This window comes from Acinetobacter sp. NRRL B-65365 (assembly GCF_001605865.1).
Taxonomy (GTDB): domain Bacteria; phylum Pseudomonadota; class Gammaproteobacteria; order Pseudomonadales; family Moraxellaceae; genus Acinetobacter; species Acinetobacter vivianii.
In genome coordinates this window covers 1-57671 of record NZ_LRPD01000034.1, presented here as the reverse complement: position 1 = coordinate 57671, position 57671 = coordinate 1, and the positions used below count along the sequence as shown (strand labels likewise).

The 57671-nt window shown below is 42.6% G+C and carries 57 protein-coding genes, 7 tRNA genes, 1 other RNA gene and 1 riboswitch (1 of these 66 running past the window's edge); of the genes, 39 read left to right on the top strand and 26 right to left on the bottom strand.

Features of this window, described 5'->3' with window-relative positions:
• On the top strand, positions 1–90 hold the 3' portion of the coding sequence (locus AWW72_RS19470; RefSeq protein ID WP_171254722.1) for a hypothetical protein. Its footprint begins 366 nt before the window's first position; only the last 90 of its 456 coding nucleotides appear in the window; its start codon lies off the left edge, out of view; the stop codon is at positions 88–90.
• Positions 91–119: 29 nt separating this feature from the next.
• Here AWW72_RS19470 and AWW72_RS13050 read toward each other — a convergent pair whose 3' ends face one another.
• Both AWW72_RS13050 and AWW72_RS13045 read right to left on the bottom strand, forming a co-directional pair.
• Positions 120–737, bottom strand: a complete 618-nt coding sequence (locus tag AWW72_RS13050) for an L-threonylcarbamoyladenylate synthase (RefSeq protein ID WP_004770885.1) — start codon at positions 735–737, stop codon at positions 120–122.
• 87 nt (positions 738–824) lie between these two features.
• Positions 825–1487 (bottom strand): elongation factor P hydroxylase, encoded by a 663-nt coding sequence (locus tag AWW72_RS13045; RefSeq protein WP_062847612.1) that lies wholly within the window; start codon positions 1485–1487, stop codon positions 825–827.
• 96 nt (positions 1488–1583) lie between these two features.
• Between AWW72_RS13045 and AWW72_RS13040 the strand changes: the two genes are divergently transcribed.
• The 6 genes from AWW72_RS13040 (at position 1584) to lysM (ending at position 5324) form a co-directional block, all read left to right on the top strand.
• Positions 1584–2144 (top strand): YceD family protein, encoded by a 561-nt coding sequence (locus AWW72_RS13040; protein ID WP_004770887.1) that lies wholly within the window; start codon positions 1584–1586, stop codon positions 2142–2144.
• A gap of 75 nt (positions 2145–2219) precedes the next feature.
• Positions 2220–2405, top strand: a complete 186-nt coding sequence (gene rpmF / locus AWW72_RS13035) for a 50S ribosomal protein L32 (protein ID WP_004638135.1) — start codon at positions 2220–2222, stop codon at positions 2403–2405.
• Between the two features lie 197 nt (positions 2406–2602).
• On the top strand, positions 2603–3589 hold the full coding sequence (gene fabD / locus AWW72_RS13030) for an ACP S-malonyltransferase (protein ID WP_062847611.1): 987 nt from the start codon (positions 2603–2605) through the stop codon (positions 3587–3589).
• On the top strand, positions 3586–4320 hold the full coding sequence (gene fabG / locus AWW72_RS13025) for a 3-oxoacyl-ACP reductase FabG (RefSeq protein WP_062847610.1): 735 nt from the start codon (positions 3586–3588) through the stop codon (positions 4318–4320). Before fabD ends, fabG begins: the two co-directional genes overlap by 4 nt.
• 86 nt (positions 4321–4406) lie before the next feature.
• Positions 4407–4643 (top strand): acyl carrier protein, encoded by a 237-nt coding sequence (gene acpP / locus AWW72_RS13020; RefSeq protein WP_004655272.1) that lies wholly within the window; start codon positions 4407–4409, stop codon positions 4641–4643.
• A 207-nt stretch (positions 4644–4850) separates the two neighbouring features.
• A complete protein-coding gene (gene lysM / locus AWW72_RS13015) occupies positions 4851–5324 on the top strand; it encodes a peptidoglycan-binding protein LysM (RefSeq protein ID WP_004770891.1) in 474 nt (157 codons plus the stop codon).
• Between the two features lie 78 nt (positions 5325–5402).
• Here lysM and AWW72_RS13010 read toward each other — a convergent pair whose 3' ends face one another.
• Positions 5403–6170, bottom strand: a complete 768-nt coding sequence (locus AWW72_RS13010; protein ID WP_062847609.1) for a hydroxymethylpyrimidine/phosphomethylpyrimidine kinase — start codon at positions 6168–6170, stop codon at positions 5403–5405.
• 93 nt (positions 6171–6263) lie between these two features.
• On the opposite strand from AWW72_RS13010, the gene AWW72_RS13005 reads away from it, so the two are divergent.
• Positions 6264–6938 (top strand): HAD-IA family hydrolase, encoded by a 675-nt coding sequence (locus AWW72_RS13005; protein WP_062847608.1) that lies wholly within the window; start codon positions 6264–6266, stop codon positions 6936–6938.
• Between the two features lie 53 nt (positions 6939–6991).
• Here AWW72_RS13005 and ribB read toward each other — a convergent pair whose 3' ends face one another.
• Positions 6992–7651, bottom strand: coding sequence for a 3,4-dihydroxy-2-butanone-4-phosphate synthase (gene ribB / locus AWW72_RS13000; protein ID WP_062847607.1), 660 nt, complete (start codon positions 7649–7651; stop codon positions 6992–6994).
• A 96-nt stretch (positions 7652–7747) separates the two neighbouring features.
• Positions 7748–7905, bottom strand: a riboswitch (FMN riboswitch).
• A gap of 186 nt (positions 7906–8091) precedes the next feature.
• Between ribB and AWW72_RS12995 the strand changes: the two genes are divergently transcribed.
• Positions 8092–8307, top strand: coding sequence for a hypothetical protein (locus tag AWW72_RS12995; RefSeq protein WP_062847606.1), 216 nt, complete (start codon positions 8092–8094; stop codon positions 8305–8307).
• A 12-nt stretch (positions 8308–8319) separates the two neighbouring features.
• Positions 8320–9504, top strand: coding sequence for a hypothetical protein (locus AWW72_RS12990; protein ID WP_062847605.1), 1185 nt, complete (start codon positions 8320–8322; stop codon positions 9502–9504).
• An 8-nt stretch (positions 9505–9512) separates the two neighbouring features.
• Here the strand turns inward: AWW72_RS12990 and AWW72_RS12985 are convergent, their stop codons facing one another.
• The 12 genes from AWW72_RS12985 to AWW72_RS12930 form a co-directional block, all read right to left on the bottom strand.
• Complete coding sequence (locus AWW72_RS12985; protein ID WP_062847604.1) at positions 9513–11303, bottom strand: patatin-like phospholipase family protein; 1791 nt, start codon at positions 11301–11303, stop codon at positions 9513–9515.
• 178 nt (positions 11304–11481) lie between these two features.
• Entirely contained in the window at positions 11482–11862 is a 381-nt protein-coding gene (panD, locus tag AWW72_RS12980; RefSeq protein ID WP_004655255.1) for an aspartate 1-decarboxylase, read from the bottom strand.
• Between the two features lie 139 nt (positions 11863–12001).
• Positions 12002–12583, bottom strand: a complete 582-nt coding sequence (gene pth / locus AWW72_RS12975; RefSeq protein WP_062847603.1) for an aminoacyl-tRNA hydrolase — start codon at positions 12581–12583, stop codon at positions 12002–12004.
• 19 nt (positions 12584–12602) lie between these two features.
• Positions 12603–12899 carry a 50S ribosomal protein L25 gene (gene rplY, locus AWW72_RS12970; protein WP_004770904.1) on the bottom strand — a complete coding sequence of 99 codons (297 nt, stop codon included), beginning with the start codon at positions 12897–12899 and terminating at the stop codon, positions 12603–12605.
• Between the two features lie 97 nt (positions 12900–12996).
• Positions 12997–13950 carry a ribose-phosphate pyrophosphokinase gene (locus AWW72_RS12965; protein ID WP_004770906.1) on the bottom strand — a complete coding sequence of 318 codons (954 nt, stop codon included), beginning with the start codon at positions 13948–13950 and terminating at the stop codon, positions 12997–12999.
• Positions 13951–14050: 100 nt separating this feature from the next.
• Positions 14051–14125 (bottom strand) — tRNA-Gln (locus tag AWW72_RS12960).
• 85 nt (positions 14126–14210) lie between these two features.
• Positions 14211–14285, bottom strand: a tRNA-Gln gene (locus tag AWW72_RS12955).
• Positions 14286–14303: 18 nt separating this feature from the next.
• Positions 14304–14378 (bottom strand) — tRNA-Gln (locus tag AWW72_RS12950).
• Positions 14379–14405: 27 nt separating this feature from the next.
• Positions 14406–14480: transfer RNA gene (locus AWW72_RS12945), tRNA-Gln, on the bottom strand.
• Positions 14479–15312, bottom strand: a complete 834-nt coding sequence (gene ispE, locus AWW72_RS12940; protein ID WP_062847602.1) for a 4-(cytidine 5'-diphospho)-2-C-methyl-D-erythritol kinase — start codon at positions 15310–15312, stop codon at positions 14479–14481. Before ispE ends, AWW72_RS12945 begins: the two co-directional genes overlap by 2 nt.
• An 18-nt stretch (positions 15313–15330) precedes the next feature.
• Positions 15331–15912, bottom strand: coding sequence for a lipoprotein insertase outer membrane protein LolB (lolB, locus tag AWW72_RS12935; protein ID WP_062847601.1), 582 nt, complete (start codon positions 15910–15912; stop codon positions 15331–15333).
• A 4-nt stretch (positions 15913–15916) separates the two neighbouring features.
• Entirely contained in the window at positions 15917–17635 is a 1719-nt protein-coding gene (locus AWW72_RS12930) for a tetratricopeptide repeat protein (protein WP_004770910.1), read from the bottom strand.
• 79 nt (positions 17636–17714) lie between these two features.
• On the opposite strand from AWW72_RS12930, the gene hemA reads away from it, so the two are divergent.
• A complete protein-coding gene (gene hemA / locus AWW72_RS12925) occupies positions 17715–18998 on the top strand; it encodes a glutamyl-tRNA reductase (protein WP_004770911.1) in 1284 nt (427 codons plus the stop codon).
• Between the two features lie 10 nt (positions 18999–19008).
• On the opposite strand, the gene AWW72_RS12920 is transcribed toward hemA, so the two are convergent.
• Both AWW72_RS12920 and AWW72_RS12915 read right to left on the bottom strand, forming a co-directional pair.
• Entirely contained in the window at positions 19009–20892 is a 1884-nt protein-coding gene (locus tag AWW72_RS12920) for a DNA primase (protein ID WP_062847600.1), read from the bottom strand.
• Positions 20893–21020: 128 nt separating this feature from the next.
• A complete protein-coding gene (locus tag AWW72_RS12915) occupies positions 21021–22118 on the bottom strand; it encodes an outer membrane protein assembly factor BamD (RefSeq protein ID WP_062847599.1) in 1098 nt (365 codons plus the stop codon).
• Between the two features lie 71 nt (positions 22119–22189).
• Here AWW72_RS12915 and rluD point away from each other — a divergent pair, with 71 nt between their 5' ends.
• From rluD to AWW72_RS12900, 3 genes are all read left to right on the top strand, one after another.
• Positions 22190–23239 carry a 23S rRNA pseudouridine(1911/1915/1917) synthase RluD gene (gene rluD / locus AWW72_RS12910; RefSeq protein WP_032810643.1) on the top strand — a complete coding sequence of 350 codons (1050 nt, stop codon included), beginning with the start codon at positions 22190–22192 and terminating at the stop codon, positions 23237–23239.
• 135 nt (positions 23240–23374) lie between these two features.
• Positions 23375–24115, top strand: a complete 741-nt coding sequence (gene pgeF, locus AWW72_RS12905; RefSeq protein WP_062847598.1) for a peptidoglycan editing factor PgeF — start codon at positions 23375–23377, stop codon at positions 24113–24115.
• Between the two features lie 83 nt (positions 24116–24198).
• Positions 24199–24765, top strand: coding sequence for a flavodoxin family protein (locus tag AWW72_RS12900; RefSeq protein WP_047431121.1), 567 nt, complete (start codon positions 24199–24201; stop codon positions 24763–24765).
• 41 nt (positions 24766–24806) lie between these two features.
• Here the strand turns inward: AWW72_RS12900 and smpB are convergent, their stop codons facing one another.
• Positions 24807–25283: an SsrA-binding protein SmpB gene (gene smpB / locus AWW72_RS12895; protein WP_004770917.1), complete on the bottom strand. Its 477-nt coding sequence runs from the start codon at positions 25281–25283 to the stop codon at positions 24807–24809.
• A 129-nt stretch (positions 25284–25412) separates the two neighbouring features.
• Between smpB and coaD the strand changes: the two genes are divergently transcribed.
• The 4 genes from coaD to AWW72_RS12875 all read left to right on the top strand — a co-directional run bounded on the left by coaD (position 25413) and on the right by AWW72_RS12875 (position 26726).
• On the top strand, positions 25413–25904 hold the full coding sequence (coaD, locus tag AWW72_RS12890) for a pantetheine-phosphate adenylyltransferase (protein WP_004770918.1): 492 nt from the start codon (positions 25413–25415) through the stop codon (positions 25902–25904).
• Position 25905: 1 nt separating this feature from the next.
• Positions 25906–26169, top strand: a complete 264-nt coding sequence (locus AWW72_RS12885) for a YfhL family 4Fe-4S dicluster ferredoxin (RefSeq protein WP_004770919.1) — start codon at positions 25906–25908, stop codon at positions 26167–26169.
• 26 nt (positions 26170–26195) lie between these two features.
• An RNA gene (rnpB, locus tag AWW72_RS12880) (RNase P RNA component class A) lies at positions 26196–26587 on the top strand.
• 62 nt (positions 26588–26649) lie between these two features.
• Positions 26650–26726: transfer RNA gene (locus AWW72_RS12875), tRNA-Met, on the top strand.
• Positions 26727–26771: 45 nt separating this feature from the next.
• Here the strand turns inward: AWW72_RS12875 and AWW72_RS12870 are convergent.
• Positions 26772–27239, bottom strand: a complete 468-nt coding sequence (locus AWW72_RS12870; protein ID WP_032810463.1) for an Lrp/AsnC family transcriptional regulator — start codon at positions 27237–27239, stop codon at positions 26772–26774.
• Between the two features lie 120 nt (positions 27240–27359).
• Here AWW72_RS12870 and AWW72_RS12865 point away from each other — a divergent pair, with 120 nt between their 5' ends.
• Both AWW72_RS12865 and AWW72_RS12860 read left to right on the top strand, forming a co-directional pair.
• Positions 27360–28214, top strand: coding sequence for an EamA family transporter (locus AWW72_RS12865; protein WP_062847597.1), 855 nt, complete (start codon positions 27360–27362; stop codon positions 28212–28214).
• Positions 28215–28403: 189 nt separating this feature from the next.
• A tRNA-Met gene (locus AWW72_RS12860) sits at positions 28404–28480 on the top strand.
• 109 nt (positions 28481–28589) lie between these two features.
• On the opposite strand, the gene AWW72_RS12855 is transcribed toward AWW72_RS12860, so the two are convergent.
• A complete protein-coding gene (locus AWW72_RS12855; protein WP_062847596.1) occupies positions 28590–29621 on the bottom strand; it encodes a hypothetical protein in 1032 nt (343 codons plus the stop codon).
• Positions 29614–31239, bottom strand: coding sequence for an NAD+ synthase (locus AWW72_RS12850; RefSeq protein ID WP_062847595.1), 1626 nt, complete (start codon positions 31237–31239; stop codon positions 29614–29616). Before AWW72_RS12850 ends, AWW72_RS12855 begins: the two co-directional genes overlap by 8 nt.
• A 717-nt stretch (positions 31240–31956) precedes the next feature.
• On the opposite strand from AWW72_RS12850, the gene AWW72_RS19465 reads away from it, so the two are divergent.
• Positions 31957–32118 (top strand): hypothetical protein, encoded by a 162-nt coding sequence (locus AWW72_RS19465; RefSeq protein WP_004770926.1) that lies wholly within the window; start codon positions 31957–31959, stop codon positions 32116–32118.
• A gap of 56 nt (positions 32119–32174) precedes the next feature.
• Here the strand turns inward: AWW72_RS19465 and AWW72_RS12845 are convergent, their stop codons facing one another.
• The 3 genes from AWW72_RS12845 to AWW72_RS12835 are packed head-to-tail and all read right to left on the bottom strand — an operon-like array spanning position 32175 to position 34459.
• A complete protein-coding gene (locus AWW72_RS12845) occupies positions 32175–32699 on the bottom strand; it encodes a hypothetical protein (RefSeq protein WP_062847594.1) in 525 nt (174 codons plus the stop codon).
• A 56-nt stretch (positions 32700–32755) separates the two neighbouring features.
• Positions 32756–33208 (bottom strand): CopD family protein, encoded by a 453-nt coding sequence (locus tag AWW72_RS12840; protein ID WP_004770928.1) that lies wholly within the window; start codon positions 33206–33208, stop codon positions 32756–32758.
• A 21-nt stretch (positions 33209–33229) separates the two neighbouring features.
• A complete protein-coding gene (locus tag AWW72_RS12835; protein WP_004805136.1) occupies positions 33230–34459 on the bottom strand; it encodes a beta-ketoacyl-ACP synthase II in 1230 nt (409 codons plus the stop codon).
• Between the two features lie 290 nt (positions 34460–34749).
• On the opposite strand from AWW72_RS12835, the gene AWW72_RS12830 reads away from it, so the two are divergent.
• The 16 genes from AWW72_RS12830 (at position 34750) to AWW72_RS12755 (ending at position 54467) form a co-directional block, all read left to right on the top strand.
• The gene (locus tag AWW72_RS12830; RefSeq protein ID WP_062847593.1) at positions 34750–36099 is read left to right on the top strand and encodes an EcsC family protein; all 1350 of its coding nucleotides are present in this window, start codon (positions 34750–34752) and stop codon (positions 36097–36099) included.
• A gap of 158 nt (positions 36100–36257) precedes the next feature.
• Positions 36258–36632 carry a 30S ribosomal protein S12 gene (gene rpsL, locus AWW72_RS12825; RefSeq protein ID WP_004638184.1) on the top strand — a complete coding sequence of 125 codons (375 nt, stop codon included), beginning with the start codon at positions 36258–36260 and terminating at the stop codon, positions 36630–36632.
• Between the two features lie 160 nt (positions 36633–36792).
• On the top strand, positions 36793–37263 hold the full coding sequence (rpsG, locus tag AWW72_RS12820) for a 30S ribosomal protein S7 (protein WP_004655203.1): 471 nt from the start codon (positions 36793–36795) through the stop codon (positions 37261–37263).
• 177 nt (positions 37264–37440) lie between these two features.
• The gene (gene fusA / locus AWW72_RS12815; protein WP_004770932.1) at positions 37441–39579 is read left to right on the top strand and encodes an elongation factor G; all 2139 of its coding nucleotides are present in this window, start codon (positions 37441–37443) and stop codon (positions 39577–39579) included.
• A gap of 92 nt (positions 39580–39671) precedes the next feature.
• Entirely contained in the window at positions 39672–40862 is a 1191-nt protein-coding gene (tuf, locus tag AWW72_RS12810; RefSeq protein ID WP_004774012.1) for an elongation factor Tu, read from the top strand.
• Between the two features lie 54 nt (positions 40863–40916).
• Positions 40917–40992: transfer RNA gene (locus AWW72_RS12805), tRNA-Trp, on the top strand.
• A gap of 76 nt (positions 40993–41068) precedes the next feature.
• Positions 41069–41509, top strand: a complete 441-nt coding sequence (secE, locus tag AWW72_RS12800; protein WP_004774015.1) for a preprotein translocase subunit SecE — start codon at positions 41069–41071, stop codon at positions 41507–41509.
• Positions 41510–41516: 7 nt separating this feature from the next.
• On the top strand, positions 41517–42050 hold the full coding sequence (nusG, locus tag AWW72_RS12795) for a transcription termination/antitermination protein NusG (protein WP_004774016.1): 534 nt from the start codon (positions 41517–41519) through the stop codon (positions 42048–42050).
• Between the two features lie 112 nt (positions 42051–42162).
• Positions 42163–42591 (top strand): 50S ribosomal protein L11, encoded by a 429-nt coding sequence (rplK, locus tag AWW72_RS12790; protein ID WP_004637639.1) that lies wholly within the window; start codon positions 42163–42165, stop codon positions 42589–42591.
• 3 nt (positions 42592–42594) lie between these two features.
• Positions 42595–43290, top strand: a complete 696-nt coding sequence (gene rplA, locus AWW72_RS12785) for a 50S ribosomal protein L1 (protein WP_004656290.1) — start codon at positions 42595–42597, stop codon at positions 43288–43290.
• Between the two features lie 250 nt (positions 43291–43540).
• Complete coding sequence (rplJ, locus tag AWW72_RS12780; protein ID WP_004774017.1) at positions 43541–44047, top strand: 50S ribosomal protein L10; 507 nt, start codon at positions 43541–43543, stop codon at positions 44045–44047.
• Between the two features lie 42 nt (positions 44048–44089).
• Positions 44090–44461 carry a 50S ribosomal protein L7/L12 gene (gene rplL, locus AWW72_RS12775; RefSeq protein ID WP_004774018.1) on the top strand — a complete coding sequence of 124 codons (372 nt, stop codon included), beginning with the start codon at positions 44090–44092 and terminating at the stop codon, positions 44459–44461.
• A 309-nt stretch (positions 44462–44770) separates the two neighbouring features.
• Positions 44771–48859: a DNA-directed RNA polymerase subunit beta gene (gene rpoB, locus AWW72_RS12770; protein WP_004774019.1), complete on the top strand. Its 4089-nt coding sequence runs from the start codon at positions 44771–44773 to the stop codon at positions 48857–48859.
• 141 nt (positions 48860–49000) lie between these two features.
• On the top strand, positions 49001–53194 hold the full coding sequence (gene rpoC, locus AWW72_RS12765; protein WP_004774020.1) for a DNA-directed RNA polymerase subunit beta': 4194 nt from the start codon (positions 49001–49003) through the stop codon (positions 53192–53194).
• 163 nt (positions 53195–53357) lie between these two features.
• Positions 53358–53723 carry a hypothetical protein gene (locus AWW72_RS12760; RefSeq protein ID WP_004774021.1) on the top strand — a complete coding sequence of 122 codons (366 nt, stop codon included), beginning with the start codon at positions 53358–53360 and terminating at the stop codon, positions 53721–53723.
• Positions 53724–54107: 384 nt separating this feature from the next.
• Complete coding sequence (locus AWW72_RS12755; RefSeq protein ID WP_004774022.1) at positions 54108–54467, top strand: YMGG-like glycine zipper-containing protein; 360 nt, start codon at positions 54108–54110, stop codon at positions 54465–54467.
• A 61-nt stretch (positions 54468–54528) separates the two neighbouring features.
• Here AWW72_RS12755 and AWW72_RS12750 read toward each other — a convergent pair whose 3' ends face one another.
• Entirely contained in the window at positions 54529–55014 is a 486-nt protein-coding gene (locus AWW72_RS12750; protein WP_062847592.1) for a DUF4442 domain-containing protein, read from the bottom strand.
• Between the two features lie 114 nt (positions 55015–55128).
• Between AWW72_RS12750 and AWW72_RS12745 the strand changes: the two genes are divergently transcribed.
• Both AWW72_RS12745 and AWW72_RS12740 read left to right on the top strand, forming a co-directional pair.
• Positions 55129–56004, top strand: a complete 876-nt coding sequence (locus AWW72_RS12745) for an alpha/beta fold hydrolase (protein ID WP_062847591.1) — start codon at positions 55129–55131, stop codon at positions 56002–56004.
• 121 nt (positions 56005–56125) lie between these two features.
• Positions 56126–57547 carry a Na+/H+ antiporter family protein gene (locus AWW72_RS12740; RefSeq protein WP_004774030.1) on the top strand — a complete coding sequence of 474 codons (1422 nt, stop codon included), beginning with the start codon at positions 56126–56128 and terminating at the stop codon, positions 57545–57547.
• The last annotated feature ends 124 nt before the right edge of the window (positions 57548–57671 follow it).

Here is a 57671-nt window from a genome sequence, read left to right as displayed (position 1 = left end):
TTTCAAATCGAAGTTTTTAACGAATCAGGCCAGAAAATACAAAGCGCAAGTCAAATTCTGGCTGAATGTCCAAACTTTCCTTATGCCTAAGCGTACAAGAGTGAAATAGATGTCAGTACTTATTCAAAAGCACTGACATCACCAACACCGCGACGCACGATTTCAGGATTTTCTCCTGATAAATCTACAATACTGGTGGTTGATAAAGTCCCAAAACCACTATCAATAAACACGTCAATCCGTTTACCGAGCTGATTTTCAATATCGTATGGATCATCTAGGGGATCTTTTTGATCGGGCAAAATTAAAGTACTGGTTAGCAACGGTTCACCGAGTTCTTTTAATAAAGCTTGCGCAACAGGATTACTTGGAATACGCAGGCCAATGGTTTTTTTCTTCGGATGCATTAAACGTTTTGGTACTTCGCTGGTCGCGGGCAAAATAAACGTCGTGACCGCAGGGGTATTATTTTTTAATAAACGATACATGGCATTATCGACTTTGGCATAAGTGGCAATGTCAGAGAGGTCACAGCACATAATTGCATATTGATGCTTTGGCCCCAGACCACGAATTTGCGCAATACGTTCCATCGCATTTTTATTTCCGATCTGACAACCAATTGCATAGGCTGCATCTGTCGGATAAATCACCACATCCCCGGCACGAATACGTTCCACTGCTTGTGTGATTAAGCGTGCCTGTGGATTTTCGGGATGAATATGTAAATGCAACATCTTTGAACTCCCTGATCTATATGGCTAAATTTAGTATGAAACGTGTTGCGGTCAAGTTGCAAGCATTAGATGTGACAATTTTGTCCTTTAATCAAGGTCTTCACGTTTAAATTCATCGAGTTGTAACGGTCGGCCATGACGGGTACACAGACAGATGTAGTGAATGAAATGCGCAGCGTCGCGTGGTAACTTGGCTTCACCTGAAAAATAATTTTGTAGCTGAGCAAAAACATGATCTTTGAATCGTTGGCCATTACCGCCATCGCCCGTCAAGTTATCTAAAGAGACACGGAATTTCCGACCAAAAGCTTTTGCAAACAGCCATTCAATTGCTTGCGGCTTGATTTCAACCTGTTCAAAAAGTGCCTGCTGCTCAGCCGTTCGACCATCTGGTGCGTACCAATATCCCAGATCTGGAAGTAGGCGACGCTGTGCACCCGAAATGCTCCAGTGACTAATTTCATGTAGCGCACTATTAAAGAAACCATGGGCAAATTGGATTCTTGCAGGCTGTCCATTTTCCGCCGGGAAATATTCTGGTTCAAAATCACCTTTAACTAGTGTGACATTATGGTGGGAAAACCAGTGATTAAAGTGTAAAATAAGCCAATCGACCTGTTCTGGTTCTGATGTTAACTTTTGCCAAGATGAGCGTTGCACTTGATCTGGCGTTAATGCAGGAGCAGAGGTTGAATGGGTGCTTACAAGTAATGAAGTTGTTACTTCAAGTTGCGGCTGCAACAGGTGCATTGCTTAATTTACCCCGAGTTCTGTCTAAAGAAGTGCAAAATTGTATCTTAATCTTTGACAGAGTACCGATGAATTTGTAGAATTGCCGCCTTAATTATGTCAGCAAATACCTTTCCGGCACAGATTGAGCCGTTTAAATGGGCTGAACAGGGCTTTACATGGTCAGGCACACTGCCATTGTCTCGCTTTGCTCGTATCGCTCGTGAAGCTGTTGGATCAATTAATGATCGATTGATCAACATAGACTGTAAGCTATCAATGGATGCATATCATCGCATTGTATGGCTAGATGGACGTATTGAAACGAAAGTTCCAATGGAATGCCAGCGTTGTCTGGATACTGTTGAAACTGAACTTGTTTCAGATTTTCATTTAGCTTTGATCGATGATGAGTCACTGATAGAGCGCTTGGATGAGGATGCTGATTTCATCGTTTTAGGTGAAAGCGAGTCTTCGAAAAAAGGTGATTTTGATACACCTGCTTCGATTGATTTGCTCGCACTACTAGAAGATGAACTGTTATTGTTGATGCCTTTATCTCCCAAGCATGATGTTTGTGAGCATAAACATCGACCTGCCATTCAGGACGTTGTCGAAGAGAAACGGGATAACCCGTTTGATGTTTTGGCAAGTTTGAAGGGTAAACTTAACTCATAATTTGTGATATAATGTTGAGTTAAGACAACTGAATTTGTTTCTGATCCATTTTTTCGATCTTTGTAAGGAGCCATCATGGCCGTTCAGCAAAACCGTAAAAGTCGCTCTCGCCGTGACATGCGCCGTTCACATGACGCTTTAACCGAGAATGCATTATCTGTAGACCAAACTACTGGTGAAACTCATCGTCGTCACCACGTGACTAAAGACGGTATTTACCGTGGTCGTCAATTATTCGCTAAAGCAGCTGATGCTGAATAATTGAACCATATGCATTAAGCGTTAGCTTAAAGTATAGAAAAAATGGGAGCGAAAGCTCCCTTTTTTGTTGTTTTTCGCAATTAAAAAACGATTTAATCAATGGTAAATTGCCGCATCGGAAAAGAGTCTGTTGTCATTCTCATGTAGAATCATGAGTGTTGATGAAATTGGCGATAGACCATTTTAAGGATTTTTATATGTCGACTAAGCGACTTGAGCAGGCTGCTCAAGCAACAAAAACAGCATTTGTTTTTCCTGGTCAGGGTTCACAAAAAGCAGGTATGTTGGCTGAACTTGCAGAGCAATTTAGTGTCGTTCAAGATACATTTGCAGAAGCATCAGCAGCACTAGGCTTTGACCTTTGGCATATTGCCCAGAGTGGTGAAGGTTTAGACCAGACTGAAAATACCCAACCTGTGTTATTAACTGCAAGCATTGCCTTATGGCGTGTGTGGTTAGAACTGGGTGGAATTGTGCCAAAGTACCTTGCTGGGCACTCTTTAGGGGAATACAGTGCGCTTGTTGCGGCAGAGGCCATGACTTTAGCTGATGCGGTTAAACTGGTTCATTTACGCGGTAAATTAATGCAGAGCGCTGTTCCTCAAGGTGAAGGCGCAATGGCGGCAATTCTTGGTTTGGCAGATGACAAAGTGGTTGAACTTTGTGAAAAAGTATCTGCTGCGGGCCAAGGTTCTGTTGAAGCTGCAAATTACAATGCACAAGGTCAAGTTGTTATCGCTGGTAGCGCTGCATTGGTTCAGCAGGTGATGGCTGAAGCAAAAGAACAGTCTGGTAAAGCGATTGCATTGCCAGTTTCAGTGCCTTCACATTGCACATTGATGAAGCCAGCAGCAGAAAAGTTTGCTGAAGCTTTGGAACAAACTGCCATTGAGCTACCATGCCTTCCTGTAATACAAAATGTCAACGCGGAAATCGCGACAGATGTTGCTCAGTTACGTCAGGCATTAACAGCTCAATTGTACCAGTCGGTTCAATGGACACGTACTATGCAATATCTGCAAGATCAGGGTATCCAGTACATGGTTGAATGTGGACCAGGTACGGTATTGAGTAATCTTGCAAAGCGATTACCGAACATAGAAAAAGCATTTGCCATTGATAGCAAAGCACGTATGGAAGATGCCCTAAACGCAGTGTTAGTGGCAGAAGGAAAAATTGCATGACACAACAACGAAAAGTTGCGTTAGTGACAGGAGCAAGCCGTGGTATTGGCGCTGCAATTGCACAGCAACTCATTCAAGACGGTTTTTTTGTGGTTGGTACCGCAACTTCTGAATCAGGCGCGCAAAAGCTGACCGAAAGCTTTGCTGAACAAGGCGCAGGTGCTGTACTTGACGTGCGTGATGGCGCTGCGATTGATGCACTGGTTTCAGATATCGAACAAAAATATGGTTCGGTGCTGGTATTGGTTAACAATGCAGGCATTACCAAAGATAACTTGCTGCTTCGTATGTCTGAAGATGACTGGGATGACATTCTCAATATTCATCTGAAAGCCGTATACCGCTTATCTAAGCGTGTATTGAAAGGCATGACCAAAGCACGTTTTGGCCGCATTATTAATATTAGTTCAGTGGTTGCACATTTTGCGAACCCTGGACAAGCGAACTACTCGGCAGCAAAAGCAGGGATTGAAGCATTCAGTCGTAGCTTGGCTAAAGAAATGGGTAGCCGTCAGATTACAGTGAACAGTGTTGCACCTGGTTTCATTGCCACTGAAATGACTGATCAGTTAAGCGAAGAGATTCGTAAAAAAATGACTGATCAAGTAGCTTTAAATCGTCTAGGTGAACCTCAAGATATTGCTGATGCAGTGAGTTTCCTTGCCAGCGATAAGGCTAGTTACATTACTGGTACAGTTTTACACGTAAATGGTGGTCTATACATGGCCTAACTGGCGATGTATAAACTTTTAAAAATTTTTATATTCAATTAAACTAGTGGCAAATTAAAACGCCACAAGCAATGAGGAGAATTCCTGTGAGCGATATCGAACAACGCATCAAACAAGCTGTAGCTGAACAATTAGGTATGCGTGCTGAAGAGATTAAAAACGAAGCATCTTTCATGGATGACTTAGGTGCTGACTCTTTAGATTTGGTTGAACTTGTAATGTCTTTCGAAAACGATTTTGACATCACGATTCCAGATGAAGATTCAAATGAAATCACAACTGTTCAATCTGCAATCGATTACGTAACTAAGAAACTTGGTTAATCATCTTGCATGATAAAAAAGCCACCGTCAGGTGGCTTTTTTTATATGTCCTGAAATGAAAAGAGAATAAATATCTCTTGGTTTTAGTGGATATACATATATTTACAAGACCGCCTTAAATTGAAACTTGAGTCACTTTTTTTTTCGGTATAACTAAAGTAAGTCTATTTTGACGATTTGAGATTAATAATTACAGAGGTAATAACAATGGGTCTTTTTGATTTTGTTAAAGGTATCGGTAAGAAAAATACAGCACCAGCAGAGCCACAAGCTGCGCCAGCAACACCAGCTGAACCATCAGCTCAAGAGATTGCAAATAAATTATTAGGTTTGATTAAAAGTTTAGGTCTTGGGGTTGAAGGCTTATCTGTAACGTATAACGGCACGACGGATACTGCAACGATTAAAGGGCAGGTAAAAAGTCAGGCAGATAAAGAAAAGATCGTATTGGCAGTTGGTAATATTGATCATGTAGCGCAAGTGGATGATCAGATGACTGTAGAAGCGCCTGAGCCAGAAAGTAAATTCTATACAGTGAAATCAGGTGACAACCTGTCTAAAATTTCAAAAGAATATTATGGCGATCCAAACCAGTACAACAAGATCTTTGAGGCGAATCGTCCATTACTTAAAAATGCAGATGATATTTTCCCGGGACAAGTTTTACGTATTCCACAATAATCTGTGAATATAAAAAAGGCGCTTGATGCGCCTTTTTTATTGAAAATGTTTTGAAAAATTGAAAGATTTCTGGAGCGCTTAAAAGCGTTTTGGAATCTTTTGCCCATTGGGTACAGGTGTTTCTGCCTGCTTAAGCACGCCAAATAACCATGTTTCTGCATGCTGAACGGCAATTTTTAATGAATCACCGAGTGCTAGCCGACCTGCAATGAAGCTTGCCAAAGAGCAACCTGAACCATGATATTGACCTTCCAGACGTGGACAACGGCTTTCGGCAATCATTTTACCTTCAGCATAGAGGACATTACGAATGTGATCTGGCGTGTCTTCATGACCGCCTTTGACTAAAATGGCTTTGGCACCCATTTCGAACAGCTTTTCTGTTGCTTGTTCAATATCCTCAATACCTGTTAAAGCTCTCAACTCAACCGTATTAGGCGTGATCACAGTCGCTAAAGGGATTAACTCGACAAAGGCTTTTACCAGTGTGGCCTGATCGCCAAGTGAGCCACCACTATTGGCCACTAGCACAGGATCAAGCACATATAAATAATCGGGATGAGCGCGTAAGAATTCAGCCAGTGCGGCAATATTATCGGTTGTGCCCAACATACCAGACTTTACACATTTAATTGGTAAATCACCGACCACGGCGTTGGCTTGTGCGAGCAACAATTCTTTTGAGGTTGCTTCAAAGCCAAATACTTGCTGCGAGTTTTGAATGGTTAAAGCAGTACATGCAATGGCTGCATGCGCACCACTTTGTCCAATTGCTTCAATATCTGCCTGTAAGCCAGCACCGCCAGATGGATCTAAACCTGAAAAACAAAGCACGGTCGGACGCACTGCAATTTCCTTTTAGTCTTCAATATACGGTAGTATAGGGAAGTTTCGAGAAACTCTCGACTATGTTGTGTAAGGCTGCAAGAGATTGAACGAATGACGATCAAAAATATTCTAATCGATTTAGATGGGACGTTAACTGACCCTAAAACAGGAATTCATGGTTCAATTCGTTTTGCTTTGCAAAAGTTAGGTCAACCTTTGACTGATGACGTGGATCTGGACTGGACGATTGGCCCGCCCTTAAAAGCTTCTTTGGCAAAATTACTGAATACCCAAGATGATGAGCTGGCTGAGCAAGCATTACTGGCTTACCGTGAACGTTTTTCAGTGACAGGTCTATTCGAAAATGAAATTTATCCGACAGTCGCAGAAACATTGCAGCAATTACAGGCGGAAGGCTATAGACTATTTCTTGCAACGGCTAAGCCTGTAGTCTTTGCCAAACAAATTTTGACTCATTTCAAGCTAGATCAGTATTTTACAGCAATCTATGGCAGCGAGCTGACAGGTGAGCGTACTAATAAAGCAGATTTGATTGCTTATATTCTTGAGCAAGAACATTTAGATGCCCAGCAATGTATCATGGTCGGTGATCGCCAATATGACATTGTTGGTGCGCGTGCTAATGGAATTGAAACCATTGCCGTTAATTATGGTTATGGTCGGGCAGATGAGTTAGCTCAGGCACAGCCGTTAACGCAAATTTCTCAATTTAGCCAGTTAATTGCAACGGTGGCTGAACTGAATGCAGAACGAAAAGTTTCTTAAAAATCATGCAATAAAAAAGCCTCGATCATTCGAGGCTTTTTTATCATATCTCATCAGACATTATGTTTTAAACGGTATTGAGCCAGTTCTTCAATGCTAATCACGGTTAATCCATGTGTTTGAGCATAGGCTAGCACTTGAATACCTGATGCCATAGAACCATCAGGATTGGTCAACTCGCACAAGACACCAGAAGGTTTTAAACCTGCCAGACGAGCCAGATCAATCGTACCTTCGGTATGACCACGACGGGTCAGAACACCACCTTCACGTGCGCGTAGCGGGAAAACATGGCCTGGGCGGCTCAGGTCGCTGGCAACAGCACCATCTTTAGTTGCAGCTAAAACAGTCGTCACACGATCTTTTGCAGATACACCTGTCGTTACGCCTTGAGCAGCTTCAATGGTCACGGTAAACGCAGTTTTAAATTGGCTTGAGTTATCGACCACCATAGGTGGAAGTTCTAAATGATCTGCTAGTGCTTCAGTCAAACATAGGCAGACAATGCCTGAACCATCACGAATCATTTGTGCCATGGTTTCGACTGTTAAGGTCTCAGCAGCAATAATCAGGTCAGCTTCATTTTCACGATCAAAATCATCCATGACCAAAACAGGCTTGCCTTGGCGGATATCTTCTAAAGCTTGTTGAATACGTTGTTCAGCAGGAGAAAGGGCTGAAAAGAAAAGTTCGGGTTGGATTAAACTGGACATAATGAAACGCTCTCGTAAATAGGATACGGTTGAACATTTCAGGACTGATGTAAAAATAAGCGTGCACAAAAACAACCCAAAAGAGTGTTTCGGTGGTTTCGTCTTCTTTCATCCGGACTATACCGTCGGCTTTGGTATCTCACCAAATCTGCGAGTATATAAAAATATATACAGGCTCGTGGGCTGGTCAGGTCATTTTATGGTCATGCCTGACTTACCACCGGTGGGGAATTTCACCCCGCCCTGAAGCGATGTCCTTCGATTATAGCCAGATTTTTAAGTGAAAAGGGAACTTTTTATAGAATGTATCGTTCTATAAAAATGAAGAAAATTGCTGAGACGTAGTGCAAATTTTTTTCCTGATCTGTGAAACTGGCAATCCATTTGAATTGGGCATACACTGAAAAGATAAAACAACAATAATGCGGAGTAAGCGCTATATGGAAAAGGCGGAGAAAACCGAATTAGAACAACTGGCACAACAATTACATCGACCTGTTATGAGCCTAAAAGCATTTTCACAATTGTCTCAACAGGATTTGGCTTGGCTCAATCAGCAATTACGCCAAACTATAGAAAATGAAGATCAGAAAATGAATCAACGGCTGTATCAAATCCCGTTTTTTCTACGCTGGTTATTTAAGCCCAAATCATGATGGAGCAATGTTATGACGCGTCTCGCTGTGCAGGCCGAAATCATTAAACTTGCTCGAATCCTGAATGTACCAGAGCAACAATTGGCCTTTATGCAGGTTCTGGCCCCTGAAAACCTCAGGCAATTTCGTTTTGCGATATTAGAGTTATTGCAAAGCCAGCAAAAAAGTCGTTTTCGTCATTTAGCAACATGGGTGAACTGGTTGCCACGCTGGATCAGTATTTTCTGGGTGAAGCATTTTTTAGAGCCTTTTATTGTGGCGCAAATTGCAGTGTATCTCTCCACTGAAAGCTCATACCGTATTGCCAAGCATTTACCTGCAAAAACGATTGCAGCAATTGCGGTGTATCTGGATCCACGCTTGGCGAGAGAGCTACTGAGTTACCTGACGACTCATCAGATTACCGATATTACCCAAGTTCTGCTCGAACAACGGGATTTTGTCACCATAGGGCGTTTTGTCAGTATGTTATCTGACGCGGTGTTACAGGATGTGGCGCAGATTGTAGAGAATGAAAGTGATTTATTGGAAATCGCTTTTTATATTGAATCAAGGGAACAGATTGATCATTTGGTGCATGTCTTACCCCGAGAGAGAATTGAAAAGGCTTTATTGATTATTGGTGATCCCGCACAGCGTTTGTTGTGGCCCAAAGTATTGGCCTTGATGAGTTACATCAGTTATGGGCTCAAGCAGGAGCTAGGTGATTTAGCTGTTCAGCAAGGTGAGCCTGTGATCAATGCCATTATTCAGGCCACTCAGGAAGACCAATTGTGGGAAGATATGTTGCCTGTGGTGGCATGTTTATCTGCACATGCACAAGATTTTGTTGCCAATTTGCCAGCCTTAAGACGTGTTGAAATTATCCAAAGCATTGTGGAAGCGGCTGACCGCTGTGATTTATGGGCAGATATGCTGGTGATCGTCAATTATATGCAAGATGAGGCAAGGGAAGCGGTCGCATTGGCAATTGCACAAATTGATGAGCAGGTGCTGCATCATATTGCTTATGCGTCATTATTGCGTTCACAGTGGGAAGTGACTTTCGATATTATGCGTCGTATGCCGATCGATAAACAGCGACAATGTCATCGTATTCTGGATGGCTATATGCAGCAATTAGATCCAGAAACTTATCACTATTTAGATACTTTACTGGGTCGTTACCAGATTCAGTCATCTGTTGCTGGATCGTAAAGCCTCAATCAAGAATAGGGAAGTGTTTCTCGAATTGGGACTAACATTTCTAGCGCATGGTCATAACCACGTTCAACCAGTTCATCCAGTTTATGCCAGTCAAACATGCCAATGCCAGCAATGGGCATACGCACATGCAAATTTGCCCGCTCAATCGCTGCGGTTTGAATCATGGTATCGCTGGCTAAAGTTGCCGTGCGCATCAGGATTTCTGCCAGTTTGGGTGCATGTAATAGCTTATCTTTAATAATTTTATTCCAGTTGAGTAGCGCACTTTGATCCGGTTCTTCCAGACCAATACCCGGCACTCGAATATCATCATGCAAACTGACATTACTGGCAATGATGGTACCTCTTTCCAGATTTTGCATCACATCGGTGGGAAGGTTATTGATCACACCTCCGTCACAGAGCAGGTTTTCATGCCAAGCCACAGGTGGCGCAACGCCGGGTACACTCATACTGGTTCCGACCCAAGTCGCAAGTTCACCTTGATCATGAATCACTGCTTGACCTGTGGTGAGGTTGGTGGAAATGCAGTAATAGGTTTGTCGGAGTTCCTCAATTCGCCGATGTCCAAAAATGGCATGCAAGCGACTATGGAAACGTTGGCCCCGAATCAATGAGACGCGTGGCATGGTGTAATCATTGAGATAGTTACGTGCTACAAAAGTTTCATAAGCAATATGGGTCATCTCAACACTATCAAATCCACAAGCCACAAGGGCAGCAACAAAGGCGCCCATGCTGGTACCACCAACAATATCAATCGGAATGTGTAATTGTTCCAGTGCACGAATCAGACCAATATGAGCAAAACCCCGTGCGCCACCACCACCCAGCACTAAACCGACGCCTTGACTGGAAATCTGACGGGCAACCGCACAGATATCAGCCTGAGCCCAAGGATGAATAAAATAATGGGCGCGGGCATGATAGAGCTGTTTCCAGATCAGGGTATGTGGGGAAGGATCACCTTCAGAACGGAGTAGGACTAACTCGATAGGGCTTTGCCAGTCATGTTGATTTAACACCTCAACTAATTTGGTATGAGTTGGGGTTTGATTGGCTTCTGCCAAAATTAAAATACGATCTGCCTGATGTAAACAGCGTTTAGACCATTCATCTTCATTGCTATCAGCGGCATATAGTACATAGCAATGTTTTTCTTCCAGACTGGCTAACCATTGGCGCAGCTGAAGATCATCCGCGCCATAGTCGAGCGGGGTTTGACTAAATCCTGCTCCAAATAAGGCATCCACATGCGCGGCTGTGACTAGACGAACTTGTGGCCAGCGTTGCAGGTGTTCTGTCAGCTTTTCTGCAAGGTGAGTGGCTGGAATTTGTGAAGAGACAGGAATGACGGAAAGGGTACGACTATGTCCCATGGCATGAGTGAGTTGCTGATCGGGTTGGGATCGATGAATAATCAAGCGAGACAAGGCAAATAATACTTTCGGGTGCTGATTAATAAATTCAATGAATTGCTGTTGCGGAATGCCGACCAGTGCAGTATCACGCACTGCATTGGTTGTACCATGATGAGGCTGGTTAGAAATAACACCTGTTTCACCCACGATTTCATTCCGCCCATAATAGGTCAGTAAACCCGCAGGTGTGGTGAATTTTATACGTCCATAAGCAATCACATAAACATGATCAGCCAGATCATTGACACAGTAAAGCTGCTGTCCTGTTTGTAAATAACGAATATGACAATGCGTTGTTAGGGAGGCTAAGGCACTGTGATCGAGTTCATTAAACAGTGCTGTTTTGTTCAGGATGTTAAGAATATCCATATTATTCAAATTATCGTTATTGTCTATTTATTGAATAAGGCCTAGCACGGTTTTACAAGTGGGGTTGCGTAAAACATGAGCTGATTTTTAAGTGTTTTTGTATGTAGGGAGGTAATATTTGTTGAGTCAATAAAAAAGCCATGGCAAGGCATGGCTTTTTAGGAATCTGTTTTATTGCTTATGCAATTTGCACAGGAATACAGTTTGCTGTGTGATTCACTGTGTTGTCTGGGTTTGCATAAACGAGGCGTGGTTTATGAAGATTTGCTTCAACTTCAGTGAAGTCACCGAAAGTTGCAATAATCACTAAATCACCGACATCAGCTTGATGTGCTGCGCCACCATTCACTGAAATGATGCCTGAGTCGTCTTCACCGCGAATTGCGTAAGTGGTGAAACGTTTGCCATTAGTGACGTTCCATACGTGGATTTCTTCGTATTCACGAATCCCTGCTAAGTCCATTAATACGCCATCAATTGCACAAGAACCTTCATAATGAAGCTCTGCATGAGTCACAACTGCACGGTGAATTTTACATTTTAATAAACGAGATAGCATGGCTAGCGTCTCCTGAGTAAGACCTAAGATCAATATCTTATGGTTGACTTGTCACGTTTTCCGCGGGCTATGGGCGGTTTGATGCGCATTTTGCGCTTAAAAATGCAATATGGCAAGCGTGATTGATCAACAATTCAGTTTAAGCGGATTTGTAAGCGTTAATTTGATTCATTGCCTGTGAAACTTGTCCATCAACAAGCATTTTCACTTTTGATAGGGCATGATCAATTGCTGCATCCATTAAAGCTTGTTCACTGCTAGGAGCTTTGCCGAGCACATGACCAGAAACACGTTCTTTGGAACCTGGATGTCCAATTCCAATGCGTAAGCGATGGAAATTAGCACCAATATGAGGAACGATATCACGGAGACCATTATGTCCGCCGTGTCCGCCACCCGTCTTTAAACGGATTACGCCAGGATCCATATCCAGTTCATCATGGGCAATTAAAATTGCTTCTGGTGCAACCTGATAAAATTTGGCGAAAGGGGCAACACTTTGACCAGAACGGTTCATAAAAGTGGTAGGAAGTAATAAACGAACGTCATGACCTTCAATTTGACCACGACCGCTGTATCCATGAAATTTTGGATCAGCTTTTAGGGAAATGCCATAACGGTCTGCAAGCTGTTCAACGAACCAGAAACCTGCATTATGGCGGGTTTGGGTATATTCCTTTCCAGGATTACCCAAACCAACAATTAGCGAAATATTTGACACTAATTTACGCCTTTAACACTTATGCGCGTTTGAAGTCAGCGTGCATAGGAGTGTTTTTAGCTGGGTGACGTTGTAACGCTTGGATTTTAACGTTTTCAACTTTGTCACCGATTTTGATTTCGATAACTTCTTCGAAGAAAGCGTTGTTTTCTAAAGCTTTAGTGATTTCACGAAGCTCTAAAGTGATTGTTACAGGCTCAGCGCTACCACCATAGATGATTGCTGGAATTTGTGCTGCGTGACGAAGGCGGCGGCTCGCACCTTTCCCTTGTAGTGCAGCTTCACGTGCTTGAGCGTTTAATACGAAGTTTGCCATGGGCATATCCTCATTGGAGTTTAAGTAACTAAACTTGCGACCAGTTTAGTGATAGAAAAACCCTAGCGAGCTAGGGTTTAAGAAAAAAGCTGGGCTATTATAGATAACTATCGAACATTGCGCTAATAGATTCTTCGTTATTGATACGACGAATTGTTTCAGCAACCATGCTAGCAACAGAAACTTGGCGAATTTTGCCTAAGCTCAATGCTTCATCTGAAAGAGGAATGGTGTCAGTAACAACCAATTCATCAATGACAGAGTTACGAAGGTTATCAATGGCTTTGCCAGATAAAACAGGGTGAGTTGCATAAGCAACAACACGGCGAGCACCAAACTGTTTTAGTGCATCGGCAGCTTTGCAAAGCGTACCTGCTGTATCTACCATGTCATCAACGATGACACAGTCACGATCTTTTACATCACCAATCAAATGCATCACTTGTGATTCATTTGCTTTTTGGCGACGTTTATCGATGATTGCTAAATCGATATCACCCATTTGTTTAGCAACAGCACGGGCACGAACAACACCACCAACGTCAGGTGAAACCACAACGAGATTGTGATGTTGTTGTTGACGTAAGTCAGCAAGTAATGCTGGCGTACCGTAAATGTTGTCAACAGGGATATCGAAGAAGCCTTGAATTTGGTCTGCGTGTAAGTCAATCATTACCACACGGTCAATACCAACAGTTGTAAGCATGTCTGCAACAACTTTCGCAGTAATTGGTACACGGGCAGAACGCGGACGACGGTCCTGACGTGCATAACCGAAGTAAGGAATCACTGCAGTGATACGACCAGCACTTGCACGACGCAAAGCATCAGCCATTACCAGGATTTCCATCAGGTTATCATTGGTAGGGGCACAAGTAGATTGAACGATAAAAACGTCTTTACCACGAACATTTTCAGTAATTTCAACTGAAATTTCCCCATCAGAGAACTTGCTTACAGAAGCAGCACCGAGTGGGATATGTAAATGGCTTACGACTTTTTGGGCGAACTGTGGATGAGCACTTCCACTAAAAACGACAAGATTGGGCATGAAGCACCTGAGCGAGGGTTAAGCGAAGCTATGCTTCGACCGAGCGCAAGGGAAAAATTTTTAATTTTTCCAACGGGTAATTTGGAAACAATCTATTATATGGCAGGGGCGGCTGGATTCGAACCAACGGATGCCGAGATCAAAACCCGGTGCCTTACCACTTGGCGACGCCCCTAATGCGGCAGAACTTTAATCGTTTTATATGACAATGTCAATATATTTGAGCAAATATCGATACAAAACAAGTCTGTCTAAAGATATGGCAGGGGCGGCTGGATTCGAACCAACGGATGCCGAGATCAAAACCCGGTGCCTTACCACTTGGCGACGCCCCTAAATTTGATGATATGTAATGGCAGGGGCGGCTGGATTCGAACCAACGGATGCCGAGATCAAAACCCGGTGCCTTACCACTTGGCGACGCCCCTATTACATATACATCTACAGGTGAAAATTGGCAGGGGCGGCTGGATTCGAACCAACGGATGCCGAGATCAAAACCCGGTGCCTTACCACTTGGCGACGCCCCTAACGTGTAACTGAGAAATGTCTTAACGGAGACTCTGCTAAACTGTTGACCAAGTAAGATTTACAAGGCGAGTTTTGCAAAATTTGCGTTGTATCCATTTCACTGGTTACTTCAATAAAAACACAAGCACCTGTACCTGTAAGCTTTGCTAGACCAAACTGATCTAAATATTGCATTGCTTCATCTACTTCGGGATACAACTGTCGAGCCAGAGGTTCAAAGTTATTTCCAAAATTAGAAGGTTCTATCTGATAGGCGCAAAATTTAGTGATCTTAGAGTCTCTTGTCAATGTTTTTTGCGAAAAAAGCTGTTGAGTGCTGATAAAACAGTCAGGTTTCAGGATTATGAATTTTTTTTGAGCTAAGTCTATGAATGATAAATGTTCACCGATCCCTTCTGCCCATGCATTACGACCAAAAACAAAGATCGGGACATCTGCACCCAGTTGCACGCCATAGTCGGCAAGTTGCTGTTCAGTTAAGTCACATTGCCAGAGCTGATTCAGTACAATCAGGGTTGTTGCAGCATTAGATGAACCGCCACCCAGCCCAGCACCCATCGGAATATTTTTTTCAATCCGAATATTCAGTCCACATGGTTTTTTTGCATGCGGACGTAAGAGCTGTGCGGCGCGATAGATTAAATTCTGTTCGAGCTGTACTTCTGCCAGACCTTCAATCTGAATATTTTCTTCTGCATGCGGTTCAAAAGTCATCCAGTCGTATAAATCAATCAACTGAAAAATGGTCTGTAATTCATGGTAACCATTTTCACGACGACCCGTGATGTGCAGAAATAAATTCAACTTGGCTGGGGAAGGCACTCTAATCATAAAAAATAATCTAAAAAATTATCGGTTTTGAATCACCATTGTAATACGGTTTTCTTTGCCTTCTGCAAGTGCTTGCTTCAACAAAAGCTTATTCGGAAGCGTTTGAGCATCGTTATAACTAAAATCTACCGTCCAGCCATCTTCAATCAATTGTTTAAGACGATTTTGCTCATCTTTATTCACTTGAGCATTCTGAGTTGCTGGTTTCGCTTGAATCCAGTAAGCAAGATGCATAATCGGTGCTTGCCAACCTGTTGCTTTTTCAAGTAACTCTTCTGGTGTTGCTGCCGTAATCAAGCCCGTTTTAGCACTATTTAAAGTGACTTGCCCAGGTTTGCCTTCAATCTGGGTTTTCCCCACGCCGAGAATACCGGTTAATTCAATATCAAATTGATCTTGTTGTTGTACCCACGTGAAAAATGCGCTGCCGGACTGTTGTGGTGTGCGCACACCAATCTTGCCTTGCAGGTTAAAATTATTTTCATCTTGTACTTGTGGCGAAGTCATCACTTTATTCGGCTGGCTCAAACTCTGACAACCCGTTAAAAATAAAATGCTACTGCTACACACGGCAAAGCATAATTTTGAAAACACGCGCATGGATTTAACTCTTTTTTACAGTGATGGGTAAGATTAAGCTATCAAGCTGTTGTAATTGTGGGGCATTGGCATGTTTTTGTTTCAATTGCTGTAACACCTCGCTAAATTGCGTGAGTGCACCCTGCATATACAATGCTTTGGCATAGCGAACGCCAATATTCACATTTTGACTGAGTGAATAAGCCTGACCTAAAACTTTGGCAGCAGTATCAAAGTCATTTTGCAAGAAGGCGATGTAGCCCAGTGTATCGAGGATTGATGCCTGTTCAGGGGCAAAGTCCAGCGCTAGCTCTGCATATTTACGTGCTTCTTTAAGGCGACGGTTTTGCAAGGCCAACGTATAGGCATACGCATTCAGATAGGTTGGGCTATTAGGTTCAAGAATGAGCAACTGCTTCAAGGTTTTGTCGAGTTTGTCTCGATCTGTATATGGATCGAGTAACAGGACTTCAGCATAAATCAGTTCAGGATCATCAGGTAAATTCTTGATGGCTTCATCCAGCAAAGCCAAAGCAGCCTTTTTATTATCCATTTTCTTTAAAATATCGGCCTGTGCCTGATACAGGAAACTGGCATGTTGAGGATAGTTAACACGTTCCTGCGTCAGGAAGCGTAAGGCATCATTGAGTTGGTCCTGTTTCTCAAAAATTGCAATCATATTACGTCGGGAGACGATATAAAGGCTGCCATCTACCAGACGATAATAAGCCTTTGCTGTCTCATAATGCTGTTTGCGCTGAGCATTGATTGCCAGATAGTAATAGGCTTCATTTTGATATTTGGCAGATGAACGCAGCTCTACCAGATATTGCTCGGCTTTTTCATATTGCTTCAAGTCAATACTGGTCAAACCTGCAATAAACAGGGCTTCTTCCGCTTTAGGATGATCTTTAATGATATCTTCAAGTTTGTCTAAAGCTTGCTGTTGCTGATTGATTTGAATGTAATAGCGTGCTTCTGCCAGACGAATATCAATATTGTTTTTATTTTTTCGACTTGCCTTTGCAAACCATTTTTGTGTTTCTTCATCATCTTGCAAAGCCATGAGCAGATTGGCTTTCATTAAAATGAAACTGGTGGTTTTTGAGCGTTTTCGTAAGGCTCGATTAATATTTTTGAGCGCTTGCTCGTATAAGCCATCTTGTGCTTCTAAACCTGCAATCAAGGCTAGAATAGAGGGATTATTACGTTCTTCGCTAGCACGCAGGGCATTTAAGAGGACTTCGCGGTCTTGTGCCTGTTCAGGGGCAATCCCGGCTAAAATTTCTTCCAGATCAGCCGTTGGATCAATATTTAAAATTTTATCCAATGTTTTTGCCGCAAGCTCGTACTCATGCGTTTTGAGTGCGATATGCGATAAATAAAATAGTGCGGGTACATCTTTAGGCTCTTGCTCAACCCAATGCGTTGCGATGTCTAAGGCAGACTGTAAGTCATTATATTCTAAGGCAACATCTAAGGCGCGCTGCTTGATTGTGGTTGAATTACTACGAATCGCAAGCACAGTATAATTGTGTAGAGCGGTTGCAATATCATCATAAGCAAGAGAAAATTCAGCAACCATGCTCTGTTGTAAAGCATTTTCAAAGCTGTTCTCTGCATACATGTCGTGTATTGCTTGTGCAGAGACATAAGAGCTCATGCTACCTAACAACAAGATTGTGGTAGAATACCGTCTAATCGTCTTGCCGCTAAAAAGGGTACGGCGATATAGCTGACGCAATTTTTATTGATCCAAAGTAATGCTTTTTATGACACCGATGTTGCACAATAACATAAATTTAGCGAAATGATGATCTGATATGTCTTTCTTTGCATTGGGTGTCAACCATCAAACAGCTTCTGTTGAACTTCGTGAACAAATTGCTTTCAATGCAGAGCGATTAGCTGCGCTATTGCTTGAACAAAACCAGAAGTCATCCTTAAATGATCTTGTGGTGGTGTCGACTTGCAACCGTACCGAAGTGTATGCCATGACAGAAGATGCGGATAGCGTCCTGAACTGGCTGGCCCAAGTGAATAATATTGATGTAAAACAGTTAATTCATCATGTTTATCGTTACGAGAATGCTCAGGCTGTTACACATTTGATGCGTGTTGCTAGTGGTTTAGACTCGTTGATGCTGGGCGAACCTCAGATTTTAGGGCAGGTGAAAAGTGCTCTGGCGCTGTCAAAAGATGCCGAAACGGTTTCACCTGAGCTGAATAGTGTCTTTGAATATGCCTTTTACGCAGCCAAGCGGGTTCGTTCTGAAACCTCTGTCGGAAGTCATGCAGTTTCAATGGGTTATGCGGTTGCTCAGTTGGCCTTGCAAGTGTTTAGTCGTCCAGAAAAATTGACTGTGATGGTTGTGGCTGCGGGGGAAATGAATAGTTTAGTCGCTAAACACCTTGCGGAAATGGGTGTAGCGAAGATTCTGATCTGTAACCGTAGCCGCGAACGTGCAGATATTCTGGCACAGGAAATTGCCCATCAGGTCGATGTTGAAATTATTCCTTTTACGGAACTTGCACAGAATTTGCATCGAGCAGACGTTATCTCAAGTTGTACAGGTAGTTTGCATCAAGTGATTGAATATTCAGACGTCAAAACGGCATTGAAAAAACGCCGCTATCAACAGATGCTCATGGTCGATCTGGCCGTGCCACGTGATATTGACCCGAAAGTTGAATCACTGGATAACGTGTATTTGTATGGCGTTGATGATTTGCAAAGTGTGATTGATGAAAATCTGGCACAACGTCGTCAAGCTGCGGTTGAAGCCGAGATTATGGTTAATCAATTGGCAACCCAATTGATGACCCAGCAAAAAGTCAAAGAGGCGAGTGGTACGATTCAGGCCTATCGCCAGCATAGCGAAGAAGTAAGCCAAAAAGAGCTGGCTCATGCGATGGAATCATTACAGCATGGTCATGCCGCAGAGCAGGTGTTACAGGAGTTTGCGCATCGTTTAACACAAAAGTTAATGCATCCGACTTCAATCTTGTTAAGAGAAGCCGCTAAAGCAGAAAATCCTGATTATTTCGAATGGCTACAGCAGCATTTACAAGACGTGTTCGAGCATGAACGTAAACCGAGACAGTAAGTTTGCGGTGCTAAGATAGCAATCGCAAACTAATCTGTTTGGTCAGTTCATTTAATTGCTGACGTAAATTGCGTGATTCGATCAAAGAAATGGGTGATTTAAGTTTTAATCGCAGATATTTTTCTTGTAATCCCAATGCGTATTCTTTGGCAAGTTTATCTGCAATTTCAGGTGCTTGAGTTAATGATTGAATATTGGTGCGTTGCATAATATCAGCCAGTTCGTGACTATAACTACTACATGCACCCAGCACATAATAGGTTGCCAGTTCCTGATCATCAGGCAATTCATCAAAGACGATATTCAATACAGCTAAAATTTTTGCTAATAGTTCATCCTGATCAATCACCGCACGTAATTCTTCAAAATGAATGTACAAGAAGGGGTGGTGCATCAAAATCGCTACTGCGAAATCTTCATCTTTGGTCTGAATGTTAAAAGATAAGGAGGCATCATGACTGACTTGGGGGGTAAAACGTTTCCCTAATCCTAGCTTTTCACGGAAAGATTGACTCAACAAATAACGGAATGAACCATGTTTAGGCAATAATTCAGTCAATTCACGCAGTTCACCCATCACCAGACTTTTGCCTTCAGGTGTGCTGACATCATGCTGTCCAGTTAAATGGGCAAATACAAAGTCGGATAACAGGGGCGCTTGTTGCAGCAATTTCTGGAAATTTTCCAGCCCTTCACGGCGGATCAGTGAGTCAGGATCATGCTCATTGGGCAAAACAAAGAATTTTAATTCACGACCATCATTGAGTAGTGGTAGTGCGATTTCCAAGGTACGTCGCGCGGCCTTTTGTCCTGCGGCATCACCATCAAAGGCAATGGTAATTCTAGAATTTTGTTTGAATAGCGTGGTTAAGTGATCCGCATTACTGGCTGTTCCAAGCGTTGCGACAGCGCCATTGATACCGTATTGCTGTAAGGCAATCACATCCATATAGCCTTCCACCATCAACCAGTCATTGGCTTTCAGTTTACGGCCTTCGTATAGACCATAAAGCAACTGGTTTTTATGGAACACTTCAGAGTCAGGCGAGTTAATGTATTTGGGTTTAATTTCGTCATTGAGCGCACGACCACCAAAACCGACCACGCGACCTTTATGATCACGAATCGGGAAAATAACCCGTTCACGTAATAAGTTAAAATCCCGACCACTGTCGCTCGATCGAATCAGGCCAAGCTGTTTTAAGCCTTCAATATCTTGTGGAAAAGCTTTTTCAAGATGCTGCCAGTCTTCTGGTGCATAACCTAAACGCCAGAATTGAATGGTTTGTGCCGAGAGGCCACGTTGTCTGAAATAGTGTTGAGCTTTCTGACTGTTCGGTAACTGGCGTTCATAAAACTGCGCCACATTCTCTAGCAAATCATAAAGATTACCTTCCTGTACCTGTTCATCCATGTTGAATGATGGATCAAACTGGGCAAAAGGATCATCCATCACACGATCCATATCGACAAAATGTCCATCGATAAATTCATCGACTACGGGTGGTGCGACTGGATTTTCTGGTGCTGGTTTTACTGGCTGAGGTGCAGCAGCTTGTTGCGGGCTACGTTTATAAGAGAGTTTTTTATTGTCGTGATTATCTTTGGGGAGGTCGACACCTGTCTTATTGGACAGCTCTTTCATTACATCAACAAAGTTACGACCGTCGATATCCATCAGGAAGCGGATGGCATTCCCATTGGCCTGACAACCGAAGCAGTGATAGTACTGCTTGTCACGATAGACGTGGAAAGAAGGCGATTTTTCCTGATGAAATGGACAACAGCCAGAGTAGGTACGCCCCGTCTTTTTTAACTTCACACGTTGACCGATCAAATCGACAATGTCAGTTCGATCTAAAATTTGATCAATCGTATGCTGTGGAATTGCCATGTGCGTTTAACCATTTCAGACAGGGAGTAAAACATTATTGCACTGCAAAAATGTCAGGAATCATTGTTGCATAAAATAAAAAACAGGCAAGGGAGACTTGCCTGTTTGGTGTATCAGATGATTGCAAATTAGTTTGCAGCATCATCCTCAGCCGTTGTTTTTGCTTCTGGCTTATCTAATAGACCAAAGCTTAAACGATTTTTCCAGCTTGGTTTTTCTGCGTTTGCTGGTGCTTCTGGAGCGGCCACAGGTTCTGGCGCAGCGGATTGTTCAGTCGCTGGCTTGCCCAGTAAACCAAAACTTAAGCGGTTGGTTAAACTGCGTTGTTCAGACTCACCACTGGCTTCATCTTTGACTTCTACAGTTTGAGACTCACGTCCTAATAAACCTAAAGTCGCACGATTGACCCAGCTTCCTTCTTTACGTGCTGCACGTAAATTAACTTCACCATTTGATTTCACTAAATTTGGATAGTTCAGTTTTAGGATTTCAACGTATTGTTGAGAAGTCGCCTGATCACCAAGTTTTTGATAGCTATATGCCAAAGTTGCTAAAGCTTCAGGTGTTTGCGGAGTTTGTGGATAATGTTCAATCACCCATTGTGCGCGTTCAGCAGCAGCCAACCATGCTTTACGTTCAATATTGAAACGTGCTGCATTCATTTCACTTTCAGCAAGTTCCTGACCAATAAATTTCATGCGCTGTGCGGCATCAACTGAATATTGGCTACTTGGGAAACGACGGATCAGGTCGACAAAGTTTTGATAAGCCACTTTGACATAGCTCACATCACGGTGTGATTGCTGGAGTGAAGTGTAGCGAATCAAGCTGTCGTAATTCATTTCCATGTTGGCTACACCACGAACGTAGTAAGCATAATCAACATTTGGATGTTGAGGATTTAAACGAATAAAACGCTCTGCAAGCGCAATCGTACCTTCATAATCTTTTTGTTTGAATTTCGCGTAGAGAAGCTCAAGCTGTGCCTGTTGAGTATATTGACCCGTTGGATAGTAGGTATCTAACGCTTCAAGTGATTTAACCGCATCGGTATATTGATTACGCTCAAGTGATTTTTGCGCTTTTTCGAAATAAACTTGTTCACTTGATTGTGGTCCTTTATCAACCACTTCTTTCTTACTTGGATTGCTGCTACAGCCCACAAATGCAGACGCTACACCTAAAGATAGTGCAAGCACCGTAATTTTATAACGTGGTAGCGACATAAAAACTCCTCTGTTATTCTGGGCAATGAGCTACAATGGTGCTATTAAACCATTTTTGTACCGATCATCAAATGACTTCAGCACAATCTTCCAATTCAAACATCTCTGAAACAGATTTCTTACTCGAAGATTCTGTCGATGCAGATAATCATAATTCTGACTCAACTGCAACACGTTTATCGTTGCAAATTCAACTCGATGAAAACTATTTAGGGCAACGTATTGATCAGGTTGCCGCATTGGTGTGGAGCGAGTTTTCACGGGAAAAACTCAAACAATGGATGAAAGATGGTCATCTGTTGGTAAATGGTAACATTGTTAAGCCAAAGTACCGCTGTGAAGGAAATGAGCTACTCACGCTTGAAGTTGAACTTGAAGCGCAAACTTCAAGCCAACCTGAAAATATTCCTTTAAATATTGTCTATGAAGATGACGATATCATCGTGATCAATAAAGAAGTGGGTATGGTGGTGCATCCAGGTGCAGGGAATCCGACAGGTACCTTGGTAAATGCACTGCTTTATCATGAGCCAAAACTTGCCGAACTTTCTCGTGCTGGTCTGGTACATCGTATCGATAAAGACACCAGTGGCTTACTGGTAGTTGCTAAAAATCTGGAAGCGCAATTTTCGTTAAGCAAACAATTGGCTAAGAAAACGGTTTATCGCGTTTATGATCTGGTTGCGTATGGCAATATTATTGCGGGTGGCACCATTGATGAGCCGATCAAACGTCATCCAGTGGATCGTGTCAAAATGGCGATCTTACCGGGCGGTCGTGATGCCGTGACACATTATAATGTGAAAGAGCGCTTCCGTGACTTTACTCGTGTACAGGCACAGCTTGAAACAGGGCGTACCCACCAGATCCGTGTCCATTTCAGCTATTTGGGACATGGTTTGGTCGGTGATCCAGTATATGTCAATCGTGTGCGCTTCCCCGCAGGTGCTTCAGCGAAATTAACAGATATGTTACGTAGCTTTAAGCGTCAGGCCTTACATGCAGCCAAACTTGGGTTGGTGCATCCGCGTACAGGCGAAGAAATGATGTTTGAAGCGCCGTGGCCAGAAGACTTTACTCAATTGGTTGAAGTGCTTCGCAGTGAAAATGAAGCCTATTAAGTAAAGCGCTACCTCCCTCTAAGTCTCCCTCCTTTAAGGAGGGAGACTGTCGTGAATTTAATGCCCTACAGTACTTTAAGCTCCCTCTTCTTTTAGGAGAGGTTGAGGGTAGGAAATATAGCTCAGGAGATATTTATGGAATTTGTACAAGGTCTGCCTAAAGGTGTTTTTGTCGGGCAAACACGCATTGCACATCCAGAAACAGTAGCGACACCGAATCAAAGTCTGTCTGGGTTTAATTTGGCTTTGCATGTCAATGATGATGCACAGCGCGTCCAGCAACATCGTATGATCTTGCTGAACCAATTGTCTGCATTCGGTGTGGATAAAATCACATGGATGACGCAAACCCACAGCACCATTTGTCATACCGTGAATGAACAAGTTCCATTCGTTGCTCTTGAAGGCGATGGTCTGGTCACACAACGTGTAGGCCATGCCTTAATGATGATGACTGCCGATTGTCTTCCTGTGGTGTTGGGAAATGCCGAAGGTACAGAAGTTGCCAATCTACACGCAGGCTGGCGCGGATTAGCCGCAGGAATTGTGGAAAATACGGTTGCTGAAATGAAATCCCAACCGACTTGGGCATGGTTGGGGGCAGCTATTAGCCAGCCTTGTTTTGAGGTTGGGGCAGAGGTCAAAGCGGCTTTCTGTGAGAAATATCCTGAGCTGGAATCTGCATTTATTGCAGGTCAGGCTGAGGGTAAATATCAGGCTGATCTCTATGCCATTGCACGTTTTATTTTAAAGCGTTTAGGCGTGGAAACTATTATTGGTGGTGATCAGTGCTCGTATCAGCAAGCTGAGGATTATTTTTCTCATCGCCGTGATGCCAAAACTGGTCGCATGGCAAGCTTTGTATTTATGCAATAAATTGCCGCCATTGCATTGTCGATTGGCCTTGTCGCATTTAAAAATGTTAAACTTGATCTAATTCATTGGTTTTTAAATTTTCCATGTCTGTTATTGAGCAAATTACTCCCCAAGTTAAAGTTTGTGTGGTTTATCATAGTCCTTATGGGCATACAGCCAAAGTTGCGCAATACATTGCTCAAGGGGCAGAACAGGCGGGTGCTGAAGTGCATCTGTTGTCCGTGGCTGCACCTCAATGGGACTTGCTTGATCAGGCAGATGTGATTGTTATGGGCTGCCCAACTTATATGGGAAGCCTCACCTCTGCCTTGAAACAGTTTATGGAAGATTCGTCTAAACGCTGGTTGGCACGTACATGGCAAGGCAAACTGGCTGCTGGTTTTACCAATGGCGGTGGACTCAGTGGTGATAAGCTGGCTGTGTTGCAGCAGATTAATTTATTTGCAATGCAGCATGGCATGTTATGGGCTGGTTTACCGTTTATGCCGACTGGACGTGGTCAATCCGATATTAACCGTATGTCGAGTTTTTTAGGATTAATGACGCAATCTGACAATGCCAGTGTTGAGGTGACACCACCCGAAGGTGACCTGGAAACAGCACGCAAGTTTGGCCAATATTTGGCAGAGTTAAGACTCAAACACGTATAAGTTAAAGATTGAAAAAAACCTCCATTGATCGGAGGTTTTTTTTATTTGTGCAATATACGTGCTTTATCACGTTGCCAGTCACGATCTTTTTCAGTTGCACGCTTGTCATGTAATTGCTTACCTTTTACCAGTGCAATTTCAAGCTTGACCAGATGACCTTTCCAGTAACATGCCAATGGTACGCACGAATAACCTTTTTGATTCACCGCACCTAATAGTTTTTCCAGCTCACGACGAGACAAGAGCAACTTACGGGTACGCGTTGCTTCTGGAACCACATGTGTTGATGCAGACAATAACGGCTGAATTTGTGAACCAAATAAAAAGGCTTCACCATTTTTAAAAATGACATAACTTTCCGTCAAGCTCATACGTCCAGCACGTAGAGACTTTACTTCCCAACCTTGGAGGGACATGCCTGCTTCAAATTTTTCTTCGATAAAGTAATCGTGGCGCGCTCTTTTGTTTTGAGCAATCGTGCCACCATTATGTTTTTTTACAACTGTTGCTTGCGCCATAATTCAAACTTCCACAATTGCCTCTATTGTGCCGCAAAACGCAATCTTTTTCCAATGTTTAGGAATTTCGCGTTTAGGCTGAAGATTTGTTAAAATACGCACCTTATCTCATTCACTAGAGTACACCGCATGTCTAAAACACGTGTGATTTATCCGGGGACTTTCGATCCAATAACCAATGGACATGTTGATTTGGTTGCAAGAGCATCAAAAATGTTTGATGAAGTTGTGGTTGCCATTGCGATTGGTCATCATAAAAATCCGGTATTTAGTTTAGAAGAGCGTGTTGAATTGGCAAAAGCATCACTCAGTCATTTGAACAATGTTGAGTTTGTTGGTTTTGATGGCTTGTTGGTCAATTTTTTCCGTGAACAGCGTGCGACAGCAGTACTTCGTGGTTTAAGAGCAATTTCAGATTTTGAATATGAATTTCAACTGGCGAATATGAACCGTCAGCTTGATCCTCATTTTGAATCGGTATTTTTAACTCCATCTGAGCAATATTCATTTATTTCATCGACACTGGTGAGAGAAATTGCCCGTTTAAAAGGTGATGTAAACAAATTTGTGCCTGCCGTTGTGGTCGAGGCCTTTGAACGTAAACATCAACAAGGTTGGTAACGTGTCTTTATATATTACAGATGAATGCATTAACTGCGATGTCTGTGAACCTGTCTGTCCCAATGACGCCATCTATATGGGTGAGCTGATTTATGAGATTAATCCAGCACTCTGTACCGAGTGTATTGGACACCATGATCAGCCACAGTGTCAGTTATTTTGCCCAGTCGATTGTATTCCTCTGGATCCTCAACATGTGGAATCTCATGATGAGTTGATGGAGAAATATAAAAAACTGACTGCACAAAAAAATGCGAGCAATTAACAGCGAACTTTGGTAAGATGCGCCACGAAGTGGGCCGGACGGTCGCTGCTGTGGAGGTCTCCGTGACTGAAACAGGGGAGGAAAGTCCGGGCTTCAAAGGGCAAGGTGCCAGGTAACGCCTGGGCGGCGAAAGCCGACGGCAAGTGCAGCAGAGAGTAGACCGCCAATCCCTCCGTTCCTCCCTTTAATAAAGGGAGGCTAGGTAGGATTAGGTAAGGGTGAAAGGGTGCGGTAAGAGCGCACCGCGTGTCTGGTAACAGTTCATGGCAAGGTAAACCCCACCTGAAGCAAGACCAAATAGGAATCCTGAGGCACGGCCCGTGCTGGATTCGGGTAGGTCGCTTGAGCGTATGAGTGATTGTACGCCTAGAGGAATGATCGTCCTCGACAGAACCCGGCTTATAGGCCCACTTCTTAAATTTTTTGAAAATTGTGCTTGACGTGTGTAGCGAAAGTTAAGATAATGCGCCCACAGTTTTCGGCTATGTAGCTCAGTTGGTTAGAGCACCGCACTCATAATGCGGGGGTCACAAGTTCAAGTCTCGTCATAGCCACCATTTTATAGACCACGCTCCTGCGTGGTCTCTTTTTATCTGCTGTTTTTAAATGGATAGTTCTAATCCGACTTTCACCCGATCTAAAACGATCAGCGTCCGATAGGTTCTGACATCCTGATTATCTGCAAAGTGCTTACGTACCAAGGCTTCAAAGTGAGATAAGGTGTCTGAAATCATAATGATAATAAAAGAAACGCCCCCATTGACGAAATAGCACTGCTGAATCTCATCGACATTGGCAAAATATTGTTTGGCCCGATCCATCACAATAGAGCGGTCTTCTGCTAAACGGACTTCAATAATTGAAGTAATCTTTTCGCCAAACTTTTTCGGATTAAGTACGGCACAATTTTTTTCAATCACCTGTTCTTCTTCAAGTCGGGCTATACGCCGTTGTACTGAAGCTTGAGAAAGATTCACCAATTCAGCAATTTTTCGATGCGACATTTTATTGTCGTGTTGTAGTTGCCTTAAAATTGCATAATCAAACTGATCCAATGAAATGTCTGACACGATTAAATCTCTCATCCTAAGAAAAATATAGAGTAATTTACTCACATTCTTGCATAAAATCGCAGAATTAAACGTGGATGTGTGAATTAAAATTGCATTTCTACATCGCAGGGTATGGTCATGGTAGGACTGGATTCTAGGCAAGGCATTGCCTTTCTTGCTGCTTCTTTATCTTTGATATCTGTACAGGTGGGGGCCGCCGTAGCCAAAACGTTATTTCCTGTTTTGGGTGCAGAAACTGTCGCTCTGGTTCGTCTTGGCTTGTCTGCTATTCTTCTGTTTATTATTTTCAGGCCGTGGCAATTGTTCTATCGGAAGACCAACTGGCGCGATTTGCTGATTTACGGCATGCTCGTGAGTGGCATGAATCTATTAATTTATAAAGCTTTTTCCTATATGTCAGTTGGTATCGCCATTTCAATTGAAGTGTTAGGGCCTTTGGCTGTTGCGATGTTAATGTCTAAGCGCAAGCAGGATCTGCTGTGGGTAGGGTGTGCACTTATAGGCATAGTGATATTACCATTTGGCGGAATTAACCAGAATTTTAGTTATCTCGGCATGTGCTTTGCGTTAGGTGCGGCTGTCTGTTGGGGGCTTTATATTATTTATGGTCGACGGGTGGCTTCATCTGGTGGAAGTTCTGTGGCGGTCGGGATGCTAGTCGCGACTTTATTTGCTCTCCCTGTTGGTGTCCAGCATTTAGATTTAGTAATGAGTTCCTATAAAGTTTTCTTTACTTGTGTATTTGTTTCCTTGTTCTCAAGCATGATTCCTTTCTTACTGGATATCATGGCGATGAGGCGACTGGCAGCACATGTTTTTGGGATTTTACTCAGTGCTTCACCTGCGATTAGTGCTTTGGCTGCGTGGTATATTTTAGGCGAAGCATTAAATATTTATCAGGTTCTGGCCATTATGATGATTGTGGTGGCATGCATTGGCTGTTCCTACACATCGTATAAGGAAAAGCACTAAGTTCAAAAGCTGTGTTGTGGGAAGTTCAAGCAGGAAGATTGCACAGAAATTTCGACTAGAATAGGTGTTGAATTAAAAAATGTACAATTGATAAGGTCTTTGTGCAAAAACCGCGCATATATCTTCTATTTTCAAGATCATAGACTTGACCCATCAGAAGTAACACTAGATAATGCGCACACAGTTTACGGCTATGTAGCTCAGTTGGTTAGAGCACCGCACTCATAATGCGGGGGTCACAAGTTCAAGTCTCGTCATAGCCACCATTTTAAAAACCACGCTCCTGCGTGGTTTCTTTTTATCTGTATGATGTAAAATAATGAATGAGATGCGCAAACGCCTGTAAATACTGAATTGATTTACAGGCTTTATTTTTTATAGGTGTTTTTCGATCGTCGCGAGTGTCTCGGAACTTTCATAGAACGGTTTCAGGATGAGGGTAATGATCGGTTCGAGTACATCATGTTCATCTAAAGCGACCACAACTTTTGGATAAAAACGTACCGCTTCATTCAGCAGGTCTGCTTCTTCCAAGCCAATTGCAGCGAAGACATCTGCAAGACTTTCATCTTTATAGAAATCATAAAAGACTTTGACACCATAAAGGATTAAATCCTGTATGAAAGAAGACTGGCGTAATTCTTTCCAGTATTCATAGATCATGACAAAGAACTCTTCCACATCCAGTGGAGTCACCTGTTTGGTATATTCTGATAAAGGTTTGGCCTTATTGTCATCCCAGATATTACGCGCCAGACTTTCTAGATCATCATTGGAAAGCAGGCTGAGATCAGCCAGTTGCTCTTGAATAAATCGGGCAATACTTTCTTCGATTTTCTGTTCAATACGCTGCTGCTGACGGTGAGAAAAGCTTTTTAGTTTTTGTTGCCACTCATATTTACTTTCGGAAATTCTTTCTTCATCTAATTGGGTAAATAATTTAGGTAACTTGTTTTGTAAGGTCGTCGTTGCAATGTATTGGCACAATTGCTGAATAGATGGGCTTTCTTTTAAGAACTGATTTAAATAATGGCGGATATTTTCAAGTTCCAGAAATTTGGAGAGCCACATTTCAAATTGGTGGTCTGAAAATACATCTTGTAATTGCGCTGATGATTGTAGGGAAAAGACATGCAGTCTTTGTGCAATTTCTCCAATAAACTCCAGTAAACCTGCGCCAAGCTGCATTTCAAAGGCATAGCGTTTCACAACGGCCTGAATTTGCGCTAATTCAACCACTTCTTTGAGTTGTATGTTGGGTGCATGTTGTAGAAAGAGCTGAATAAATTGTTGAAAGAAATCAGCAGAAAGTTGTGTTGTAAGTTGGTTTTTATAAAACTTAACTTGCTCAAGCAAAAGTGCTTGAGCAAGTAATTGTGACTTTTCAGAAACAATTTTTTCAGTCATTCGCGGTCCATCCGTTGACGATCGGGTAGCGTCGTTCACGACTGAAAGCACGTGAACTGATACGTGGCCCAATCGCGCCCTGACGACGCTTGTATTCATTGCGATCAACCAGACGAATTACTTTCTCGACAACATCGCTTTCATAACCTTTAGCAATGATATCGGCCTGGCTGAGGTCTTCTTCTATATAAGCATACAAGATAGCATCAAGTACATCATAAGCAGGTAATGAATCCTGATCTTTTTGATCTGGACGAAGTTCTGCTGATGGTGGGCGGGTAATTACACGTTCAGGAATAACTGGCGTTTCTTCCAGTGTGTTACGGTATTTAGCCAATTCAAATACGATGGTTTTGTAGACATCTTTAAGTACAGAGAAGCCACCAACCATATCACCGTAAAGGGTGCAATAACCTACTGAAATTTCAGATTTGTTCCCCGTAGAAAGCACAAGATTACCAAACTTGTTTGATAAGCCCATGAGCAGAGTGCCGCGAGTACGTGCTTGCAAGTTTTCCTCTGTTGCATCGGCAGGTGAGTTGCCAAAGAACGGGAACAGTGTTTGCATGAAGCTATTCACGATTGGATGAATCTCGGCAATACCGAAAGTCACGCCCATACGACGTGCTTGTTCAGTCGCATCTTCTACGCTCATTTGTGAGGTGTAGGTATATGGCATCATGACGGCTTGTACTTTATCCGCACCAATTGCATCAACAGCAATCGCCATTGTTAATGCTGAGTCGATACCGCCAGACAATCCGAGGATAACACCAGGGAAACCTGAGCGTTGCACGTAGTCACGAGTTGCCATGACCAATGCTTGATAAATTTCAGCAAAGGTTTCCAACGCTGGAATGGCTTCAGCAGTTTTAAACTGTTTTTGTTCAGTATCATATTCAGCAAAATGAACAGATTCTTGGAAACTTGGTGCTTGTAATGCAAGTTGACCATTATTGTTGCTTACAAAGCTAGAACCATCAAAAATCAGGTCATCTTGTCCGCCAACTTGGTTAACGTAAACAATATTCAGATGCAATTGTTTCGCCAATTCATTCAGCGTCTGAATACGATGTTGTGGTTTACCCACTTCATAAGGAGAAGCATTTAAGACCAGTGCTGTTTCAACATTAAGTTGGCTAAGTTGCTTAACTGTGTTGAGTGACCAGACATCTTCACAAATCAAGACACCGAATTTGTGTCCCAGATATTCAAAAACAAGGTGCTGGTGGCCTTCCTGAAAATAACGTTTTTCATCAAACACGCCGTAATTTGGCAGGTTGTGTTTATTGTAAATACCCAATACCTGACCATCTTTCATCACCGCAGCAGAATTATAACGGTGGCCATCTTCGGTTTGGTGCACGAAACCAAATACCATTACGATGTCTTTTACTTCACTTAACTGAGCAAAAGCTTTTTGAGTGCGTTTTTGAAGATTTGGGCGAAGAATTAAATCTTCCGCTGGATAACCGATGGTTGAAAGTTCTGGAAAGACGATCAAATCAGCCTGTTGTTGTTTCGCTAAATTTGCTTGCTCAATCATCTTTTGAGTATTTGAGTCAACATTGCCAATATGCGGAGAGAACTGAGCAAGGGCAATTTTAAAATTTTTCATTCAAACCTAATCCTAAGTCTTAACAAGTTTTGATACACAAGTTTTTGATTTATATAAGTATAGTTGTTAAAAACGATTGTATATCATGGCGCCAAACATTTTATATCTTAAAGAAAAATGACAAGTTTACTAATATATACTAAATGCACATTTTTCTGCGTAAAAATAACGAGTTTTTCTGTATGAAAAAGCAACATTTCTCAATGTTTAGGTAGTTATGGTGCATGATTGTGAATAAATTGAATATAACCACATCAAGTTTTTTTCATGTCAGCTTCGCACATTGACATGACGTCTCAGTGACAGTTCCAATAACGTCTAAAATTTCTAATAAAAAGAGTGACTTTAATAAACCTGTTAAAAATTTATGAAAAAATAAAAACAACTGTACTTAATTAAAAATATATTTATTTCAAGTGATTATGTTTTTATTGGGTGTTTTATATACCGTTTGTCGGGAATATCTTTGCTACACTTGAGTGTACATTTGTTCACTGCTATGATCCTGATTAATGTGAAGGGTTATACATTTTGAGATCACTCAGGTGTATTACAACACTCAAATCAAGAGGTGGTAGATATGTCAGTTTTATTATTTCCAGTTGTTGCGTTTGGTTTAGCTGTCGTTGTTGGTCGTATTGGTACAGTCATGTTCCGTGAGCAAGAGCCACAAGCTTAAAAATTAGATTCTCTTTGAATGAAGTGAGGTGAGAGATTATGACTTCAACAATTTTATTGCCAATCATCGCATTAGGTTTAGCGATTAGTGTTGGACGTATGGGTACCATTGTTAAGGATGCAATGCGTGTAGATTTTACAACTGATATGGATGTCGATCATGAACCTACGAATGAAACTCGCAAAGGCACAGCTGCATAATACCAATTGCGATGGTCTAACTTAAAAAGCCCTGTACATGAATGACAGGGCTTTTTTTATTTTCTCAGAATAATATTGGGAATTTTCTTGAAAAAAATATCGCGTGCAATATCTCCTTGCTGTTCGATGTTGTATCTGGAGAAGGCTTTATTGGGTTTGAACTGATATTGATAAGGATCGTAGTGCTTAAAACTGAGATAATAAGCCAATTGAAGAATTGCACCTTTGACAATCACATTGGTGCGTTGCTGAAACTGTAAAATATGGGCCAGCTCATGGATAAAAATCCCTTGTAAGGGGAGAGAGCACTTTGAATAATCAGCACTAAAATATTTTTGATGCACAAATAAGTTTCCATTCGGTGCCATAAAAATATTTACGGGTTGCCACGGTAAATAGGGGATATTGAAAATCTTGACCTGCGCATAATTAATCAGATTACCAAAGACTGGACGTGCCATGTCAATCTCGCCAGAGGTTAAGCCGCGATAGTTGAACTGATTCATTTTGAGATAAACGATTAAGTTGGCAATGAACCGGTTTTTTAATTGTTGTATAGGCCGTTGAAGTGCTTTGATCATCTGATATTCAAGTGTGAACAAAATGATAGTATTTATTCTAGAATAAAAAACCTCAGTTAGAACTGAGGTTTTACGACAACGAGAATAACCACCGCAAATAAGATCAAGGTTGGCATTTCATTAAAGAAGCGCCAGAACTTATGTGATTTGTAGTGGGCATTGCCAATGAGCTTTTTACGGTAATAACCACACACTAGGTGATAAATCACCAAAAGACCGACCAGACCAACCTTGAGATAAAACCATAAGGCTTCATGATAATGTCGGGTTGCATCACCCCAGTCGACCAGAAAGTGGGCGGTAATTAATGTGGCAATCATAGACGGCCACATGATCCCGCGATATAACTTACGTTCCATGACTTCAAAGCGTTGATGACTAACGGCATCTTCGCTCATGGCATGGTAGACATAAAGGCGTGGTAAGTAGAACAATGCAGCGAACCAGCAAACCACGGCAATAATATGTAATGCTTTTACCCACAAGAAAGCATCAGAAGGTGCATCCATCGATAATCCTGCTAAGTAGGATTATGCATCCCACTTCTTGAAAATAAGGCAGGCGTTAACACCGCCAAAACCAAAACTGTTACTCATCACAGTATTCAGTTTTGCATCACGTTTTTCAAGTACAATATCGAAACCTTGTGCGCCTTCATCAAGCTCAGTCACGTTGATGTTTGGTGCAATAAAGTCATTTTGCATCATCAATACAGAATAAATCGCTTCCTGAACACCAGCAGCACCTAAGCTGTGACCAGTCATTGATTTAGTTGAACTGAGTGGAGGAACCTGACCTTCACCAAATGCGCGTTCCATTGCTTTAAGTTCGGTTACGTCACCCGCTGGTGTTGAAGTACCATGTGTGTTGACATAGTCAATTTGCTCTACGCCATGCTGTTTTGCTTCATCCAATGCCATGATGATACAACGTGTTGCACCTTCACCACTTGGTGCAACCATGTCGGCACCATCACTATTTGCTGCATAACCAATCACTTCGGCAAGGATATTGGCGCCACGCGCTTGCGCATGTTCAAGTGATTCAAGCACGACGAAACCGCCACCGCCAGCAATAACGAAACCGTCACGGTCTTTTGAATATGGGCGTGAAGCAGTTTCTGGTGTGTCATTATATTTTGAACATAATGCACCCATCGCATCAAACAATAAGCTTTGTGACCAGTGATCTTCTTCACCACCACCAGCAAGCATCAAATCCTGTTTACCTAATTGAATCAGGTTGTAGGCATAACCAATTGCATCGGCAGAAGTTGCACATGCACTGGTAATCGAATGGGCCACACCTTGCAATTTAAATGCAACACCTACGTTTGCAGTAATGGTGTTTGACATGTTACGTGGCACGAAGAAAGGACCGATTTTACGCGCACCTTTTTCTTCTAGCAGTTTGATCATTTCTGCAACAGATGCAGTCGAGTTACCACCTGAACCGCCAGCAATACCGTAACGTGGATTGTTTGCCAAATCTTCTTGTTTCAGTCCAGCGTGTTCAACGGCTGCAACAGCTGCATTGTATGCATACATCGCACAAACGCCCATAAAGCGTTTCAGTTTACGATCAATGCCATCAAAATCCTGTTCAGCTGCAGCGCTAACATGGCTCTTGAAATTCAGTTCTGCATAAGTTGGGTTTAAACGTGTGCCTGAGATTCCATTTTTTAAAGAATGAGTGACCTCTTCTAAAGAGTTACCGATACATGAGTTAATGCCCATACCAGTGATTACAACACGTTTCATTTACAGATCCCTTTTATGGTAATACTTAAGCCCTGTGCATCTCGCTATGAATACAAATCAGGAGAAAATAACGATTAAAATGGCTTATGAGTGAATGACACCATGATAGCAGAAAGGTTTTTTATTTCTTATGGCAAATTTTATGCCTATTTCCAGTTGTGTAAATATTCGTAAATATTGCACTTATGGTGACGAAACGTAATGAAAGTACACACATAAAAGTTGAGATAAATCTGCATTCAACCTAGTATTTACCTAGAAATGCACACATTACACAACAGAGGTACTTGATGACAAAATCTAAAAACAAGCAATCTTCAGGTTTATTTGCACAAGCCTTTGGAGTGGCTAAAAAGCTCAGTTCAGAATTACAAAAACTGCAAGTGGCGCCAATCACCTCTGGGACCGATCTTGCAAATTCATCTCATACAATAGAAGGAAAAGCGCGTTTTAAAAGTCCATTTGAAGTGGAAAAATACGAGAGTCCACAACAAATGTTACGTCAGCAATTCCCGAAACTTTCACATCAGTTCCTCGGTCGTCATTACACGCGCGTGAACAGTATTGCGTCTTTTGTATCTCCTGATTTAGGTGAAAAAGCATCTGACTATTTATTCCAGTGGCTGAATGAATTTAGTTCGAATAGTTCCCTGACGGAGAAAATCCTTGAAGAAGCAGGAGTGAAGGACATTATGGAACTCACCAAAGATACAGGTCGTTCGCAACGTTTGAGTCAGGCGCTTATTGAACAAAATAAATTATTGGCAGCCGTTCAGGGCGCTGTGACAGGTGCAACAGGTGTCTGGGGCGCGGCTATTGATATTCCTGCATCGATTGTTTTGACCTTGCGAACCATTTATCAGACTGGACGTTCACATGGCTTTGATTTGTCAGAAGAGAATGATCAAGAGATTGTTGCTTTCATCTTTAAAGAGATTGATTTGAGTCTGGTTGCTGAAAAACAAACCTTATTGGTTGCATTAAAAGCCTTGAAATCTATGCTGGAAACGCATGACCTGCAACAGTTCCAACAATTGCTTGGATCAAATAATGATTTTGATTTAGTTAAAAAGTGGCTGGTAGATGAACAAGGACAGTTTAAATTCGGATGGTTAAACCGTGTTCCTCAGGTGTCCGTGGTGGGTAAATTAACCCCAGTTGCTGGCGCTGCTTTAAGTGGTTTTTATAGCTGGCGATTGTTGGAAGATGTCGGACATAAATCACAATCTATTTTTGGTGCGGCACGTTTCTATTTAAATGAACATCCGAACGAAAATATTTCTCCATTAGATGCCTACTATAAAGCGGAGGCTTTATTGAAAAAAGCGACGCCGCGTTTATTAAATGCAACCGAGGAAGAGGCCAAGCAGGGTTTAACTTCTGAGACATCAAAAAATGATGTGATTACCAATGTTTCGATTCAGACCAAAGATACAGATGCGCCCAAAACACCAGTGGATGAAAAAGTAGAAGAGGGAATTCAACAACTTGCAGAACAGCACGTGGTTGAACATGAGCATACGGAACAGCAACCTGCGTTGAAGGCAGAGCAAGACGAGACATTTGATGAGAGCGAAACAGAACTTACGACTGAACAGAAATCAATTGATGTCGAACCTGCTTCAACCAAACATAGCTAATTATGGTGTGATGTTCTAGACATCAAAACACAACAAACCCAAGAAATGGTCAGCACTTACAATGTTGACCATTTTTACTTCTTAGCTTACAATTATGTGCCCTTAAAAAGAGGTTCTTTTCTTTTTTTAAGGTTGTTTAATAACGGGAGAATTGCCAAATGGCAACAACAAATCAGTTGATCCGTAAGGGTCGTACGACTTTGATTGAAAAATCAAAAGTTCCTGCGTTGAAGGCTTGTCCACAACGTCGTGGTGTATGTACACGTGTTTATACTACTACACCTAAAAAACCTAACTCAGCAATGCGTAAGGTTTGCCGTGTTCGCTTAACTTCAGGTTTTGAAGTATCTAGCTACATCGGTGGTGAAGGTCATAACCTACAAGAGCACAGTGTTGTTCTTATCCGTGGTGGTCGTGTTAAAGACTTACCAGGTGTACGTTACCATACCGTTCGTGGTTCTTTAGACTGTGCTGGCGTTAAAGATCGTAACCAGTCACGTTCTAAATATGGTGCTAAGCGTCCTAAGAAGTAATTCTAGGAAACTAGCCCAAGCATTCCTTTAGCGTTTCGCTTGTTTGAATTCTTCATAGATTTGTAATTCAAGCGACGTATAGTAAGGCCAGCGTCGTGTACATGACACTTGTACAAACTGCTGGATTATCCTGAAGTGTCATATTATTAGGTGTATTAAAATGCCAAGACGTCGCGTAGTCGCTGCTCGTGAGATCCTTCCAGATCCAAAATTTAGCAGCCAAACAATCGCTAAATTCATGAACCACGTAATGCAAGATGGTAAAAAATCTATTGCCGAAAGTATCGTTTACGGTGCTTTAGACCGCGTTCAAGAAAAAAACAAAGTAGACCCAGTTGAATTTTTCGAGACTACTCTTGAAAAAGTTCGTCCTATGGTTGAAGTAAAAGCACGCCGTGTTGGTGGTGCTACTTATCAAGTACCTATGGAAGTACGCCCATCCCGTCGTACTGCTCTAGCTATGCGTTGGTTAGTAGATGCTGCTGCTAAGCGTTCTGAAAAAACGATGGCTTTACGTCTTGCTGGTGAGTTGCTTGATGCAGCTGAAGGTAAAGGTGCAGCGATCAAAAAACGTGAAGACGTGCATCGTATGGCTGAAGCCAACAAAGCCTTCTCTCACTACCGTTTCTAAGCGGATAAAACAGTCCCTAATCAGGAGAATATTCATGCGTACCGCAGCTCGATTCAACATCGCTCTCTATCAAAGTGGAGGCTTTGCGGGTATTTAAGTTGCCTGCTTGGATATTCGTGCGCATCAATTTAATTGATGCGTCCTGTTTTAAATATAACATTTAGGAATGTAGACATCATGGCTCGCCAAACCCCAATTAGTAACTACCGTAACATCGGTATTTCTGCGCACATTGACGCAGGTAAAACAACTACAACAGAACGTATTTTGTTCTACACAGGTGTATCTCACAAAATTGGTGAAGTACACGACGGTGCAGCAACAATGGACTGGATGGAACAAGAGCAAGAGCGTGGTATTACAATTACCTCTGCTGCTACAACTTGTTTCTGGTCTGGTATGGCTAACCAATTCCAACAACACCGTATCAACGTAATTGATACACCGGGACACGTAGACTTCACAATCGAAGTTGAACGTTCTATGCGTGTTCTTGACGGTGCGTGCATGGTTTACTGTGCAGTTGGTGGCGTACAACCTCAGTCTGAAACTGTATGGCGTCAGGCAAACAAATATAAAGTGCCTCGTTTAGCATTCGTGAACAAGATGGACCGTACTGGTGCAAACTTCTTCCGTGCTGTTGAGCAAGTTAAAACTCGTTTAGGCGGTAATCCTGTACCTATCGTTGTGCCAATTGGTGCAGAAGATACATTTACAGGTGTAGTTGACCTCATCGAAATGAAAGCGATTATCTGGGATGAAGCATCTCAAGGTATGAAGTTTGAATACGGTGAAATTCCTGCTGACCTCGTTGATACTTCAAACGAATGGCGTACTAAGATGGTTGAAGCTGCGGCTGAAGCATCTGAAGAGTTAATGGACAAGTACCTAGAAGAAGGCGATCTTTCTAAAGAAGAAATCATCGCTGGTTTACGTGCTCGTACATTAGCATCTGAAATTCAAGTTATGCTTTGTGGTTCTGCGTTCAAGAACAAAGGTGTTCAACGTATGTTGGATGCTGTAATTCAATTCTTGCCTTCTCCTACAGAAGTTAAAGCAATTGAAGGTATCCTTGACGACAAAGACGAAACTAAAGCGTCTCGTGAAGCATCTGACGAAGCTCCGTTCTCTGCACTTGCGTTCAAAATCATGAACGATAAGTTCGTAGGTAACTTAACATTCGTACGTGTTTACTCTGGTGTTCTTAAACAAGGTGATCCGGTTTATAACCCAGTTAAATCTAAGCGTGAACGTATCGGTCGTATCGTGCAAATGCATGCGAACGAACGTCAAGATCTTGATGAAATCCGTGCAGGTGATATCGCAGCGTGTGTAGGTCTTAAAGACGTTACTACTGGTGATACATTATGTGATGAGAAAAACATCATTACACTTGAGCGTATGGAATTCCCAGAGCCAGTAATTTCATTGGCTGTTGAACCAAAAACTAAAGCTGACCAAGAAAAAATGTCTATCGCTTTAGGTCGTTTGGCTAAAGAAGATCCATCGTTCCGCGTTCGTACTGACGAAGAATCTGGTCAAACAATTATTGCTGGTATGGGTGAGCTTCACCTTGACATCATCGTTGACCGTATGAAGCGTGAATTCAGCGTTGAAGCGAACATTGGTAAACCAATGGTTGCTTACCGTGAAACCATCAAAAAGTCTGTTGAACAAGAAGGTAAATTTGTTCGTCAAACAGGTGGTAAAGGTAAATTCGGTCATGTATATGTTCGTTTAGAGCCTATGGATGTTGAAGAAGCTGGTAAAGAATACGAATTCGCTGAAGAAGTTGTCGGCGGTACTGTACCTAAAGAATTCTTTGGTGCGGTTGACAAAGGTATTCAAGAACGTATGAAGAATGGTGTATTGGCTGGTTACCCTGTTGTGGGTATCAAAGCGACATTATTCGACGGTTCTTACCACGATGTCGACTCTGATGAATTGTCGTTCAAAATGGCAGGTTCATACGCTTTCCGTGACGGTTTCATGAAAGCAGATCCTATCCTTCTTGAACCAATCATGAAAGTTGAAGTAGAAACTCCAGAAGACTACATGGGCGATATCATGGGTGACTTAAACCGTCGTCGTGGTATGGTTCAAGGTATGGACGATCTTCCTGGCGGAACTAAAGCTATTAAAGCTGAAGTACCACTTGCTGAGATGTTTGGTTACGCGACTCAAATGCGTTCTATGTCTCAAGGTCGTGCGACTTACTCTATGGAATTCGCTAAATACGCTGAAACTCCACGTAACGTTGCGGAAGGCATCATCGCTAAGTTCCAAGCTGGCGGTAAAAAAGGTGACGACGAGTAATCTTTCGATTACTATATTACCCAACTAAAATTTAGTTAAAAACCAAGTGCTCATGGGCGACCCTCATGAGCAGTTTATAAAGGAAGATCATCATGGCTAAAGCCAAGTTTGAACGTAATAAACCACACGTAAACGTGGGTACAATTGGTCACGTTGACCATGGTAAAACAACTTTAACTGCTGCGATTGCAACGATCTGTGCAAAAACTTACGGCGGTGAAGCTAAAGATTACGCAGCTATCGACTCTGCACCAGAAGAAAAAGCACGTGGTATTACAATTAATACTTCACACGTAGAATACGATTCTCCAACTCGTCACTACGCTCACGTAGACTGCCCGGGCCACGCCGATTATGTTAAAAACATGATTACTGGTGCTGCTCAGATGGACGGCGCGATCCTTGTATGTGCTGCGACTGATGGTCCAATGCCACAAACTCGTGAACACATCCTTCTTTCTCGTCAGGTTGGTGTACCTTACATTCTTGTATTCCTTAACAAGTGTGACCTTGTTGATGATGAAGAATTACTTGAATTAGTGGAAATGGAAGTTCGTGAACTTCTTTCTACTTACGACTTCCCAGGTGATGACACTCCAGTTATCCGTGGTTCTGCTCTTGCTGCGCTTAATGGCGACGCTGGTCAGTACGGTGAGTCTGCAGTTCTTGCTCTTGTTGAAGCGCTTGACTCTTACATCCCAGAACCAGAACGTGCTATCGACAAAGCATTCTTGATGCCAATCGAAGACGTATTCTCAATCTCTGGTCGTGGTACTGTAGTAACAGGCCGTGTTGAGTCTGGTATCGTTAAAGTAGGCGAAGAAGTTGAAATCGTTGGTATTAAAGATACAGTTAAAACAACTGTAACTGGCGTAGAAATGTTCCGTAAACTTCTTGACGAAGGTCGTGCGGGCGAGAACTGTGGTGTTCTTCTACGTGGTACTAAGCGTGAAGACGTACAACGTGGTCAAGTACTTGCTAAACCAGGTTCAATCAAGCCACACACTAAATTCGATGCGGAAGTATACGTACTTTCTAAAGAAGAAGGTGGTCGTCACACTCCATTCCTTAACGGTTACCGTCCACAGTTCTACTTCCGTACAACTGACGTAACTGGCGCGATCAAATTACAAGATGGCGTAGAAATGGTAATGCCTGGTGACAACGTAGAAATGTCAGTAGAGTTAATCCACCCGATCGCAATGGACCCAGGTCTACGTTTTGCGATCCGTGAAGGTGGTCGTACTGTAGGTGCTGGTGTTGTTGCTAAAGTAACTGCATAAGCCCAATACTGTGTTACACTCAAATCGGAAGCTTCGGCTTTCGATTTGCATAATAGGCTAGTAGTTCAATTGGTAGAGCGTCGGTCTCCAAAACCGAATGTTGGGGGTTCGAGTCCCTCCTGGCCTGCCACTTTTTTTTTATAAAAAAGCTTAATTCTGGCTGAGTTGTCATATAATAAGTCGCGAATTCTACGACGAGTAAAAAAATGTCGAATGATAAATCGCGTGACGCATTAAGCGACGCGCCAATCCCTCAAAGAAATAATGCTGCAGAAGTTGTAAGCTCTGGTACTCCACTTGATGCTGTCTTGTGGCTGATTGCTATCGCTTTATTGATCGGTTCAGCATTGGTAAATCAACATTTACCTGCCTATTGGGCACCAGCAAATGATATTTGGGTGCGCGTTGGGGTAATTTTGGCTTGTATCGTCGTCGCTTTAGGTTTATTATACGCCACCCATCAAGGCAAAGGCTTTGTGCGTTTGTTGCAAGATGCGCGAATTGAACTGCGTCGAGTGACCTGGCCAACAAAACAAGAGACGATCACGACTTCGTGGCAAGTTCTTTTGGTTGTACTTGTTGCATCATTGGTTTTATGGTGTTTCGATTACGGGTTAGGTTGGTTTATTAAGTTAATTATCGGGTAAGAGTGCGATGAAACGTTGGTATATTATTCATGCCTATTCAGGTTTTGAAAAACAAGTGATGCGTTCACTTAATGACCGAATCCAGCGCAGCACTGTTGCTGATAGCTTTGGTGAAGTCCTTGTCCCTACTGAAGAAGTAGTGGAAATGAAGGATGGTAAGAAGCGTAAGTCTGAACGTAAATTCTTTCCTGGCTATGTGTTAGTCGAAATGGAAATGAATGATGATACTTGGCACATCGTAAAAGAGTGTCCAAAGGTTCTTGGTTTTATCGGTGGTACACCAGAAAAACCAGCACCGATTTCACAACGTGAAGCTGATGCGATTCTTGCGCGTGTACGTAATACTGGTGAAGCACCACGTCCTAAGACGATGTTTGAACCAGGTGAAGAATTGCTCGTTGTTGACGGTCCGTTCACTGACTTTAAAGGAGTCGTGGAGGAAGTTCAATACGATAAGTCACGTTTAACGTTGACGATTAATGTATTTAATCGACCAACTCAGGTTGAACTCGAGTTTCGCCAAGTCGAAAAAACGATTTAATCTGCCTAGGTTGATAAGCGCCCGATTTGATCGGGCATTGTTGTTCAAACACTTCGGTGTTGTTTAATTTTTTGGGGAGCCTAACGGCGTCTGTACCCAGAGGTAATTTTCAATGGCTAAGAAGATTGACGGCTATATCAAGCTGCAAGTTCCAGCTGGTAAAGCGAATCCATCTCCACCAATTGGTCCTGCTTTAGGTCAACGTGGTGTAAACATCATGGCATTCTGTAAAGAATTCAATGCTGCTACACAAAAACTTGAAGTTGGTTTGCCAATTCCTGTCGTGATCACTGTGTACAACGATAAGTCGTTCACTTTCATCATGAAAACTCCACCTGCATCTATTCTTCTTAAGAAAGCTGCTGGTATTCAAAAGGGTTCTTCTGTACCTAACAAAACTAAAGTTGGTAAGTTGACTCGTGCTCAATTAGAAGAAATCGCGACTACTAAAGAACCAGACTTAACTGGTGCTGATTTAGACGCTCGTGTTCGTACCATCGCTGGTTCTGCACGTTCTATGGGCTTGGAAGTGGAGCTATAAGACATGGCAAAGTTAACTAAACGTCAAAAAGCCATCGCTGCTGCTGTAGAAGCAAACAAAGTTTATACTTTGGAAGAAGCAGTACAAGTTCTTAACAGCCTTCCAGCTGCGAAGTTCAAAGAATCTTTAGATATCGCTGTAAACCTTGGCGTAGATCCACGTAAATCTGATCAGGTTGTTCGTGGCGCGACTACTTTACCTGCAGGTACTGGTAAAACTGTACGTGTAGCTGTATTTGCTCAAGGTGCTGCTGCAGAAGCTGCGAAAGCTGCTGGTGCTGATATCGTTGGTTTTGATGACCTTGCTGAAAGCATTCAAGGTGGAAACCTTGATTTCGACGTTGTTATTGCTGCTCCTGATGCAATGCGCGTTGTTGGTAAGCTTGGTACAATTCTTGGTCCACGTGGCTTAATGCCAAACCCTAAAGTGGGTACAGTAACTCCTGATGTTGCTAACGCGGTTAAGAATGCTAAATCTGGTCAAGCACGTTACCGTGTAGACAAAGCGGGTATCATCCACGCTGCGATCGGCCAACTTGGCTTTAGCGAAGAAGCTGTACGTCAAAACGTTGAAACTTTAATTGCAGACTTGAAAAAGTTGAAACCTGCAACTTCTAAAGGTGTATACGTTAAAAAGATCACTTTGAGCTCAACTATGGGTCCTGGTTTGATCGTTGACGTAAGCAACGTATCTAAGTAATTAGAAAGAATTTTAAAGCCTTAGATTTGCTCTTTGAGGAAATCTAAGCAAACTTTGAATTGATAAATGAATATTTATCAGCGTCAAAGACCTCAGGCGAGAAACATTTTCGAATGTTTTTCTTAATCATCCAGTCTGAGTAGACGCGGTGGTGTGATTTATTCCTCCTCCGCGTGTAAGTCTGAATAGGGCTTACGAATTGGGAGTGCATCTGTTAAAGGTGCATAAATCACCGTTAGGAGGTTTTACGATGGCTCTTCTTATCGAAGACAAAAAACAGATCGTTGCAGAAGTAAACGAAGTTGCTTCTAAAGCGTTCTCTGCCGTTGTTGCTGACTACCAAGGCTTAACTGTAGAGCAATTAACAACACTTCGTGTTGAAGCTCGTAAGTTAGGTGTTACTACACGTATCGTGCGTAACACTTTGGCTAAGCGTTCATTCGAAGGTACTCAATTCGATATCTTGAATGACGACCTTGTTGGTCCAACAATTCTCGGTTTCTCTACTTCTGAAGACGACATGGGTGCAGCTGCACGCTTGTTCGAAGAATTTGCGAAAACTAACAAAGCATTTGAACTTAAAGCTGCTGCATTTGATGGCAAAGTTTATAAAGGTGCTGACGTTAGCGTTATTGCGAACCTTCCGAACCAAGAGAAAGCGCTTACTATGCTTGCCTCTGTTCTTCAAGCTCCTATTTCGAAATTGGGTCGCCTTATTACAGCGCTCAAAGAGAAAAACGAGTCAGAAGCGGCTTAATCCTATTTTCACACCATTCAATATCCATTTGGAGTTATTCTCATGGCTTTAACTAACGAAGAAATCTTAAACGCAGTTGCTGAAAAAACAGTTCTTGAACTTGTTGAATTAATCTCTGCTTTCGAAGAGAAATTTAACGTATCTGCTGCTGCTGTAGCTGTTGCTGCTGCTCCAGGTGCTGGCGCTGCTGCTGCTGAAGAACAAACTGAATTCAACGTTGAGTTGACTTCTTTCGGTGCTAACAAAGTTGCTGTAATTAAAGCAGTACGTGAAGCTACTGGTCTTGGCCTTAAAGAAGCTAAAGATATGGTTGAAGGCGCTCCAGCTGTTCTTAAGGAAGGCGTTTCTAAAGAAGAAGGCGAAGAACTTAAGAAGAAGCTTGAAGAAGCTGGTGCTACAGTTACACTTAAGTAATTCTGTAGGGAGTCGGTTTTTTGATAATCGGCTCCAAAAAATGGCTGATGGCTCTTGGGTCATCAGCCTTTTTGCGTTACAATAATCGGCTCGTTTTTTGTTAGTTTTGCGTATAATCCGCGTATTATTTAAGCAAAACCAATAAAATCAAACGCTTACCAATATTTTTTTGCTTATAAAAATATTGTTAAGCGTTTTAATACCACTAAAAATTGCAGCATTTGTAAACAGTGGTGGCCATATCGGCCTGCGTAATTCCTTCTAAGCCCGTTCTGCAGGCGGGTTTAGTTTACTTTCCGAGGACTCCAGATGGCATACTCATATACCGAAAAGAAACGGATCCGTAAGAATTTTGGTAAATTGCCCCACGTAATGGAAGCACCGTACTTACTTTCGATTCAGGTCGATTCGTACCGTACATTCTTACAAGGCGGTAAAACACCAAAAAATCGCGAAGATATCGGTCTCCAAGCCGCATTTCGTTCAGTTTTTCCTATTGAAAGTTATTCTGGCAATGCTGCTTTAGAATTTGTTGAGTATAGCCTTGGTAAGCCTGAGTTTGACGTACGTGAATGTATTTTACGTGGTTCAACTTATGCAGCACCAATGCGCGTAAAAATTCGTTTGATCATTAAAGATCGTGAAACGAAATCAATTAAAGACGTTCGTGAACAAGAAGTTTACATGGGTGAAATGCCACTCATGACCGATAACGGTACATTCGTTATTAACGGTACTGAGCGTGTAATCGTATCTCAATTACACCGTTCACCAGGCGTATTCTTTGACCATGACAAGGGTAAAACCCACTCAAGCGGTAAAGTGTTGTATTCAGCACGTATTATCCCTTACCGTGGTTCATGGTTAGACTTTGAATTTGATGCAAAAGATTTAGTATTCGTACGTATTGACCGTCGTCGTAAATTATTGGCGACTGTGATTTTACGTGCCTTGAATTATACCAATGAACAAATCTTGAATTTGTTCTACGAAAAAGTACCTGTATATCTTGATATGGGTAGCTATCAAATTGACCTCGTTCCAGATCGCTTACGTGGTGAAATGGCGCAATTTGATATCCTGGACAATGATGGTAAAACAATCGTTGAACAGGGCAAACGTATTAATGCACGTCACGTACGTCAAATGGAAGCTGCTAACTTAGCGAAGCTTTCTGTACCTGATGAATATTTATATGAGCGTATTACTGCTGAAGATATCACACTGAAAAGTGGTGATGTGATTCCTGCGAATACTGTTCTTAGCCATGAAGTGATGGTGAAGTTGGCTGAAGGTGGTGTTAAACAATTTAACATCCTGTTCACGAACGACATCGATCGTGGTCCTTTCGTTGCAGATACATTACGTGCAGATACCACAACTGGCCGTGAAGAAGCGCTTGTTGAAATCTATAAAGTAATGCGTCCAGGCGAGCCGCCAACGAAAGAAGCTGCTGAAAACTTATTCAATAACTTGTTCTTCTCTTCTGAGCGTTATGACCTTTCTCCAGTGGGTCGTATGAAGTTCAACCGTCGTTTGGGTCGTCCTTACGAAGTGGGTACTGATCAGAAGTCACGTGAAGTTGAAGGTATTTTATCGCACGAAGATATCATTGATGTATTACGTACATTGGTTGAAATCCGTAACGGTAAAGGTGAAGTCGACGATATCGACCACTTGGGTAACCGTCGTGTACGTTCTGTTGGTGAAATGACTGAAAACCAATTCCGTGTTGGTCTAGTTCGTGTTGAACGTGCTGTTAAAGAGCGTTTAAGCCAAGCAGAAACTGATAACTTGTCTCCACAAGATTTAATCAACGCGAAACCAGTTGCTGCTGCAATCAAAGAATTCTTTGGTTCAAGCCAGTTATCTCAGTTCATGGACCAAAACAACCCATTGTCTGAGATTACACACAAACGTCGTGTATCTGCACTTGGTCCTGGTGGTTTGACACGTGAACGCGCGGGCTTCGAAGTACGTGACGTACATCAAACTCACTATGGTCGTGTTTGTCCTATTGAAACACCTGAAGGTCCAAACATTGGTTTGATCAACTCGCTTTCTGTTTATGCAAAAGCGAATGACTTCGGTTTCTTGGAAACACCATACCGTAAAGTTGTCGATGGCCGTGTAACCGATGATGTTGAATATTTATCTGCAATTGAAGAAGTGGGTACTGTCATTGCACAGGCCGATTCTGCAGTAGATAAAGATGGCAACTTGACTGAAGAAATGGTTTCTGTACGTCATCAAGGTGAATTCGTACGTATGTCGCCTGAGCGCGTAACACATATGGACGTTTCTGCACAGCAGGTTGTTTCTGTTGCAGCATCATTGATTCCATTCCTTGAACACGATGATGCGAACCGTGCATTAATGGGTTCGAACATGCAACGTCAGGCTGTTCCTACACTGCGTGCTGACAAGCCGCTTGTTGGTACAGGTATGGAAGCAAACGTAGCACGTGACTCAGGTGTGTGTGTGATCGCAAACCGTGGTGGTGCGATTGAATATGTTGATGCATCTCGTATCGTTATTCGTGTAAACGAAGATGAAATGATCGCGGGTGAAGCAGGTGTAGATATCTACAACCTGATCAAATATACACGTTCAAACCAGAATACATGTATTAACCAAAATGTCATCGTGAACTTGGGCGACAAAGTTGCTCGTGGTGATATCTTGGCTGACGGTCCATCGACTGACATGGGTGAACTTGCGCTTGGTCAAAACATGCGCGTCGCGTTCATGACATGGAACGGTTATAACTATGAAGACTCGATCTTACTTTCTGAGCGTGTACTTCAAGAAGACCGTTTAACGTCGATTCACATTCAGGAATTGTCGTGTGTAGCACGTGATACCAAGTTAGGTGCAGAAGAAATTACTGCCGATATTCCTAACGTCGGTGAAGCTGCGCTGTCTAAACTGGATGAGTCAGGTATCGTTTATATCGGTGCTGAAGTGACTGCGGGTGACATCCTTGTTGGTAAGGTAACGCCTAAAGGTGAAACTCAGTTAACACCTGAAGAAAAATTACTTCGCGCAATCTTTGGTGAAAAAGCGGCTGACGTAAAAGATTCATCTTTACGTGTTCCGTCTGGCACTAAAGGTACGGTTATCGATGTTCAAGTCTTCACGCGTGACGGTTTGGAAAAAGATGAACGTGCACAAGCAATTGAAAAAGCTCAGCTTGATGCATACCGTAAAGACTTGAAAGAAGAATACAAAATCTTCGAAGAAGCAGCACGTGAACGTATTGTTCGTTTGTTGAAAGGTCAAGAATCTAACGGTGGTGGTTCAACTAAACGCGGTGATAAACTTTCTGAAGACGTATTGTCTGGTTTAGAGCTTGTTGATTTACTTGAAATCCAGCCAAATGATGAAGCAATTGCTGAACGTTTAACTCAAATTCAAGTGTTCTTGAAAGAGAAGAGTTACGAGATTGACGAGAAGTTTGCTGAGAAGAAGCGTAAACTTTCTACAGGTGATGAATTAACAACGGGCGTATTGAAAGTTGTTAAGGTTTACCTTGCAGTTAAACGTCGTATCCAGCCTGGTGATAAGATGGCGGGTCGTCACGGTAACAAGGGTGTTGTTTCTAACATCTTGCCAGTTGAAGACATGCCACATGATGCGAATGGTGTACCAGTCGACATCGTATTGAACCCACTGGGTGTACCGTCACGTATGAACGTGGGTCAGATTCTTGAGACTCACTTGGGTATGGCGGCGAAAGGTCTTGGCGATAAAATCGAAAAAATGTTGAAAGAACAACGTACAGTGATTGAACTGCGTGAATTCTTAGACAAGATTTATAACAAGGTTGGTGGTGAGCAGGAAGAGCTTGATAGCTTGACTGACGCAGAAATCTTGGCGCTTTCAGGCAACTTACGTGCTGGTGTTCCATTAGCGACTCCTGTATTTGATGGTGCTGAAGAAAGCCAGATCAAAGACTTACTTGAATTGGCAGACATTTCTCGTACAGGTCAAACAGTATTGTTTGATGGTCGTACAGGTGAACAGTTTGACCGTCCTGTAACTGTAGGTTACATGTACATGCTCAAATTGAACCACTTGGTTGATGACAAGATGCATGCGCGTTCAACTGGTTCGTACTCACTTGTTACCCAACAGCCGCTTGGTGGTAAAGCACAATTCGGTGGTCAGCGTTTTGGTGAGATGGAAGTATGGGCACTTGAAGCATACGGTGCAGCATATACGCTCCAAGAAATGCTTACTGTGAAGTCGGATGACGTCGAAGGCCGTACACGCATCTATAAGAATATTGTAGATGGTAACCATTATATGGATCCGGGTATGCCTGAATCGTTCAACGTATTGACCAAAGAGATCCGTTCTTTAGGTATCAACATTGAACTGAAAAATGGTGACTAAATCCCCCTCGATCCCCCTTTATTAAAGGGGGAAGTTCCCCTCTTTAAGAAAGGGGGGCTAGGGGAGATTCCAAATTTCAGTAAAAACAATATTTGTGACCCAGTCGGGAGAGCGTAGCTCCTCGACACACGGAGAAAAAAATTGAAAGACTTGCTCGATATCATGCGTAAGAAAACGGATTCAGAAGGTCATGCACCTATTGAATTTGACCGTATCCGTATTGGTCTTGCGTCACCAGAGATGATTAAGTCATGGTCTCACGGCGAAGTTAAAAAGCCTGAAACCATTAACTACCGTACTTTTAAACCTGAACGTGACGGTTTGTTCTGTGCCAAAATCTTTGGTCCAGTAAAAGATTACGAATGCTTGTGTGGTAAATACAAGCGTATGAAATACAAAGGCGTCATTTGTGAAAAATGTGGCGTTGAAGTAACAACTGCTAAAGTTCGTCGTGAACGTATGGGTCACATCGAGCTTGCTTCTCCAGTTGCACACATCTGGTTCTTGAAATCATTACCGAGCCGTATCGGTTTACTTCTTGATATGACATTACGTGATATCGAGCGCGTATTGTATTTCGAATCTTATGTTGTTACTGATCCTGGTATGACTCCGTTTGAAAAGTATCAACTTTTAACAGACGAAGAATACTACAATGCACTTGAAGAACACGGTGATGAATTCACTGCGAAAATGGGTGCAGAAGCAGTTCAGGATTTATTAAAAGATATCGATCTTGAAGCTGAGATTGCGCGTTTACGTGAAGAAATTCCACAAACAACGTCTGAGACGAAACTTAAAAAAGCGTCTAAGCGTTTGAAATTGATGGAAGCATTCAAAGATTCGAACAACAAGCCTGAATGGATGGTGATGAACGTACTTCCAGTACTTCCACCAGACTTACGTCCGCTTGTACCCCTTGAAGGTGGTCGTTTCGCGACTTCAGACTTGAACGATTTATATCGTCGTGTGATCAACCGTAACAACCGTTTGAAGCGTCTTCTTGACCTTGCTGCGCCAGATATCATCGTACGTAACGAAAAACGTATGTTACAAGAGTCTGTTGATGCGTTGCTTGATAACGGTCGTCGTGGTCGTGCAATTACAGGTTCGAACAAACGTCCATTGAAATCTTTGGCAGACATGATCAAAGGTAAACAAGGTCGTTTCCGTCAAAACTTACTTGGTAAGCGTGTTGACTATTCTGGTCGTTCGGTAATTACCGTAGGTCCTACTTTACGTCTTCACCAATGTGGTCTTCCGAAGAAGATGGCACTTGAATTATTCAAGCCATTTATTTTCGCGAAACTACAAGCATCTGGCCAGGCAACAACCATTAAAGCTGCGAAGAAAATGGTTGAGCGCGAGACGCCGGAAGTTTGGGACGTTCTAGCTTCTGTAATTCGTCAACATCCAGTCATGTTGAACCGTGCGCCAACACTTCACCGTCTAGGTCTTCAAGCATTTGAACCTATTCTTATCGAAGGTAAGGCAATCCGTCTTCACCCACTCGTATGTGCTGCGTTTAACGCCGACTTCGATGGTGACCAAATGGCGGTACACGTTCCATTGACATTGGAAGCACAGTTAGAAGCACGTGCGTTGATGATGTCTACAAATAACATCTTGTCACCTGCAAATGGTGAGCCGATCATCGTTCCTTCTCAGGACGTTGTCTTGGGTCTTTACTACATCACACGTGATGCGGTGAATGCCAAAGGTGAAGGCATGGTGTTTGCGGATACTCACGAAGTTAACCGTGCATTAGCAACGGGTAAAGTTGCGATCCATGCGCGTGTAAAAGTACGTGTACATCAAACTGTGATTGATGAAAACGGTAACCGTGAAAAGCAAACTATCATTGTTGATACAACACCTGGTCGTTGCTTGTTATGGGAAGTTGTTCCACAAGGTTTAAGCTTCGAATCGATTAACCTTGAGATGACCAAGAAAAACATCTCTAAGTTAATCAACTCTTGCTACCGTAAACTTGGTTTGAAAGATACTGTTATCTTCGCTGACCAATTGATGTATTTGGGCTTCCGTCAAGCGACGCGTTCAGGTGTATCTGTTGGTATGGAAGACATGTTGATTCCACCAACCAAGCATACGATTATCGATAAAGCTGAAACAGAAGTTCGTGAAATCGAACAACAGTTTGAGCAAGGTTTCGTAACTGCGGGTGAGCGTTATAACAAAGTTGTCGATATCTGGGCGCGTACAAACGACCAAGTCGCGAAAGCGATGATGGATAACTTGTCTTATACCCTTGTGAAAAACAAACAAGGTGAAGACGAGAAGCAGAAATCATTCAACTCGATTTATATGATGTCTGACTCGGGTGCCCGTGGTAGTGCGGCGCAGATCCGTCAGCTTGCTGGTATGCGTGGTTTGATGGCGAAGCCGGATGGCTCGATCATTGAGACTCCAATTAAAGCAAACTTCCGTGAAGGTTTGACGGTACTTCAGTACTTCATCTCGACACACGGTGCGCGTAAAGGTTTGGCCGATACAGCATTGAAAACTGCGAACTCTGGTTACTTGACACGTCGTCTGGTAGATGTAGCACAAGATTTAGTTATTACTGAATCTGACTGTGGTACAGCTGGCGGCTTGGTAATGACTCCATTCATTCAAGGTGGTGACGTTATTGAACCATTACGCGACCGCGTATTAGGTCGTGTAACTGCTGAAGATGTACGTCGTGCATCTGATGATGAAGTTGTACTTCCGCGTGGTACGTTAATTGACGAGAAAATTGCTGCTCAGCTTGAAGAAGCGGGTGTCGATGAAGTTAAAGTACGTTCAGTTATCGCTTGTGAATCTACCTTCGGTGTATGTGCTCGTTGTTATGGTCGTGACCTTGCACGTGGTCACTTGGTGAACCCAGGTGAATCAGTTGGTGTAATGGCTGCACAATCAATTGGTGAGCCAGGTACACAGTTAACGATGCGTACGTTCCACGTTGGTGGTGCTGCGAGCCGAACTTCTGCTGCAAACAGTGTTCAAGTACGTAACAAAGGTACTGTACGTTTCCACAACGTGAAAACTGTACAACATGCCAAAGGTCACCAAGTATCTGTTTCACGTTCAGGTGAAATTGGTATTGCGGATGATTTAGGTCGTGAGCGCGAGCGTTATAAGCTTCCTTACGGTGCAAGCATCTTGTTAAAAGATGGCGAAGCTGTAGAAGCTGGCGGTATCGTAGCGACTTGGGATCCGCATACACATCCATTGGTAACAGAAGTTGCTGGTAAAGCGCGTTTCAGCCAGATTGCTGATGGCGTAACTGCAACATCAAAAACTGATGATGCAACGGGTATGACCACTGTTGAAATCTTGCCTGTAACAGCTCGTCCTGCTTCTGGTAAAGATTTACGTCCTGCAATCGTGTTGGATACAACTGATGGCGGCGAACAGTTCTACTTCTTGCCACAAAACACAATTGTGACTGTCCGTGATGGCGAAACGATTGGTGTGGGTGACGTTATTGGTCGTGTACCACAAGAAACTTCACGTACTCGTGATATTACCGGTGGTCTTCCACGTGTAGCTGACTTGTTCGAAGCACGTAAGCCGAAAGAACATGCGATCCTTGCAGAAGTATCAGGTGTTGTAAGCTTCGGTAAAGAGACCAAAGGTAAGAACCGTTTAGTGATTACTCCGGATGATGGTTCTGAGATCTACGAAGAATTGATTCCAAAATGGCGTACCATTAACGTGTTCGAAGGTGAGCATGTGAACCGTGGTGAAACCATTTCTGATGGTCCACAAAACCCACATGACATCTTACGCTTGAAAGGTGAAGTTGCATTAACCAACTACATCGTGAACGAAGTTCAAGACGTTTACCGTCTCCAAGGTGTAAAAATCAACGATAAGCACATTGAAGTTGTTGTACGTCAAATGTTGCGTAAAGTTGATATCACTGATGGCGGTGATACAAGCTTCATCAAAGGCGAGCAAGTGGATTACATCCGTGTTGTTCAAGAGAACCAAGCTGTCTTGGCTCAGAACAAGTTCCCTGCGAAGTTTGAACGTCAATTGATGGGTATCACGAAAGCATCGCTTTCTACTGACTCGTTCATTTCTGCTGCATCGTTCCAGGAAACAACTCGTGTGTTAACTGAAGCGGCTGTAACAGGTAAAGAAGATGATTTACGTGGCTTGAAAGAAAACGTTGTTGTGGGTCGCTTGATCCCAGCGGGTACAGGTCTTGCGTATCACTTAGAGCGTCGTCGTCAAGAAGCAGAAGCTGCTGAATTTGAACTTCACAATGATTTCAGTGAAGTTGACCAAGCATTTAGTCAAGCGTTGAACTCAGACCAGTTCTAAGTCTTAACGAATTAAAAAGGCACCTTCGGGTGCCTTTTTTTGTGGAAAAATGAAGCTGTTGTTACAAAAAGGCATTAAAGCATGAGTATTTGATTACCGAATGAGGGTAAACACTTCATCAAAGCATACTATGCTACCCACATCTGAGAGAGGAGTAGTTCTAATGAAAAAAATGATGATGATTGCTGGCGTCGGTTTAATGTCAACAACTCTATTTGTAGGTTGCCAGAACGCGAGTCCAGAAAGTAAACGTATTGGTTCTGCTGCGATTGGCGGTGGTGCAGGTGGTGCTGTAGGTAAGCACGTTGGTGGTAATCTCGGTGCTGGTCTTGGTGCTGCAATTGGTGCAGGCGTTGCTGCAAATGCTAAAGGTTCAAATAGTAAAAATACACGTAATAGCGCAATCGGTGCTGGCTTAGGTGCAGTAATTGGTGGAGCTGTATTAGGTGGTGACTCTGGTGCTGCGGTTGGCGGTGCGCTCGGTGGTAGTGCTGGTTCTGCTTACGGTGAGAAAAAAGGTAAGTACTAAGCCCGCGCTTAAACTTGTAGATAACATCGTGACGAGCTGACGATTTAAATCAGCTCATCACGATGACTGTTATCTTATAAATGATTATTTTCGCAATGAAGATAAGATGGCTGAGAAAGCCCCAATAAAAACTATAATTTATCTCGACTATTTTTATATTTATTTAATTCTCTTGAAAACACCAAATTTTTGACTGGATGTGTCTAGATCATTTCCGTCCTTATTTATTGCCTATTCTTAAGCCATATTAGCTCGCTTGTTCTAATCAAAATTTGCCTTTACAAAATATCAATCGAATAGGACATAGTGATAACACAATGTGATCAAATTCCCCATAAAAGAAGATTATGCTTTGACTAGAGCATAAGAGAAGTGAGTATAGGCATGAAAAAAACAATCGGTTTAGTTTCGACTTTGGTGTTATCGGCGGTAATGTTTACAGGCTGTCAAAATATGAGTGCCTCTGATCAGCGTATTGGTACAGCAGCGCTTGGCGGTGCTGTCGGTGGTGGTTTAGGTAACCATGTTGGTGGTGGTCTTGGTGCTGGCGTTGGTGCAGCTGCGGGTGCAGGTGTCGGTGCCAATGCGAAGGGCGCGAATAGCAGCTCTACAACCAGTAGCGCGATTGGTGCTGGTATTGGTTCAGTCGTTGGTAAAGCAATCTTTGGTGGCGACTCAGGCGCGGCGATTGGTGGTGCAATCGGCGGCGGTGCAGGTGCAGCCATTCAAGAGAAGAAAAGATAATTTCTGCTGACCAAATTCAAAAATGCCTGCAATTGTTGTAGGCATTTTTATTTTTATGACTTTAAATTGAGGCCTTAGGTTTTTTACGCCGGATATAAAGTACCTTTTCGACTTCAGCAATACGCGTACCTGCATCATCTATAATATTTAAGGTGTAATGGCGCAAAACGGGTTCATGATTTTCTGCCAGACGTTTAATTTCGGTTATTTCATTTGCATTGAGTTGGATCTCTGCATAAACGGTATTCCGTCCTGGCGCAATAAAATTAATCGTGGCACTTTTATCCCAGACAATATACTTATTTCCCAGATGGTGAATCAGAATCAACATATAAAAAGGATCGACCATCGAATATAAACTACCGCCAAAATGCGTTCCGACAAGATTGCGATTACGTCTTGTCAGCGGCATTTTGACTCGAATGTAGTAATCATCTAGATCAATGGTTTCAATCTCGATTCCCGCACCACGATAAGGGGAGTAGTGATTGAGCAGAAATCTGGAAATCGCAGGAATGGTTCGAATTTTTCTGAAAAAGTCTTTCATGGTCAATTTTTTTTCTTGCAACTCTATTCATACTCCATAAGTATCATTTTTAGTGTATCGCTGGCAATGGCTGTTTTATCACCAAGCCGATAGAAAACAAAATGGGAAAGAATTATGCAAACACAAGTACAAACAGTAACGACATCAGACCAGCAAACGCTTTGTGTCAAAACATGGGGCGATGAGAAAAAAACACCTTTGGTGCTCGTGCATGGTTATCCAGATAATCAGGAAGTTTGGGAGCCGATCATTGAAAAATTGGTCGATGAATATTATGTCGTGACCTATGACGTGCGTGGTGCGGGCTTATCCTCAATTCCTAAACGCATTAAAGATTATCGTTTGCCACGCTTGTCACTGGATTTACAGGAAGTTGTTGATCAGGTTTTACCAAATCGTAATTTTCATATGGCAGCGCACGATTGGGGATCTTTGCAGTCTTGGGAATCTGCAACTGAACCAAAACTCAAAGGCCGCCTGTTGTCCTATACAACGATTTCAGGCCCTTGTCTGGATCACGCTTCGTTTTATTTACGTGAAAAGTTTAAAGCTGCACCAAGCAATGTACTTAAAATGCTTACCAAATCATGGTATATCGGGGCTTTCCATTTACCTCTGATTGCACCGACGGTATGGACGTTCTTTAGCCCTGAAAAATGGGGCAAGATTTTAAGTGGTTTAGAGAAAAAGCAAGGTTTGCCATTAAATGCCAATATTGTCTCAGATGGCAAATATGGCATTAATTTGTATCGTGCCAACTTTATTCCTTCTTTAACTCAGCCACGCCAACGTTATGCACAATGTCCAGTTCAGGCCATCGTGTTAAAGCGCGATGCTTTCGTTAGCCCAGAGTACATCACTGAATCGATGCCAAAATGGGTAGAAAAATTTGAATATGTTGAGCTGGATGCCAACCATTGGGCCGTGTTGAGTCAGCCAGAAAAAATTGCTGAACTGATCCGTCAGTTTGTTCAACGTCAGGCAGCTTAAGGCTTTAGTGGAATTATTAAGCTAAAAATCACTTAAGATTAGTGATAATTCGGCGATATTTTCAGCTAGGTTTTCATGAATCTGCTAGAATGTCGCCTTTTCTTTGCTCCTAAATTTGTTCATGAATGCTGTCGTAATTGCGATTGCCGTGATGTTTATCTTGTCACTGGCACGAGTTTCTGTTGTTCTCACATTAGTGATTTCAGCCATTATTGGCGGCTTGGTCGCTGGTCTAAGCCTTTCTCAAACAGTAGAAGCATTTAATGCAGGCTTAGGCGATGGGGCTGAAGTTGCATTGGCTTATGCAGTGTTGGGTGCGTTTGCATTGGCACTTTCCAAGTCAGGATTGCCCGATTTGCTGGCTCATAAACTGATTGGTTTATTGGGTATGGAAGCAGGTAAAAATCAGCAGACTAAAGTGAAATATCTTTTGCTTACGATTTTACTGATTGCTGCGATTTTTTCTCAAAACTTGATCCCTGTCCATATTGCCTTTATCCCAGTACTGGTTCCACCTTTGTTAAAAGTGATGAATCACTTGAAGCTGGATCGTCGTGCGGCAGCATGTGTCATGACGCTAGGTCTGGTCGGTACCTATATTTTCCTGCCTGTGGGCTTTGGTGCGATCTTCCTTGAACAGATTCTGATGGGCAATATCAACAAGATTGGTGCTGCTTATGGCCTGCATGTCGAGCGCGGCATGATGCCTATCGGTATGGCGATTCCAGTATTAGGCATGGTGATTGGTACACTGGTTGCGGTATTTATTAGCTATCGTAAGCCACGTATCTATGTTGACCGTTCAATTACTCCAGTTAAAACGATTGATCTGGATAAGCCACTGAAAGTCACCACGCAAGCAGAATATGATCTCAAAGCCGATGCTGAAGAGCTGAAACATGAAGCAGAGAATGTGCCTTATATTTCCAAGAAAACCATGTTTATGGCGGTACTTGCGATCGGCTTGACGCTGGTTGCACAGCTCTATTCAGGCTCGATGATTCTGGGTGGTCTGGTCGGTTTTGCAGTGCTGTCTGCTTCGGGCATTTTTAAATGGCAAGATGCGGATGACGTGTTTGTGCAGGGTATGCGCATGATGGCGCTGGTGGGCTTTATCATGATCTCTGCGGCAGGTTTTGCTTCAGTGATGACGCACACAGGTGATATTACTCATCTGGTCAATGGCGTGGTCCATATCATTGGCGATAACCATGCGCTCGCTGCATTCCTGATGCTCTTTATCGGCTTGTTCGTGACGATCGGGATCGGCTCTTCGTTCTCAAGTGTACCTGTGCTGGCGGTGATCTACGTGCCATTGTGCGTACAGTTTGGTTTTTCTCCTTTGGCAACCATCGCCTTGATTGGAACAGCTGCTGCTTTAGGCGATGCAGGTTCACCAGCTTCCGATTCAACATTAGGGCCAACAGCAGGTCTAGGTGTTGATGGTCAACATGATCACATTTGGGATACGGTTGTGCCTACATTTATACATTTTAATATCCCGCTACTCATTTTTGGCTGGATTGCAGCAATGGTTTTATAATCAGAAATGGCTCATTTATGAGCCATTTTTTTTGCTTTATAAAGTGTGGCTTAAATATAAAAATAATCATTAAATGACATTTTTTGTCTCTTTTTAAATCTAATTTTATAATGTGGTTTTAATA

Bases quoted from the DNA above. Each gene is read 5' to 3' on its own strand.
- AWW72_RS13050 (WP_004770885.1), bottom strand. From the start codon at position 737: ATGTTGCATTTACATATTCATCCCGAAAATCCACAGGCACGCTTAATC.
- AWW72_RS13045 (WP_062847612.1), bottom strand. From the start codon at position 1,487: ATGCACCTGTTGCAGCCGCAACTTGAAGTAACAACTTCATTACTTGTA.
- AWW72_RS13040 (WP_004770887.1), top strand. From the start codon at position 1,584: ATGTCAGCAAATACCTTTCCGGCACAGATTGAGCCGTTTAAATGGGCT.
- rpmF (WP_004638135.1), top strand. From the start codon at position 2,220: ATGGCCGTTCAGCAAAACCGTAAAAGTCGCTCTCGCCGTGACATGCGC.
- fabD (WP_062847611.1), top strand. From the start codon at position 2,603: ATGTCGACTAAGCGACTTGAGCAGGCTGCTCAAGCAACAAAAACAGCA.
- fabG (WP_062847610.1), top strand. From the start codon at position 3,586: ATGACACAACAACGAAAAGTTGCGTTAGTGACAGGAGCAAGCCGTGGT.
- lysM (WP_004770891.1), top strand. From the start codon at position 4,851: ATGGGTCTTTTTGATTTTGTTAAAGGTATCGGTAAGAAAAATACAGCA.
- AWW72_RS13005 (WP_062847608.1), top strand. From the start codon at position 6,264: ATGACGATCAAAAATATTCTAATCGATTTAGATGGGACGTTAACTGAC.
- ribB (WP_062847607.1), bottom strand. From the start codon at position 7,651: ATGTCCAGTTTAATCCAACCCGAACTTTTCTTTTCAGCCCTTTCTCCT.
- AWW72_RS12995 (WP_062847606.1), top strand. From the start codon at position 8,092: ATGGAAAAGGCGGAGAAAACCGAATTAGAACAACTGGCACAACAATTA.
- AWW72_RS12990 (WP_062847605.1), top strand. From the start codon at position 8,320: ATGACGCGTCTCGCTGTGCAGGCCGAAATCATTAAACTTGCTCGAATC.
- AWW72_RS12985 (WP_062847604.1), bottom strand. From the start codon at position 11,303: ATGGATATTCTTAACATCCTGAACAAAACAGCACTGTTTAATGAACTC.
- panD (WP_004655255.1), bottom strand. From the start codon at position 11,862: ATGCTATCTCGTTTATTAAAATGTAAAATTCACCGTGCAGTTGTGACT.
- rplY (WP_004770904.1), bottom strand. From the start codon at position 12,899: ATGGCAAACTTCGTATTAAACGCTCAAGCACGTGAAGCTGCACTACAA.
- AWW72_RS12965 (WP_004770906.1), bottom strand. From the start codon at position 13,950: ATGCCCAATCTTGTCGTTTTTAGTGGAAGTGCTCATCCACAGTTCGCC.
- ispE (WP_062847602.1), bottom strand. From the start codon at position 15,312: ATGATTAGAGTGCCTTCCCCAGCCAAGTTGAATTTATTTCTGCACATC.
- lolB (WP_062847601.1), bottom strand. From the start codon at position 15,912: ATGCGCGTGTTTTCAAAATTATGCTTTGCCGTGTGTAGCAGTAGCATT.
- hemA (WP_004770911.1), top strand. From the start codon at position 17,715: ATGTCTTTCTTTGCATTGGGTGTCAACCATCAAACAGCTTCTGTTGAA.
- AWW72_RS12920 (WP_062847600.1), bottom strand. From the start codon at position 20,892: ATGGCAATTCCACAGCATACGATTGATCAAATTTTAGATCGAACTGAC.
- AWW72_RS12915 (WP_062847599.1), bottom strand. From the start codon at position 22,118: ATGTCGCTACCACGTTATAAAATTACGGTGCTTGCACTATCTTTAGGT.
- rluD (WP_032810643.1), top strand. From the start codon at position 22,190: ATGACTTCAGCACAATCTTCCAATTCAAACATCTCTGAAACAGATTTC.
- pgeF (WP_062847598.1), top strand. From the start codon at position 23,375: ATGGAATTTGTACAAGGTCTGCCTAAAGGTGTTTTTGTCGGGCAAACA.
- AWW72_RS12900 (WP_047431121.1), top strand. From the start codon at position 24,199: ATGTCTGTTATTGAGCAAATTACTCCCCAAGTTAAAGTTTGTGTGGTT.
- smpB (WP_004770917.1), bottom strand. From the start codon at position 25,283: ATGGCGCAAGCAACAGTTGTAAAAAAACATAATGGTGGCACGATTGCT.
- coaD (WP_004770918.1), top strand. From the start codon at position 25,413: ATGTCTAAAACACGTGTGATTTATCCGGGGACTTTCGATCCAATAACC.
- AWW72_RS12865 (WP_062847597.1), top strand. From the start codon at position 27,360: ATGGTAGGACTGGATTCTAGGCAAGGCATTGCCTTTCTTGCTGCTTCT.
- AWW72_RS12855 (WP_062847596.1), bottom strand. From the start codon at position 29,621: ATGACTGAAAAAATTGTTTCTGAAAAGTCACAATTACTTGCTCAAGCA.
- AWW72_RS12850 (WP_062847595.1), bottom strand. From the start codon at position 31,239: ATGAAAAATTTTAAAATTGCCCTTGCTCAGTTCTCTCCGCATATTGGC.
- AWW72_RS19465 (WP_004770926.1), top strand. From the start codon at position 31,957: ATGACTTCAACAATTTTATTGCCAATCATCGCATTAGGTTTAGCGATT.
- AWW72_RS12845 (WP_062847594.1), bottom strand. From the start codon at position 32,699: ATGATCAAAGCACTTCAACGGCCTATACAACAATTAAAAAACCGGTTC.
- AWW72_RS12840 (WP_004770928.1), bottom strand. From the start codon at position 33,208: ATGGATGCACCTTCTGATGCTTTCTTGTGGGTAAAAGCATTACATATT.
- AWW72_RS12835 (WP_004805136.1), bottom strand. From the start codon at position 34,459: ATGAAACGTGTTGTAATCACTGGTATGGGCATTAACTCATGTATCGGT.
- AWW72_RS12830 (WP_062847593.1), top strand. From the start codon at position 34,750: ATGACAAAATCTAAAAACAAGCAATCTTCAGGTTTATTTGCACAAGCC.
- rpsL (WP_004638184.1), top strand. From the start codon at position 36,258: ATGGCAACAACAAATCAGTTGATCCGTAAGGGTCGTACGACTTTGATT.
- rpsG (WP_004655203.1), top strand. From the start codon at position 36,793: ATGCCAAGACGTCGCGTAGTCGCTGCTCGTGAGATCCTTCCAGATCCA.
- fusA (WP_004770932.1), top strand. From the start codon at position 37,441: ATGGCTCGCCAAACCCCAATTAGTAACTACCGTAACATCGGTATTTCT.
- tuf (WP_004774012.1), top strand. From the start codon at position 39,672: ATGGCTAAAGCCAAGTTTGAACGTAATAAACCACACGTAAACGTGGGT.
- secE (WP_004774015.1), top strand. From the start codon at position 41,069: ATGTCGAATGATAAATCGCGTGACGCATTAAGCGACGCGCCAATCCCT.
- nusG (WP_004774016.1), top strand. From the start codon at position 41,517: ATGAAACGTTGGTATATTATTCATGCCTATTCAGGTTTTGAAAAACAA.
- rplK (WP_004637639.1), top strand. From the start codon at position 42,163: ATGGCTAAGAAGATTGACGGCTATATCAAGCTGCAAGTTCCAGCTGGT.
- rplA (WP_004656290.1), top strand. From the start codon at position 42,595: ATGGCAAAGTTAACTAAACGTCAAAAAGCCATCGCTGCTGCTGTAGAA.
- rplJ (WP_004774017.1), top strand. From the start codon at position 43,541: ATGGCTCTTCTTATCGAAGACAAAAAACAGATCGTTGCAGAAGTAAAC.
- rplL (WP_004774018.1), top strand. From the start codon at position 44,090: ATGGCTTTAACTAACGAAGAAATCTTAAACGCAGTTGCTGAAAAAACA.
- rpoB (WP_004774019.1), top strand. From the start codon at position 44,771: ATGGCATACTCATATACCGAAAAGAAACGGATCCGTAAGAATTTTGGT.
- AWW72_RS12760 (WP_004774021.1), top strand. From the start codon at position 53,358: ATGAAAAAAATGATGATGATTGCTGGCGTCGGTTTAATGTCAACAACT.
- AWW72_RS12755 (WP_004774022.1), top strand. From the start codon at position 54,108: ATGAAAAAAACAATCGGTTTAGTTTCGACTTTGGTGTTATCGGCGGTA.
- AWW72_RS12750 (WP_062847592.1), bottom strand. From the start codon at position 55,014: ATGAAAGACTTTTTCAGAAAAATTCGAACCATTCCTGCGATTTCCAGA.
- AWW72_RS12745 (WP_062847591.1), top strand. From the start codon at position 55,129: ATGCAAACACAAGTACAAACAGTAACGACATCAGACCAGCAAACGCTT.
- AWW72_RS12740 (WP_004774030.1), top strand. From the start codon at position 56,126: ATGAATGCTGTCGTAATTGCGATTGCCGTGATGTTTATCTTGTCACTG.